The 56141-nt window shown below is 66.9% G+C and carries 53 protein-coding genes, 1 tRNA gene and 1 pseudogene (2 of these 55 cut by a window edge); 26 read left to right on the plus strand and 29 right to left on the minus strand.

The features are described 5' to 3' along the window. A protein-coding gene (locus tag BMW87_RS21060) for a GGDEF domain-containing protein (protein WP_093078439.1) crosses the window boundary here: on the plus strand, positions 1-781 show its 3' portion. 389 nt of this gene lie to the left of the window's left edge; 781 of the gene's 1170 nt are visible here — the last part of the coding sequence; its start codon lies off the left edge, out of view; its stop codon occupies positions 779-781. A 9-nt stretch (positions 782-790) separates the two neighbouring features. Here the strand turns inward: BMW87_RS21060 and BMW87_RS21065 are convergent, their stop codons facing one another. The 5 genes from BMW87_RS21065 to BMW87_RS21085 all read right to left on the minus strand — a co-directional run bounded on the left by BMW87_RS21065 (position 791) and on the right by BMW87_RS21085 (position 4317). Continuing rightward, positions 791-1669 carry a DMT family transporter gene (locus tag BMW87_RS21065; protein WP_256216856.1) on the minus strand — a complete coding sequence of 293 codons (879 nt, stop codon included), beginning with the start codon at positions 1667-1669 and terminating at the stop codon, positions 791-793. Positions 1670-1705: 36 nt separating this feature from the next. Next, positions 1706-2485, minus strand: a complete 780-nt coding sequence (locus BMW87_RS21070) for a helix-turn-helix domain-containing protein (protein WP_093078441.1) — start codon at positions 2483-2485, stop codon at positions 1706-1708. Between the two features lie 17 nt (positions 2486-2502). Next, positions 2503-2748: a hypothetical protein gene (locus BMW87_RS21075; RefSeq protein ID WP_093078442.1), complete on the minus strand. Its 246-nt coding sequence runs from the start codon at positions 2746-2748 to the stop codon at positions 2503-2505. Between the two features lie 64 nt (positions 2749-2812). Continuing rightward, entirely contained in the window at positions 2813-3607 is a 795-nt protein-coding gene (locus tag BMW87_RS21080; protein WP_093078444.1) for a phosphodiesterase, read from the minus strand. A 38-nt stretch (positions 3608-3645) separates the two neighbouring features. Continuing rightward, on the minus strand, positions 3646-4317 hold the full coding sequence (locus BMW87_RS21085) for a nitroreductase (RefSeq protein ID WP_093078445.1): 672 nt from the start codon (positions 4315-4317) through the stop codon (positions 3646-3648). A 122-nt stretch (positions 4318-4439) separates the two neighbouring features. Between BMW87_RS21085 and BMW87_RS21090 the strand changes: the two genes are divergently transcribed. Beyond that, complete coding sequence (locus BMW87_RS21090; protein ID WP_093078447.1) at positions 4440-6080, plus strand: 3-(methylthio)propionyl-CoA ligase; 1641 nt, start codon at positions 4440-4442, stop codon at positions 6078-6080. Between the two features lie 217 nt (positions 6081-6297). Here BMW87_RS21090 and BMW87_RS21095 read toward each other — a convergent pair whose 3' ends face one another. The 6 genes from BMW87_RS21095 to BMW87_RS21120 form a co-directional block, all read right to left on the minus strand. Next, positions 6298-6750 (minus strand): hypothetical protein, encoded by a 453-nt coding sequence (locus tag BMW87_RS21095; RefSeq protein WP_093078448.1) that lies wholly within the window; start codon positions 6748-6750, stop codon positions 6298-6300. A 334-nt stretch (positions 6751-7084) separates the two neighbouring features. Continuing rightward, positions 7085-7561, minus strand: coding sequence for a copper chaperone PCu(A)C (locus BMW87_RS21100; RefSeq protein WP_093078450.1), 477 nt, complete (start codon positions 7559-7561; stop codon positions 7085-7087). 33 nt (positions 7562-7594) lie between these two features. After that, entirely contained in the window at positions 7595-8212 is a 618-nt protein-coding gene (locus BMW87_RS21105) for an SCO family protein (RefSeq protein WP_177192819.1), read from the minus strand. Positions 8213-8327: 115 nt separating this feature from the next. Further along, positions 8328-8732 carry a DUF2946 family protein gene (locus tag BMW87_RS21110; protein WP_256216857.1) on the minus strand — a complete coding sequence of 135 codons (405 nt, stop codon included), beginning with the start codon at positions 8730-8732 and terminating at the stop codon, positions 8328-8330. An 80-nt stretch (positions 8733-8812) separates the two neighbouring features. Then, positions 8813-8889, minus strand: a tRNA-Met gene (locus tag BMW87_RS21115). 54 nt (positions 8890-8943) lie between these two features. Further along, positions 8944-10443 carry a vWA domain-containing protein gene (locus BMW87_RS21120; RefSeq protein ID WP_093078453.1) on the minus strand — a complete coding sequence of 500 codons (1500 nt, stop codon included), beginning with the start codon at positions 10441-10443 and terminating at the stop codon, positions 8944-8946. Between the two features lie 135 nt (positions 10444-10578). On the opposite strand from BMW87_RS21120, the gene BMW87_RS21125 reads away from it, so the two are divergent. Together BMW87_RS21125 and BMW87_RS21130 are read left to right on the plus strand one after the other, a co-directional pair. Continuing rightward, complete coding sequence (locus BMW87_RS21125; protein WP_093078454.1) at positions 10579-11244, plus strand: sigma-70 family RNA polymerase sigma factor; 666 nt, start codon at positions 10579-10581, stop codon at positions 11242-11244. Continuing rightward, complete coding sequence (locus BMW87_RS21130; protein WP_093078456.1) at positions 11241-12476, plus strand: hypothetical protein; 1236 nt, start codon at positions 11241-11243, stop codon at positions 12474-12476. Before BMW87_RS21125 ends, BMW87_RS21130 begins: the two co-directional genes overlap by 4 nt. 5 nt (positions 12477-12481) lie before the next feature. Here BMW87_RS21130 and BMW87_RS21135 read toward each other — a convergent pair whose 3' ends face one another. Beyond that, positions 12482-13261, minus strand: coding sequence for an enoyl-CoA hydratase (locus BMW87_RS21135; RefSeq protein WP_093078457.1), 780 nt, complete (start codon positions 13259-13261; stop codon positions 12482-12484). Positions 13262-13359: 98 nt separating this feature from the next. Here BMW87_RS21135 and BMW87_RS21140 point away from each other — a divergent pair, with 98 nt between their 5' ends. Together BMW87_RS21140 and BMW87_RS21145 are read left to right on the plus strand one after the other, a co-directional pair. Beyond that, a complete protein-coding gene (locus BMW87_RS21140; protein WP_093078459.1) occupies positions 13360-13695 on the plus strand; it encodes an SMR family transporter in 336 nt (111 codons plus the stop codon). A gap of 61 nt (positions 13696-13756) precedes the next feature. Continuing rightward, positions 13757-14344 (plus strand): DUF2325 domain-containing protein, encoded by a 588-nt coding sequence (locus tag BMW87_RS21145; RefSeq protein ID WP_093078503.1) that lies wholly within the window; start codon positions 13757-13759, stop codon positions 14342-14344. Here the strand turns inward: BMW87_RS21145 and BMW87_RS21150 are convergent. From BMW87_RS21150 to BMW87_RS21160, 3 genes are read right to left on the minus strand one after another with little or no spacing between them, the layout of a single operon-like run. Next, positions 14341-16188, minus strand: coding sequence for a M61 family metallopeptidase (locus BMW87_RS21150; protein WP_093078460.1), 1848 nt, complete (start codon positions 16186-16188; stop codon positions 14341-14343). The two genes, BMW87_RS21145 and BMW87_RS21150, sit on opposite strands and share 4 nt — an antisense overlap. Beyond that, entirely contained in the window at positions 16188-16910 is a 723-nt protein-coding gene (locus BMW87_RS21155; RefSeq protein WP_093078462.1) for a DsbC family protein, read from the minus strand. Before BMW87_RS21155 ends, BMW87_RS21150 begins: the two co-directional genes overlap by 1 nt. 43 nt (positions 16911-16953) lie before the next feature. Beyond that, a complete protein-coding gene (locus tag BMW87_RS21160; protein ID WP_093078464.1) occupies positions 16954-18081 on the minus strand; it encodes an FAD-dependent monooxygenase in 1128 nt (375 codons plus the stop codon). Positions 18082-18199: 118 nt separating this feature from the next. Between BMW87_RS21160 and BMW87_RS21165 the strand changes: the two genes are divergently transcribed. Continuing rightward, entirely contained in the window at positions 18200-19081 is an 882-nt protein-coding gene (locus tag BMW87_RS21165) for an MOSC domain-containing protein (RefSeq protein ID WP_093078465.1), read from the plus strand. A 19-nt stretch (positions 19082-19100) separates the two neighbouring features. Here the strand turns inward: BMW87_RS21165 and rbsD are convergent, their stop codons facing one another. From rbsD to BMW87_RS21195, 6 genes are read right to left on the minus strand one after another with little or no spacing between them, the layout of a single operon-like run. Then, complete coding sequence (gene rbsD, locus BMW87_RS21170; protein ID WP_093056648.1) at positions 19101-19493, minus strand: D-ribose pyranase; 393 nt, start codon at positions 19491-19493, stop codon at positions 19101-19103. Then, positions 19490-20458, minus strand: coding sequence for a ribokinase (rbsK, locus tag BMW87_RS21175; RefSeq protein WP_093078467.1), 969 nt, complete (start codon positions 20456-20458; stop codon positions 19490-19492). The genes rbsD and rbsK overlap by 4 nt, the downstream gene beginning before the upstream one ends. After that, entirely contained in the window at positions 20455-21546 is a 1092-nt protein-coding gene (locus BMW87_RS21180) for a LacI family DNA-binding transcriptional regulator (RefSeq protein ID WP_093056646.1), read from the minus strand. Before BMW87_RS21180 ends, rbsK begins: the two co-directional genes overlap by 4 nt. Positions 21547-21582: 36 nt before the next feature. Beyond that, positions 21583-22578, minus strand: a complete 996-nt coding sequence (locus tag BMW87_RS21185; protein WP_093078468.1) for an ABC transporter permease — start codon at positions 22576-22578, stop codon at positions 21583-21585. Beyond that, entirely contained in the window at positions 22575-24167 is a 1593-nt protein-coding gene (locus BMW87_RS21190) for a sugar ABC transporter ATP-binding protein (RefSeq protein WP_093056644.1), read from the minus strand. Before BMW87_RS21190 ends, BMW87_RS21185 begins: the two co-directional genes overlap by 4 nt. Positions 24168-24211: 44 nt before the next feature. Next, complete coding sequence (locus BMW87_RS21195; RefSeq protein ID WP_093078470.1) at positions 24212-25165, minus strand: sugar ABC transporter substrate-binding protein; 954 nt, start codon at positions 25163-25165, stop codon at positions 24212-24214. Positions 25166-25373: 208 nt separating this feature from the next. Here BMW87_RS21195 and ychF point away from each other — a divergent pair, with 208 nt between their 5' ends. The 4 genes from ychF (at position 25374) to BMW87_RS21215 (ending at position 27984) form a co-directional block, all read left to right on the plus strand. Continuing rightward, positions 25374-26465, plus strand: coding sequence for a redox-regulated ATPase YchF (gene ychF, locus BMW87_RS21200; protein ID WP_093078471.1), 1092 nt, complete (start codon positions 25374-25376; stop codon positions 26463-26465). Positions 26466-26495: 30 nt separating this feature from the next. After that, positions 26496-27017 carry an ATPase gene (locus tag BMW87_RS21205; RefSeq protein ID WP_093078473.1) on the plus strand — a complete coding sequence of 174 codons (522 nt, stop codon included), beginning with the start codon at positions 26496-26498 and terminating at the stop codon, positions 27015-27017. Next, a complete protein-coding gene (locus BMW87_RS21210; RefSeq protein WP_093056640.1) occupies positions 27014-27199 on the plus strand; it encodes a hypothetical protein in 186 nt (61 codons plus the stop codon). Before BMW87_RS21205 ends, BMW87_RS21210 begins: the two co-directional genes overlap by 4 nt. A 110-nt stretch (positions 27200-27309) precedes the next feature. Beyond that, on the plus strand, positions 27310-27984 hold the full coding sequence (locus tag BMW87_RS21215; RefSeq protein WP_093078474.1) for a glutathione S-transferase: 675 nt from the start codon (positions 27310-27312) through the stop codon (positions 27982-27984). On the opposite strand, the gene BMW87_RS21220 is transcribed toward BMW87_RS21215, so the two are convergent. Beyond that, positions 27985-28449: a YqaA family protein gene (locus BMW87_RS21220; RefSeq protein ID WP_093056638.1), complete on the minus strand. Its 465-nt coding sequence runs from the start codon at positions 28447-28449 to the stop codon at positions 27985-27987. 174 nt (positions 28450-28623) lie between these two features. On the opposite strand from BMW87_RS21220, the gene dusB reads away from it, so the two are divergent. The 3 genes from dusB to purH are packed head-to-tail and all read left to right on the plus strand — an operon-like array spanning position 28624 to position 31566. Further along, complete coding sequence (dusB, locus tag BMW87_RS21225) at positions 28624-29688, plus strand: tRNA dihydrouridine synthase DusB (protein ID WP_093056637.1); 1065 nt, start codon at positions 28624-28626, stop codon at positions 29686-29688. Between the two features lie 17 nt (positions 29689-29705). Continuing rightward, entirely contained in the window at positions 29706-29942 is a 237-nt protein-coding gene (locus BMW87_RS21230; RefSeq protein ID WP_007838304.1) for a Fis family transcriptional regulator, read from the plus strand. Between the two features lie 16 nt (positions 29943-29958). Further along, positions 29959-31566, plus strand: a complete 1608-nt coding sequence (gene purH, locus BMW87_RS21235) for a bifunctional phosphoribosylaminoimidazolecarboxamide formyltransferase/IMP cyclohydrolase (protein ID WP_093078476.1) — start codon at positions 29959-29961, stop codon at positions 31564-31566. A 107-nt stretch (positions 31567-31673) separates the two neighbouring features. Here purH and BMW87_RS21240 read toward each other — a convergent pair whose 3' ends face one another. Genes BMW87_RS21240 through BMW87_RS21250 form a run of 3 tightly spaced genes read right to left on the minus strand, consistent with a single transcriptional unit; the run spans position 31674 to position 34405 of the window. Then, positions 31674-32159 (minus strand): hypothetical protein, encoded by a 486-nt coding sequence (locus BMW87_RS21240; RefSeq protein ID WP_093078477.1) that lies wholly within the window; start codon positions 32157-32159, stop codon positions 31674-31676. Between the two features lie 3 nt (positions 32160-32162). Beyond that, positions 32163-33443 carry a glutamate-1-semialdehyde 2,1-aminomutase gene (gene hemL, locus BMW87_RS21245; protein ID WP_093078479.1) on the minus strand — a complete coding sequence of 427 codons (1281 nt, stop codon included), beginning with the start codon at positions 33441-33443 and terminating at the stop codon, positions 32163-32165. After that, positions 33443-34405 (minus strand): bifunctional hydroxymethylpyrimidine kinase/phosphomethylpyrimidine kinase, encoded by a 963-nt coding sequence (locus BMW87_RS21250; protein WP_093078480.1) that lies wholly within the window; start codon positions 34403-34405, stop codon positions 33443-33445. Before BMW87_RS21250 ends, hemL begins: the two co-directional genes overlap by 1 nt. 111 nt (positions 34406-34516) lie before the next feature. Here BMW87_RS21250 and BMW87_RS21255 point away from each other — a divergent pair, with 111 nt between their 5' ends. The 6 genes from BMW87_RS21255 to BMW87_RS21280 all read left to right on the plus strand — a co-directional run bounded on the left by BMW87_RS21255 (position 34517) and on the right by BMW87_RS21280 (position 44609). After that, positions 34517-34687: a rubredoxin gene (locus BMW87_RS21255; RefSeq protein ID WP_007838397.1), complete on the plus strand. Its 171-nt coding sequence runs from the start codon at positions 34517-34519 to the stop codon at positions 34685-34687. A gap of 84 nt (positions 34688-34771) precedes the next feature. After that, on the plus strand, positions 34772-35170 hold the full coding sequence (locus BMW87_RS21260) for a response regulator (RefSeq protein WP_021012487.1): 399 nt from the start codon (positions 34772-34774) through the stop codon (positions 35168-35170). Further along, positions 35170-35535, plus strand: a complete 366-nt coding sequence (locus tag BMW87_RS21265) for a response regulator (RefSeq protein ID WP_093056632.1) — start codon at positions 35170-35172, stop codon at positions 35533-35535. Before BMW87_RS21260 ends, BMW87_RS21265 begins: the two co-directional genes overlap by 1 nt. 19 nt (positions 35536-35554) lie before the next feature. Further along, entirely contained in the window at positions 35555-36088 is a 534-nt protein-coding gene (locus tag BMW87_RS21270) for a chemotaxis protein CheW (RefSeq protein ID WP_093056631.1), read from the plus strand. 42 nt (positions 36089-36130) lie between these two features. Further along, the gene (locus BMW87_RS21275) at positions 36131-38446 is read left to right on the plus strand and encodes a methyl-accepting chemotaxis protein (protein WP_093056630.1); all 2316 of its coding nucleotides are present in this window, start codon (positions 36131-36133) and stop codon (positions 38444-38446) included. A gap of 34 nt (positions 38447-38480) precedes the next feature. Beyond that, on the plus strand, positions 38481-44609 hold the full coding sequence (locus BMW87_RS21280; protein ID WP_093078482.1) for an Hpt domain-containing protein: 6129 nt from the start codon (positions 38481-38483) through the stop codon (positions 44607-44609). Between the two features lie 54 nt (positions 44610-44663). Here BMW87_RS21280 and BMW87_RS21285 read toward each other — a convergent pair whose 3' ends face one another. Further along, on the minus strand, positions 44664-46163 hold the full coding sequence (locus BMW87_RS21285; RefSeq protein ID WP_093078483.1) for a cryptochrome/photolyase family protein: 1500 nt from the start codon (positions 46161-46163) through the stop codon (positions 44664-44666). Here BMW87_RS21285 and BMW87_RS21290 point away from each other — a divergent pair, their 5' ends adjacent. The 6 genes from BMW87_RS21290 to BMW87_RS21315 are packed head-to-tail and all read left to right on the plus strand — an operon-like array spanning position 46164 to position 50730. After that, positions 46164-46763: a YqgE/AlgH family protein gene (locus BMW87_RS21290; protein WP_093056627.1), complete on the plus strand. Its 600-nt coding sequence runs from the start codon at positions 46164-46166 to the stop codon at positions 46761-46763. A gap of 11 nt (positions 46764-46774) precedes the next feature. Further along, positions 46775-47224 (plus strand): Holliday junction resolvase RuvX, encoded by a 450-nt coding sequence (gene ruvX / locus BMW87_RS21295; protein WP_093056775.1) that lies wholly within the window; start codon positions 46775-46777, stop codon positions 47222-47224. Further along, positions 47221-47718, plus strand: coding sequence for a bifunctional pyr operon transcriptional regulator/uracil phosphoribosyltransferase PyrR (pyrR, locus tag BMW87_RS21300; RefSeq protein ID WP_093056626.1), 498 nt, complete (start codon positions 47221-47223; stop codon positions 47716-47718). The genes ruvX and pyrR overlap by 4 nt, the downstream gene beginning before the upstream one ends. Beyond that, positions 47718-48680, plus strand: coding sequence for an aspartate carbamoyltransferase catalytic subunit (locus BMW87_RS21305; RefSeq protein ID WP_093056625.1), 963 nt, complete (start codon positions 47718-47720; stop codon positions 48678-48680). The genes pyrR and BMW87_RS21305 overlap by 1 nt, the downstream gene beginning before the upstream one ends. Further along, a complete protein-coding gene (locus BMW87_RS21310; protein ID WP_093078485.1) occupies positions 48677-49960 on the plus strand; it encodes a dihydroorotase in 1284 nt (427 codons plus the stop codon). The genes BMW87_RS21305 and BMW87_RS21310 overlap by 4 nt, the downstream gene beginning before the upstream one ends. Before the next feature lie 23 nt (positions 49961-49983). Beyond that, on the plus strand, positions 49984-50730 hold the full coding sequence (locus BMW87_RS21315) for a lysophospholipid acyltransferase family protein (protein ID WP_093078486.1): 747 nt from the start codon (positions 49984-49986) through the stop codon (positions 50728-50730). Between the two features lie 180 nt (positions 50731-50910). Here BMW87_RS21315 and BMW87_RS21320 read toward each other — a convergent pair whose 3' ends face one another. The 3 genes and pseudogenes from BMW87_RS21320 to BMW87_RS21330 all read right to left on the minus strand — a co-directional run. Next, the gene (locus BMW87_RS21320; protein ID WP_093078488.1) at positions 50911-53715 is read right to left on the minus strand and encodes a hypothetical protein; all 2805 of its coding nucleotides are present in this window, start codon (positions 53713-53715) and stop codon (positions 50911-50913) included. Between the two features lie 1168 nt (positions 53716-54883). Next, positions 54884-55242: pseudogene (locus BMW87_RS21325) on the minus strand (transposase); the annotation flags it as partial. Positions 55243-55394: 152 nt separating this feature from the next. After that, the coding region annotated (locus BMW87_RS21330) for a Z1 domain-containing protein (RefSeq protein ID WP_143062605.1) crosses the window boundary (this coding region is incomplete at its 5' end): on the minus strand, positions 55395-56141 show 747 of its 2410 nt. 1663 nt of the annotated region lie beyond the right edge of the window.

The raw sequence follows: 56141 nt of genomic DNA on the forward strand, positions 1-56141 counted from the left end.
TACCCTGGCGGTATCGGCGCTGTTCTTCTTCCACGCCCAGCTGTACATGCGCCACGAGGGCCGGGTGTTCGGCAAGCGGCTGATGATCGGGCTGCTGCTGGCGCAGGCGCTGGTGGCCGGCTTGCGCTTCTTGTCGGTGGTGGCGGGGCTGGCCGGCAGCAGCCTGATGGACGGCACCTGGATCCAGTCGCTCTACATCAGCATGTACTCGTTCACCGTGCTGCTGCTGTCCATCGCCGTCATCCTCATGGCCACCGACCGGGTGCACACCGAGTTCGAATACCTGGCCACGCGCGACCCGCTCACCGGCGCGCTCAACCGGCGCGCGGTGCTGGATGCATGCGGCGCCGTGTTCGCCTCGGGCCGCCGGCGCATGGCGCTGCTGATGGTGGACCTGGACCACTTCAAGGACATCAACGACCGCTTCGGCCACCAGATGGGCGACGCCGTGCTGCGCGAGGCCGTCGGCCGCATGCAGCGCGCCATCGGCGACAAGGGCCTGCTCGGGCGCTACGGCGGCGAAGAATTCGTGGTGCTGCTGCCCGACGTGGGCAAGGACGAGGCGATGGACATCGCCGCGCGCCTCAAGCAGAACATCGACGAACCGTTCCCGGCCGATTCGCCGATGGCCGCTGTCGGCTCAATGGCAGTGAGCATCGGCGTGGCGGCCAGCGAGAGTGGCACGGGCAGCATTGGCGTCGACGACGTGCTGGCGCTGGCTGATGCTGCGCTGTATCGCGCGAAGGCGATGGGGCGGGATCAGGTGATTGCGGCTGCCTGAGGGTTGTTGTCAGCGCCGCACTGCACCGCTCGCCAGCACGATCCCGGGCACCACCAGCGCCAGGGCCAGCAGCACCGCACCGGTGATCGATTCGTTCATCCAGGCCGCCGCGCCCAGCGTGGTCAGCACTGGCACCAGCGCCGCCGACAGCGACGCGCGCGGCGCGCCGAGCCGTGCGACGGCCACCATGTAGACCACCAGCCCAAGCACTCCCGCGGCCACGCCTTGCGTCGTGGCCTGCAGCGCGACATCGGGCCATGGCGCGCTGAGCAGTCGCGGTGCACCGACGATCGGCATCACAGGCAACAGCATCAGCGCCGACCACCCGTTCACGAACGCCGCGCCTTGCCACGGCGTGAGCCCGCAGTGCGCGAACGCGAGCGAGTGCACGGCCCACAGCATGGCCGCCGCAAGAAAGAGCAGATCACCGCGCCAGTCGAGCGAGCCGCTGCGAAAACTCCCCGCAGCGAACAGTGCCATGCCGATGGCAATGCAGGCCAGCCCGACAAGCCTGAGGCCCTCGACCTTCTGCCTCTTGTGAAGCCATGCGCCGATGGCGGTGAAGAGCGGCAGGCTGCCCGCCATGAAGATGCCCATGTGGCTCGCAGGCGCCCATTGCGCGCCGGCCAGCACCAGCAGTCCGAAGGGCAGTCCGCCGCCGATGACGAGGAGCGCGAGCACCAGCGGCGAGGCCTTCGGTGCGATGCGCTTGCTGCCGAACCACAGCGGCCAGAGCAGCAGTGCGGGAATGCCGTAGCGCATCAGCGCCAGCTCCATCGGCCCGAGCGTGGTGGTCACGCCGTGGCGCGAGACGAGTTGCCAGGCGCTGCCGATGAAGGCTGCGGCCAGCGCGGCGAGCAGGCCTGCAGAAAGGTTGCGATCCATCATCGCGGCGAGTCTCGCGACCGCGCCGCGCGACGGCTATCAAATTCGTGCGCTGCCGGCCAGCACGCGGCGGGCTTCGCCCAGCGTCACGCTCACCTCGCGGCGGAACACCGCGCCCAGGTGGCTCTGGCTGCAATAGCCGAGGTCGTGCGCGATGCCCGCAAGGTCGCTGTCGCCATCGACGAGCCGCTCCATGGCTGCTGCGAGCCGCAGGTGCTGGCGGTACTGATGCAGGCTCAGGCCAGTCTGCTGCCGGAAGCTGCGTGCCAGATGAAATGGCGAGCGCGAGACCGCATCGGGCACTTCGCGCATCGGGAGCTTCGCCTCTCGGTCAGCGGTTTCCGCGAGCAGCCGTTTCGCGCGCATGACCGCGCCCGTCAGCGGCAACTGCCGGCGCGACGTGCCGAGTTCATCGACCAGCGAGGCGATGGCATCGGCACTGGCATCGCCTGCGCGCAGTTGTCGCTGCGCCGCGTGAACCTGGTACAGCGATCGTGGTGACAGCAGGCAGAACACAGGTGCCGCATCTGCGCGAGACGGCCGGTGCCGGCTGACGACCATGCTGTGTCGGGCTGCATGCACCACCGGCCGCAACTGATAGACCATGGCGTCGCAGAACTGCATGGCGGTGAGCCCGTCGACCAGCCAGGTGCCGTTGCCTGTGCGCACATCGAGCACCGTGCGGCCCACCGGGAAGATGATGCGCCGCGATTCCAGCGTGTAGGGGATGCTCCAGTCGGACCCCTGATGCGCGCGGGAGCGCACGTGCTCGACCGTGAACTCGTGTCCGGTGTAGAGGAGGGTGCGTTCCTGTGGCATGACTGGATGGCCGTCGACTACTTTTCGCCCCAGCGCCAGCGCGGTGGCTCGCCCTTGATCCAGCAGACGGCGACAAGCGCGATGGTCAGGACCATGAGGGCCGCGAAGAACAGCAGGGGTTCCCGTTCGGGGCGGATGGACAACACAGCCGTCACCACCAGCAGGCCGTACACGGCCATCACCGCCCAGCCTTGCCAGCAGTTGGGCAGGCCCCAGCCCCAGCCGTAGCGCTTGGCGGGAAACCAGTAGGGCTGCTTTTGCATCACGTCTCCTTGTCGATTTGCCGGATTCTGTCCGCTCTGCCTGAAGGAATGCTGAGCCCCGGCCTCACGCAAATGGGTAAGGCCCTTGCATCTTCCCGATGTGGCTCACATGGCTCACCATGCCGTGCGCTTCGTTCCACAGGTGCAGCATGCAGCCGGGCCGGCCCATGAAGGAGGCCGGCGCCGCATCGGCGGCCAGCTGCAGCGCGATCTCGGTCGTGCTGCTCGGGCATGAACACACGACCGTGCCTGCCCAGCGCCGCAGCATGGTGCGGTGCACGTGGCCGCACAGCACCAGCTCGATGTTGGAGGCGCTGCGCACGATGGCTTCTAGCGGCGCCGTGTCCATGTAGCGGTACGTATCCATGTAGGGAATGCCGCTCATGAAGGGCGGGTGATGCAGCATCAGCAGCGTTGGCTTGATGCGATCGGTTTCGAGCGTGCGCTGCAGCCACGCCAATCCTTGCGCATCGATGCCGCCATGGTGAAGCCCGGGAATGCACGAGTCCAGCGCCACGATGCGCACCGCATGGTCGTCGATGCAGTAGTGCAGCGCGCCCTCGGCCGGCAGGTACGCGTGGTCCGCGAAGGCTGCACGAAAGTTCTCGCGGTGGTCGTGGTTGCCGGGAATCACGAGGTACGGAATCGTCAGCTTCGCGAGCAGGTGCCGCACCTGTGCGTATTCATCGGGCCGGCCGTCGTCGACAAGATCACCGGTCAGCAGCACCAGGTCGGGCTTGCGGTCGAGCGCGTGCAGGTGGTCGATGGCTTCCTCGAACATGCGGTTCGAGTCGGCCACGCCCTGGTAGAGCTGGCCTGCGGGGCGGATGTGGGGGTCGGAGATCTGTGCGATGAGCATCCCGCATCATCAAGCACGATCCGTTCCCTCCGGTGGACTCAGATGCCGACGAACTCGGCCACGTCGGCCAGCGGTGCGCGCTCGGTCACCAGCGCATCGAGCGGGCGGCTGCGGTCCGCATAGCCGATGGACATGCCCGTGAACAGCATGCGTTCGGGCGGCAGGGCGATGAACTGGCCGATGGTCTGCGGGTAGATCGCCCAGCACTCCTGCGGGCAGCTGTCGAGCCCTTCGCCGCGCAGCAGCAGCATCACGTTCTGCAGCATCATCCCCAGGTCGGACCACTGCGGCGGGCCCATGCGGCGGTCGACGCTGCAGAAAAGCGCGAGCGGCGCGCCGAAGAACTGGTAGTTGCGCGCAAACCATTCGCGGCGCGCGGCCTTGTCTTCGCGCGGAATGCCCAGCCGCGCATACATTGCCTCGCCCACGGCGAAGCGGCGGTCGCGATACGGCGCTGCAAGCTCGCGCGGGTAGATGTCGTACTCGCTGCCTTCGCCGGTGGGCGCTTCCTGCACGCGCGTGCGCATGATCGCCTTGAGCTCGGCGAGTTTTTCTCCGCCCACCACATGCAGATGCCATGGCTGCAGGTTGCCGCCCGAAGGCGCGCGCAGCGCCTGCTCGACGACGCGGCGGATGACGTCACCGGGCACCGGCGTGTCGAGAAAGTCGCGCACCGAGCGGCGGGTGGCGATGGCGTCCTGAACGTTCATGCAAAAGTCCTCTTGAAAGGCCATGCTAGGGGCAACCCTCGAATGACCTCAATCGTCCGTTCCGACGATGCGGCGCTGAGTGGCGGCTGCCTAGCATCGCCCCAGCGTACAGGAGACAAAACATGTTCGGATTGATGCAAGACCGCCCGCTGCTGATCTCGTCGCTCATCGATCACGCAGCCACCTTCCACCCACACGCCGAAGTCGTGGGTCGCACGGTGGAGGGGCCGGTGCATCGCACCAACTACGCGGAGATACAGCGCCGCGCCAAGCAGGTGGCCAACGCGCTGAAGGCGCTGGGCATCGAACCCGGCGACCGCGTGGGCACGCTCGCGTGGAACACTTATCGCCACCTGGCGCTGTACTTCGGCGTGTCGGGTTCTGGCGCGGTGCTGCACACGGTGAACCCGCGGCTCTTTCCGGAGCAGATCGACTACATCGTCAATCACGCCGAAGACAAGGTGCTGTTCTTCGATGCCAACTTCGCTCCGCTGGTCGAGAAGCTCGCGCCCGGCCTGAAGTCGGTGCGCGCCTTCATCGCGATGACCGACCGCGCCCACATGCCCGCCATCGACGTGCCCAACCTGCTGTGCTACGACGAACTCATCGGCGCGCAGAGCGAGACCTACGCCTGGCCCGAGTTCGACGAGCGCACTGCCTCGTCGCTTTGCTACACCTCGGGCACCACCGGCAACCCGAAGGGCGTGCTGTATTCGCACCGCTCGACCGTGCTGCACTCGCTGATGGAATGTGCCCCCGACACCTTCGGCGTCAATTCGCAGATGACGCTGCTGCTCGCGGTGCCCATGTTCCACGCCAACGCCTGGGGCATGCCGTATGCGGCGGCGATGGCCGGCGCGAAGCTGGTCATGCCCGGCCCGCACATGGACGGCCAGAGCCTGTACGAGCTGATGCGCGACGAGAAGGTCGGCTTCTCGCAGGCCGTGCCGACCATCTGGCTCATGCTGTTCCAGTACTTCGACGCGCACCCCGAAATCGACACGCGCGCCATTGGCCTGAAGCGCATCGGCGTGGGTGGTGCGGCCACGCCGCGCAGCATGATCGAACGCTTCGAGCGCGACTTCGGCGCCGACTTCGTGCAGGGCTGGGGCATGACCGAGACCAGCCCCATCGGCGTGATCGGCAACCTGCTGCCCAAGCACCTGTCGATGCCGAAAGAAGAACAGATGCGCGTGAAGATGCGCCAGGGCCGCGGCGTGTGGGGCGTGGAGCTGAAGATCGTCGGCGAGGACGGCCAGCGCCTGCCGCACGACGGCAAGGCCTTCGGCCATTTGCACGTGCGCGGCCCGTGGATTGCGAGCGGCTACTTCAAGAGCCAGGGCGGCCCGGTGCTCGACGCCGAAGGTTTCTTTCCGACCGGCGACGTCGCCAACATCGACGAAGACGGCTACGTGCAACTGGTCGATCGCGCGAAGGACGTCATCAAGTCGGGCGGCGAATGGATTTCTTCCATCGACCTGGAAAACGCCGCGAGCATGCACCCGGCCGTGGCCGAAGCGGCGGTGATCGGCATCGCGCATCCGAAGTGGCAGGAGCGTCCGCTGCTCATCGTGGTGAAGCGTGCGGGTGTCGAAATCACGCGCGAGGAATTGCTCACTTTCCTCGCGCAGCGCGTCGTGAAGTGGTGGCTACCGGAAGACGTGGTCTTCGTCGACACGCTGCCGCATACAGCCACCGGCAAGCTGCTGAAGACCAAGCTGCGCGAGCAGTTCAAAGGTTACGTTGCGACGACATCTGTTTGACGGTTTGATGACTTGTTAGATTTTTCTGTGGACAACTCTGTGAGTTGTGGGTGGAGGCGCAGAGGCGAAGCGAGGATTGGCGTGGCTTCCCATCACGTTGCCTGTTGAATAGGCAGCCCTTCGATGGGGGAGGCCGAAAGGCATAGGGTGGGCGCGTATGTATACAAACAGGAGGGCAGTCGGCATCGACTCCCTCCGCAAACTGGACACCGCGAAACTAGCTGGTGCCCCGCGCCAACTGAGCCCGCCCGAACGGCGTGATACGCCGGATCACCGCCAGCTCCTGCGGCTCGCGGCTGTCCTTCCACGCCAGCACCGGGCTGATCGCGGCATCGACGAACCCGGCCTGCTTCAGCGCCTCGATGCAGTTGATCTCCTGCGCGTCGTCCACGCGAAGCGGGAATGTCGAACGCTCGATCATGCGCAGGTAGTGCAGCGGTTCGATGCCCGTGCGTGCCGGCTTCGGTGGTGCGTCGGTGTTGCTGGCGTTGCGACCGCGCAGGTTGTCGATCTCGGCGTGCCCCTCGTCGGTGATGCAGACCACCAGCGCCGCCTGCGCCAGCCTGTAGCTGCCCCCGGTGTCGAAAGCCGGGTCGATGGCGGCCTCGATCAGGCCGGTTGCTTTCAGGACGGAAACGCGTCGCACGTCCTGCGCGTCCGTCACGTGCATTGGCAGGCGAGCATGCTCCAAATGAAGAAGGTAACTGAGCGGCACCGAAGATCCCCTGTCTACGTATCCCTCGGCCCTCATGCCGCGTCATGCCGTCCAGCCAAAGCAGGGACGGCAAGAACGCCCCCGACTTCCTGGACAACTCATGCGCCCCGGACCAATCCAGCCCGCGAGGGTGTTGGTCGAGAAGGGTGTGAATTGTGAATATTTGTCAACAATTCTTGTAGGACGGCCGGTCGAGCGCCATCACCGAAACAGGGTATTTCCTCTGGCCGGGTTCTGGGGTTTCAGGATCGGCTGCGTTGGCGCGGCCGACCCTCGACGCGTTCGCTCCTCAGTGCTTGTGGCTGCCGTGCCCCGCGGGTTGCGCAGCGGCATTGAGTGCCCGCACCGGCGCCTTCACCGCGACCGATTCGCGCTTGCCGTCCTTGCCTTCGAACACCAGCGTGAGCGGCACGGTGTCGCCTTCCTTCACCTGCTGCTTGAGGTCGAGCAGCATCACGTGATAGCCGCCGGGCTTGAGCTCGACGGTCTTGCCGGCGGGGAGGTCGAGCGCAGGGATCTGGCGCATGCGCATCACGTTGTCCTGCATGGCCATTTCGTGCACCTCAACGATGGGCGTGACGGGCGAACTGGCCGAGATCAGCTTCGTGTCTTTCGCGGCGCTGAGCTGCATGAACGCGCCGGTGGCCTTCTGCTGCGGCACGGTGGCGCGCACCCACGCGTCCTTGATGGTGACCTGGGCGTGCGCGTGTGCGGCGAGCAATGTGGCGATGGCGATGAGGAGGGTGGGTGCGATGGGGTTTTTCATGGATGAAATCTCCTGAGGTTGAAACGATGGAAGTCAGGCGGATGCGGTCTGAAGAATCTGGCGGAGGTCTTGCGCGCATTCTTCCGCGCTCTGTTCGTGGCGCAGCACGAGGCGGATCTTTCCCTTCGGGTCGAACACGTAGCTGAAGGCCGAGTGGTCCATGGTGTACGAGGAGCCCGTGGGCACTTTCTTGTAGAACACCTTGAAGTCTTTCGCGGTCTCGCTGGTTCGCTGCATGTCGCCATAGAGGCCTATGAAGCTGGGGTCGAAGGCCTGCGTGTAGGCCTTGAGCACGACAGGCAGATCGCGCTCGGGGTCGACGGTGACGAAGATCACCTGAAGGCGCTCGCCGTCGGCGCCGAGCAGCCGCTTAATCTCTGCCGCGCGCACGAGTGCTGTGGGGCACACGTCGGGGCACTGGGTAAAGCGGAAGAACATCATCACCGCCTTGCCCTTGTAGTCGGCCAGCGTGCGTTCATGGCCGTCCGCGTCGGTCAAACGGAAGTCCTGCGCGTATCTGGCGCCGGTGATGTCGACGCCGTTGAAGCTGGCGGGCAGCACCTTGTCGCAGGCTGCGAGGGTCGTGAGCGCGGCGAGGCTACCGGCGGACAGCAGCAGGAATCGCCTTGTTGGATGGGGGGTGTGAATCATGGAAAAGCTCTCTTCGGCACGGGTGCGTGTGCCGACGAATTCATTGCAGAAACGCATGCGACGAGCGAGCCTCGACCGAGGCGGCAGCATCACGCGCGCAAGAACTGAAGAAGCGTCAGGAGAGCGAAGGAGGCCCGCGCGCCGGCAAGGGCGCAGCGGTGACCGCGGCGATGTGCGCGGACGGAATCGGCCGGACTGCGCGGGCTAGCGGCATGAGCGCGGGCAGCTCGACAGTTGGCGTTGTTGCGGGTGGAGCGCCGTTGAGCACGCACAGCGGGCAGTCCATGTGGCCCGCGCCCAGCTCTTGCGCGCCGTCGTCGGTGTGCACGATGGCTTTCACCGAACCGGCGTTCGAGCAGACCAGCTCCACGGTCTGCGGATGCACGACTGGAGAAGCGATGGCCACGCCAAGCGACAGCGCGAACCACAGCAGTATCCAGCGGATCAGGCCCACGCCCGGACGCCGCAAGCCCGCGCGGGCGGCGGGCGGGTTCGGTGTGGCGAGGGAAGGCGCGAGCATCGGCGCGGATTATCGGTCAGCATGCTCGGCAAAGAAAAAAGCCTTGTAAGTCGTTGACTCACAAGGCTTTTTCGTTTTGTTGGTGGCTCTTCACGGACTCGAACCGCGGACCTGTGGATTATGATTCCATCGCTCTAACCGACTGAGCTAAAGAGCCGTCAGTGCTGATTTGCACCGAGCCCAAAATTATAGCCCAGGCTGAGGACCCAGTTCAACTACCCACGGGCAACTTGCCCAATTCTTCGGAAACCAGCCGCACGATCAGCTTGTCCAGCGTCTGCACCGAGTAGTTGCCGACGTCATGCACGGTCTGCGTTCCCGGGCCGCTTGCCGGGTTCGTCGCTTCCTTGTAGGTCAGGAACACGAAGCGCCCGCCGGTGTATTGCGCGATCTGGCGCTGGATGTATTCGCCTTGCTTGTCGAGCCCCGATGCGCCCACGCTCAACACCTTGATGCCCTTGCCCAGCGCGGCGACCATGTCGTCGTCGTATTGCGGGCCGCCGTAGTCGAGGTGCGGCGGCGCATCGGCCAGCAGCACCACGAGGCGCGTGGTGCCGTTGCCGCGCCAGCTCATCTTGTGGACGGTTTCGTTCAGGGCCTCGTTCATCGCCTCGGGGTAGTCGCCGCCGCCTGCAGCACGCAGCGCATCGAGCACGCCCTGGAAGGCGTTGAGGTCGTTGGTGAAGTCGTGGCGGCGCACGAGAAATTCGTCGGAGCGGTCGCGGTACGCCACCAGGCCGAAGCAGGTGTCGGGGCGGCTCGGCAGCCTGGCGACCTGGTCGGCGATGGTGCGCAGCGTGGTCTTGAGCTTCGCGATCTCGTCGTCCATCGAGCCGGTGGCGTCGATCAGGAAGACCAGGTCGAGCCTGGCGCGCGCGGGGGCAGTGCCGGGCTTGCCGTCGAGTACGACGTCGATGGCGTTCTTCTGGCCGCGCTGCAGGAAGGCGGTGCTCTGGCGGCCGTTCCTGCGCACGGTGACTTCGTACACCGGGCTCTGCGCCTTGTCGAAGGCGTTCGGATGCAGCCAGGCGCGCCCGCCCGCATCGGTGCGGGCCCACATGGCGGCGCCGTTCGCGGCCTGCACCGCCACTTCGGCATCGGGCACGACCGCGCCGCGGGCGTCGCGCACCTGGAGGAGGTAGCGCGCGCTGATGTCGCGCTCACGGTGGACGACCTGCGTGCGACCGCGGAAGGCCTGGTATTCGCTGAAGTCGGCGTTGTCGTCGACCATGCCGGCGGTGACGGGTTCGTTGGCGGGGCGCGGGGCTTGGGCCGGTGGCTGAAGGCCGCCGCTTATGCGCGGCGCTGCGGGCGCGGCTGGCGCAGCAGCTTCAGCGATGGCGCTGGCAAGGGGCTCGGCGGCGGGTGCCGGCATTGATTTCGCGGCCGAGACCGACGGCGAGCCGGGCCGGCGCAGGCTGTAGTCCTTCATCGCGTCGGTGTCCGCAAGCTCGCGCCGGTCGCGTGCGACGCGCGCCATGCCCGGTGTCTCGTAGGTCTGGACTGGCCTTGCGCAATGCGTGGCCGACGGCGCCTCGAAGTTCGGCACCGTCTGCGCCACCTGCAGGCGGCTGTCGGGTGCGGGCGTAGGCCAGCGCGTGACACTGGAAAGGGCCGGGGGCTCGGTGGCGCCGCAGGCGGCCAGGAGCAGTTGGGCGCACAGCAGCACGACGAGCGGGCGGCGAAACCTGGGAACGAAAGCTTGGGTCATGGAAGCACTCCGGGTGGTTGAGTGCAGGCTGATACGGCCGACCACCGCCAGCGGGGTTGAGCTCGCCGACTTTTTTTGCCGCCCCGAACCCCGGTGCGGTCCGCCGCCCGTACAAGCTGGGGTGAAAATCCTTCGATGTCCGCGCTTCCCCGCGCCCCTTCCGCCAAGAACGCCCCCGAGCGCCAGGCCATGCCCGACGACCAGTTGATGCTGGCCTACGCGCAGGGTGACGCCGCCGCGTTCGACGTGCTCTACGCGCGCCACGAAGGCGGATTATTCCGCTTCGTCAAGCGGCTGCTGGGCGCGCGGCTCGTGGCGCAGGCCGACGAGGTATTCCAGGACACCTGGGTGCGGATCATCTCGGCGCGCGACAGCTTCTCGCCGCAGGGCGCGACGTGGCGCACCTGGGCCTTCACCATCGCGCACAACCTGGCGATGGACCGGCTGCGCGTGAGCGGGCGCGAAGTGACGCTCGATGCGCACCCGGGCGATGACGGCGAACCCGTGCCCATGCTCGACCGCGGCGTGCGCGGGGCCGTCGATGCGGCGGCGCACCCGTCGGCCGAAGAGCTGGCGTTCTGGCGTGCCGCGGGCCGTCGCCTGCTGGCTTGCCTCGACGAACTGCCGGCCGATCAACGCGCCGCGTTCCTGCTGCACCATGAAGACGGCCTGACCGTCGAGGCGCTGGCCGCGAGCCTGGAGATCGGTTTCGAGACCGTGCGCAGCCGCCTGCGCTATGGCTTGCAAAAACTGCGCGGGTGCATGGAGCGCTATCTGTCGGTGCTGGAGCAACGGGCATGAGCGGCAACAACACCAAGTTCGACGACGACAACAACGGCGATCTGCGCGACCCCGCGCTGCGCCGCGCGCTGGACCATGCGCCCGACAGTGATGCCAGGCCCGATCCGCGCACGCGCGACGCGATCCTGAAGATGGCGCACAACCTTGCCGAGGCGCCGGTGACAGCGAGCCCTGCCGCCAACAGCGCGAGCGCCGCGCCGTGGTGGCGACGCCTGTTCGGCGGTGGCGGTGAGCCGCGTGCGCGCATGCCGTGGAACGCGGCTTTCGCTACGGTGCTCGTGGCTGGTTTCGTGGCGGTGCTGTGGCATCGCGAGCCTGTGCCCGATGCGCGACTCGATGGTGAAGCCCGCGTGGGCGGAGCAACTGCGCAGGCGCCGGCTCCAGTGGCGCCGCCTGCACCGGCTCCGGCGCAAGCGTCCGCGGAGGCCGCGCCTCCAGCCGAAGCGCCGGCAGCCGCCGCCGCGCCTCCACCAGTCGTTGCGCAAGCCCCCGCAGCGCCTGCCGCGGAGCAACGCGCCAAGGCCCCGGTCCCGCGCGATTCTTCTTCCCCGAAAAAGGCCACCGATGCGGCGAGCGCAGATGCTCTCCAGCGTGCCGCGCCGAAGCCATCTCTCAAGCAGGCGGCTCCTGCGCCCGTCGCGCCCGCCGAGCCGGTCACACCTTCGACACCGCCTGCCATCGTGGCCGAGCAATCCGCACCCGCACCCGTCTTGCGCGATGAACGCCGCGAAGCCCGCGTGGAAAACGAACGGCGAAGCGCTTATGCAGCAGGAGCGCCCGCGCCGGCAGCGCCACCGCCGCCAGCCGCCGCACCCGCGAACCAGGACAGCGCCAACGCCGAGGTTTCCGGCGGACTGCGTTCGACCGCGCCGGGCGCTGCCGCCAAGGCCATGACAAGGCCTCGGAGCGCAGCGGCGTCTTTCTCCGCGCTGGAGCGATGGACGTCCTTCAACTTCACGCGTTCAGGCGCCAGCGTGCGCCACGAGCGCGGCGACATCGAAGGCCTGCCGGCGCTCGTGAGCACCGTGGCGCGTTCGGCCACGTCGCCCGACGAACCGCTCGCCGCACCGGTTGAGGCGCGGCTCGAGCTGTACCGGGGCAATGCGCCGGTCGCCGTGCTGGAAATCGCCGGCGGCCAGGTGCGCTGGACATCGCAGCCCGGCGGCGCGGCTCTCGTCGGCACGCCGCCAGCGCAGGCGCTCGATGCGCTGCGCTCGCTGCTTACGCGCTGATCAGATCAGGCGTTCTTGAAATCCGGCGCGCGCTTGTTGAGGAAGGCGTCCATGCCTTCCTTCTGGTCGACGGTGGCGAACAGCGCATGGAACAGCCGGCGCTCGAACATCACGCCGTCGCTCAGGCCGCTTTCGAAGGCGCGATTGACCGATTCCTTCGCCGCCATCACCGAGATCTGCGAGTAGCCGCAGATGATCAGCGCCGCGCCCAGCGCCTCGTCGGCGAGCTTTTCGAAAGGCACCACGCGGCTCACGAGGCCGGCGCGCTCGGCTTCGGCGGCGTCCATCATGCGGGCCGTGAGCACCATGTCCATGGCCTTGCTCTTGCCCACGGCGCGTGGCAGGCGCTGCGTGCCCCCGGCGCCGGGGATCACGCCGATCTTGATTTCGGGCTGGCCGAACTTCGCGTTGTCGGCCGCGATGATGAAGTCGCACATCATCGCCAGCTCGCAGCCGCCGCCCAGCGCGAAGCCGGCCACCGCGCCGATCACGGGCTTGCGGATCGAGCGGATAGTTTCCCAGTTGCGCGTGATGTAGTCGCCTTTGTAGGTGTCGATGAAGCTGTACTTGGCCATCGCCGCGATGTCTGCGCCGGCCGCGAAGGCGCGCTCGCTGCCCGTGAGGATGATGCAGCCGATGGCGTCGTCCGCATCGAAGGCCTTCAGGGCCTGGCCCAGCTCGGTCATGAGCGCGTCGTTGAGCGCATTCAGGGCCTTCGGGCGGTTGAGGGTGATGATGCCGACCTTGCCTGCTTCGGTCCGCACTTCGATGTTTTCGTAGCTCATGGTGTCTCCGGGGGAAGGGGAAGAAAAACGCGCTTCACTATACCCAGCATGGCCGGCGCGGGTGGCGGGGCATTGCGAGTTCCCATAGAGTGCCCGCCATGAGTTCCAACTACGCCTACCTGTTCGTCGCCATCGTGGCCGAAGTGATCGCCACCAGTTTCCTCAAGGGGTCCGAGGGCTTCACCCGGCTGTGGCGCACGCTGGCCTCGGTGGTGGGCTATGTGATTGCGTTCTTCTTTCTCTCGCTCACGCTGCGCACCATTCCCACGGGCATCGCCTATGCGATCTGGTCCGGCGTGGGCATCGTGCTGATCTCGCTGGTGGGCTGGCTGTGGTTCGGGCAGAAGCTCGACGGGCCGGCCATTGCGGGGCTCGCGCTGATCATCGCGGGCGTGGTGGTCGTGAACGTGTTTTCCAAGTCGGTTTCCCACTGAGCGCCATGCGGGCTTTAGTTGAGAATTGTTCTCATCTAGAATGCCCGCCATGGAGTTCCCGATGCAAGAACATGCCGTGTTGCTGCGGGCCTATGCCCGCGTGCAGGAGCGCTGCTCGCGCCTGCTGGTCGAGCAGGCCGCGCTCGTCGAAAGGCTCGAAGCGCAGATCGTGCGTTTGCGTGGCGCCCTGGTGGCGCGCGACTCGGCCATTGCCATCGTGCGCGAAGAGCTTGCGGTGCGTGCCGCCGCAGGCGGAGCGCTGCCGAAGCGGCTGAGCGCGCTGCTGTCGCCGGGCAGCAAGCGCCATCTGATGATGCCGCCCGAGCCGCAGGCGCCCGCCGACCTGCGCGAGAAGGCCGTGCTGTGCGTCGGCCATGAAGACGAGGCGCCTTCGCTCGCGCGCCAACTGGTCGAGATTGCCGGCGGCCGCTACCTGCACCACGACGGCGGAGACGATGCGGACGATCCTGCGCTCGAAGCCAGCCTGCGCGCGGCCGATCTCGTGATCTGCCAGACCGGCTGCGTGAGCCATGGTGCCTACTGGCGCGTGCAAGACCACTGCCGACGCACCGGCAAGCCCTGCGTACTGGTGGGCGAGCCGCAGCCGATGATCTTCGTGCGGCAGCCGACTGCGGCGGAAAACGCCTAGCCGGCCAACCAGCCCGCCACCTTCGTGGCGTCGTGCGAGAACAGGCGCCAGGTGGTCACACCGACAGGCAGCACCAGAGGCAGCCTGATCAGCTTGCGGTCGCGCGCGACGATGGCCGTGCACTTCATGGCATCGCCCAGGTACAGCGCCAGGTCGTCGAGCTTGGCGATGCGCCAGGCCTGCGCAGGCTGCTGCTGGCCCTTCTTGCCGGCAGCAGGCAACTCGATGCCGATCCACTCGTCGTTTGCGGAGAAGCCGGCCTTCTCGGCCGCCCCGCCCCGCAACACCACCTTCACCTGAACGCTGCCGCTGGCCTCGGCCACGCGCAGGCCCAACGCCTGCGCTTGCTGCGACGGGTCCTCCAGCGTGGCAACGCCGTGCGCGCGCAGCAATTGCGCGAGCGGAAGCTCCTCGGTCGAATGCACCCAGCGCGCCAGCTCCAGCGCATACGAGCGGCCGCTCACGGCCTCGAGCGCCGCTGCAATGTCGGCCTCGCTGATCGGCCCACCACTGCTGTGCGTCCACAGGTGGCGCATCACGTCGTCGAGCGAGCCCTTGCCTTCATGGCGCAGCGTGAGGTCGAAGCAAAGCGCCACCAGCGCGCCCTTGGTGTAATAGCTCACCGTGCTGTTGGGCGTCTGCTCGTCCTGGCGGTAGTACTTGACCCAGGCGTCGAAGCTCGCGTCGGCCACCGGCTGCACCAGTCGGCCCGGCGTCTGCATGACCTGGTTGATGGTCTTGTTCAGCAGGCGCAGGTAGGCTGCGTCGTCGATGCGACCGGCGCGGCGCAGCAGCAGGTCGTCGTAGTAGCTGGTGAAGCCTTCGAAGAACCACAGCAGCTGCGTGTAGTTCTCCTGGCTGTAGTCGTAGCGCGCGAACTCGGCCGGCCGCATGCGCTTGACGTTCCAGGTGTGGAAGTACTCGTGGCTGATGAGGCCCATCAGCGTGGTGTAGCCGTCAGGCTGCTTCTTCTTTTCGCCGCGCTGCGGAAGGTCGCGGCGGTTGCAGATCAGCGCGGTCGAATGGCGGTGTTCGAGCCCGCCATAACCGTCGTCGACGGCGTTGAGCATGAACACGTAGCGGTCGATCGGCGGCTTCGGGCCACCGCGCTTGCCGACCTTGTCGCCGTGCCAGAAGCGCATCTCGGCTTCGCAGATCGCCTTTGTGTCGGCGATCAACCTCTCGCCATCGAAGGATGCAGCGGCACCGGCAATCACGAAGCGGTGCGGCACGCCGCAGGCTTCGAATTCGGCACTCCAGAAGGCACCCAGCTCGACCGGGCTGTCGGCCAGCTCGTCGTAGCCTGATGCGTGGTAGTTGCCGAAGCCATGCTTGTCGGCCTTCAGCGGCACGAGGGCGGTGGCGCACGACCAGCGCGCGGCGTCGTCGGCCAGCTTGGGTGCGACGATCTCCAGCGCATGCGGCGCCTCGGTCTGGCCTTCGACGCGCAGGCACACGCTGGTGCCGTTGAAAAAACCGCGCTCGGCATCGAGCCAGGCGGTGCGCACCGAGTTGTCGTACGCGCAGACCTGGTAGTGCAGCACCAGCGGCTGGCCGGGCGTGCATTCGACGAGCCAGCTGCATTTGTCGAGCTGCATCAGCGCCGGCTTGCGGCGGCCCTGCGTGGCGCGCAGGCCCTGCAGGTTCTTGGCGAATTCGCGGACCAGGTAGCTACCGGGAATCCACACCGGCAGCGACACGTGCTGCTGCGCGGCGGGCGCGTCGATGGTGAGCGTCACGCTGAATAGATGCGCGTGCAAGTCCGCGCATTCGACGCGATAGCGCACGCCCGCCACGGGTGCGGCGACAGCGGCGGCGCGCCGCGAAACGGTCTTCGTCGCCATCAGCTGGACGAAGCGGCGAGTTGCTTCTCGACCTGCTCTGCGGGAATGGCGCCGGGCGTGCGGGTACCGTCGCTGAAGATCAGCGTGGGCGTGCCTGTGATGTTGTACTTGCGGCCGAACTCGACGTTGCGCTGCAGCGCGGTCACGTCGCAGCCGTTAGGCGCGGTGGTGGGACGGGTGCTCGACTCCATCCAGTCGCCCCAGGCCTTGCCCTTGTCCTTGCTGCACCAGATGTCGCGCGACTTGATGTTCGAATCGGGGCCGAGCACCGGGTACAGGAACAGGTACACGGTGACGTTGTCGACCGTCTTCATGTCCTTCTCGAAGCGCTTGCAGTAGCCGCAGTTCGGGTCTTCGAACACCGCGAGCTTGCGCTTGCCGTTGCCGCGCACGATCTTGATCGAGTCCTTCAGCGGCAACTGGTCGAAGGCGACCGCGCTGAGTTTTTCCACGCGCTCTTCAGTCAGGTTCTTGCGCGACTTCACGTCGATCAGGTTGCCCTGGATGAGGTAGTTGCCCTGCTCGTCGGTGTAGAAGATCTGCGAGCCGTTCACGCGCACTTCGTAGACACCCGGAATCGGCGACTTCGACACTTCGTCGATGGCCGGGAACTGAGGAATGCGTGCGGGCAGGTTCTTGCGGATCTCGGCTTCGCCGGCTGTGGCGGCCACGACCGCGCCCAGCGTGCAGGCGGCGAGTAAGAGGTTGCGTACGAGTGTCATCGGGAGATCCGTTGGTTCGGTTCTAAAAGAGGGGCGGGGGGCGTCAGGCCTTCAGGCCCATGGCCTGCGCCGTGATCCAGCGCTTGACGAGGCGCGTGCGGTCGAAGCCGCGCATGCCCCAGTTGCGCAATGCAGGAAGCGGACCCAGGTTGTGCGCAAAGAGTTGCTGCAGCCCGTCGGTCGCCAGGCTCATCTGCAGCACGTCGGCGCGGCGGGCGCGTTCGTAGCGGCGCAGCAGGCGCGCATCGCCCACGCTGCGCCAGTAGTCGCGGTTCTTGATCACGTCGGCCAGCGCGGCCGCATCGGCCAGGCCCAGGTTCAGGCCCTGGCCCGCGAGCGGGTGCACCGTGTGGGCCGCATCGCCCGCCAGTGCCCAGGAGCGAGTCGGCTGTCCGGGCATGGCGCCGGTCCAGCGGTCGGCGATGGCGCGGGCCAGCGGCCAGGCGCCGCGCTCGCTCGTGAGCTTGAGCGCGCCGAGCGCGTTGTGGCTGGCTTCGGTGATGGCGGCGTTGAATTCGTCGTTGCCCTGCGCGAGCAGTTCGGGCGCGCGCAACTGGTCGACCGACCACACCAGCGCGACCGTCTTGCCGTGCGCGCCGCCGAGCGGCAGCAGCGCGAGCACTTCGCCCTTGTCGTTGAACCACTGGCGCGCGATGCCGTCGTGCGACTGCTCGGCCTCCAGGCGCGCCGCGATCGCATGCTGCGGATAGCGCGTGACCTCGTAGCTCACGCCGAGGGCTTCTCGCGTGGTACTGGCCTTGCCTTCGCACACCACGGTGAGCGGAGCGGCCACCGGCTCGGTCACCACTTCGATCAGGGGCTGGAAGCGCACCGCGTCGGCCAGTTGCTGTTCGAGCGCGGGCACGTCGACGATCCAGGCCAGCGCGTCGACCTTCTGGCGCGCGGCGCTGAACTGCACCCGGCCGCCTTCGTCGCCATGCACGAGCATCTCGCGCACGGCCGTGGCATGGGCCCCATCGGGCCAGGCGCGCAGCGATTCGAGCAGCGTGCGGGAGGCGGTGTTGAGCGCGTAGGCGCGGATGTCTTCCTTGCCCTGCGTGGCCGGCGGCACCACCAGCGCGACGCGCACACGCTCGCGCGCGAGCAGCAGGGCCAGCGTACGGCCGACGATGCCGGCGCCGCGAATGCAAACTTCTGGGGGGAGGGCCATGAATCGATTGTAGGAGTTGCCCGCCAGCCCGCGCCCGGCGCCTTTCCCCCGGGGTGCCAAGGTCTTCCGGCTGCCGCGATGCGGGACAATTGCGGCCGAATTCCAAGGAACCCCCATCGTGTCCCAGCCCGCTTTCGACCTCGAAGCCACCATCGCGCGCCTGTTCGTCTATCCGGTCAAGTCCTGCGCCGGCGTCGAGCTTCCCGAAATGCTGCTGACCGAGACCGGCCTTGAGTTCGACCGGGCCTGGATGGTGGTCGACGCCCAGGGCGAATTCGTCTCCCAGCGGCAGCTGCCGCGCATGGCGCTGATCAAGCCGCAGATGAAGCACATGGAAGTGGTGCTGCGCGCCCCCGGCATGCTGGCGCTGCACCTGGCTTTCGACCGGGTCGAGAAGCCGGTGAGGGTGCGCGTGTGGAAGGACGACGTGGCCGCCTACGACATGGGCGACATCGCCGCGCAGTGGTTCAGCGACTTCCTCTCCGAGCCCGGCAAGCCGCAGACCCTGCGCCTCGTGCGTTTCGACCCCGAGCACAAGCGCCTGTCGAGCATGAAGTGGACCGACGGCGTCGAAGCGCAGACCCAGTTCGCCGACGGCTACGCGCTGCTGGTGGCGAGCGAGGGCTCGCTGGCCGAACTCAACGAACGCCTCGCGGCGCAGGGCCACGGTGCCGTGGGTATCGAGCGCTTCCGCCCCAACATCGTGCTGGCGGGTATCGAGTCGCACGACGAGGACCGTGTCGACGCCCTGCACATCAGGACCGGCGAAGGCGAAGCCGAGCTGCGCCCCGTCAAGCCCTGCACGCGCTGCCCGATTCCCGACATCGATCCGGCCACGGCCCTCAGCAGCCCCGAGGTCGGCGACACGCTGCGCACCTACCGCGCCGACGCGCGGGTGGATGGCGGCATCACCTTCGGCATGAACTGCATCGTGATCCAGGGCGTGGAGCACATGCTCAAGGTCGGGCAGGCGGTGGGCGCGAACTACAAGTTCGAATGACCGGCGCCAGGCCGGCGCTTCAGAACTTCACTCCGGCGATCAGGATGATGTTCGCGTAGGGCGTGCATTCGCCCGTGCGCACGACGGCGCGCGCCTTTGCCGTGCGGCGCTTGAATTCTTCGTGCGACACCGTCTGCGGCGCGATGCCCAGCGACTGCGGATACCAGCTCGGCAGCTTCTTCGCATCGCCCAGCGCCTCGTCGGCCACCACGATGCCTTCCACCTGCATTTCCGACAGCACGGCCTGCAGCACGTCGGTGAGCTGCGGCACGCCGCGCGCCACGGCGAGGTCGATGCGGCGCGGGCCGTCAGGAATCGGCAGGCCGGCGTCGCCGAGCACGAGCATGTCGCCATGGCCCAGCGAGGCGATCACATGGGACAGTTCGGCATGCAGCAGGGGGGAGCGTTTCACAGCTTGATCCAGTCGGGAGGCAGGGGGCTGCGCAGCACGGCGTCGCGCTGCGGAATGGAAGGTTGGGCGCCGGGCTGCTGGATGCACAGCGCGGCAGCGCGGATGCCCAGGCGCACGGCTTCGTCGAAGGGCTGGCCTTCGCCCAGCGCGACCGCGAGCGCGCCCAGGAAGGTGTCGCCGGCGGCCGTGGTGTCGACCGCCTGCACCTTCGGCGCGGGATGGTGGCGCGCGCCGTCGGCATCGACTGCCACGGCGCCACGCGCGCCGAGCGTGACGACCACGCGCGCAATGCCCTTGGCGCGCAGGGCCTGGCCGGCCTGGGCGGCTTCCTGCGGACTGTCGGCGGACTGGCCGCACAGCGTCTGCGCCTCGATTTCGTTGACGACCAGCGTGTCGATCTGCGGCCACAGCGGTTCGGCGATCGCCTGCACCGGCGACGGGTTGAGCAGCACCTTGCAGCCCGCACCATGCGCCACCGCAATGGCGCGCGCGACCTGGTCCATCGGCGTCTCGAACTGCGTCACGAGGAAGGCCGCGCCCTGCACCTGCTGCTTCAGCGCGGCTTCGTCGATCTCGAACCGGGCATTGGCGCCGGGAATCATCACGATGCGGTTCTGGCCGCTGTCCTCCACGAGGATCAGCGCCGTGCCGGTCGGCTCGCCCGCCACGGTGCGCAGCGCGGCGGTGTCGATGCCGTCGCGCTCCAATGCCTGGCGCAGCGACTGGCCGTGCGCGTCGTCGCCGACGCAGCCGATCATTTGCACCTGGCCGCCTTCGCGCGCGCAGCTCACGGCCTGGTTGGCGCCCTTGCCGCCGGGAATGTTGGCGATCGAATGGCCCAGCAGGGTTTCGCCCGCGGCCGGCGCGTGCGGCACACGCAGCACCAGGTCCATGTTGAGGCTGCCGAGCACCACGATGCGCGGCGCCTGGATGGAACTGGTGGAAGAAGAAGGCTTCAGGCTCACGGGGTGCGGGACTTTCGGGTTTCCGTTGAAGGCGTTTCGGTCGCGACGGGTGCGGCGGGCTCGCGGAAGCTCGCGTGCCGCGCGGTCGAGGCGCGCACTCGCAGCTCGGGCTGCAGCACCACCTTGCGCGCGTCGCGCCGCTTGCCGCCGACGCGTTCGAGCAGCATGTCGACCGCCAACGCGCCGATGCGCTCCTTGGGCTGCGCCACGGTGGTGAGCGGGGGGCTTGTGTAAGCCGAGAGTTCGATGTCGTCGAAGCCAACGATCGAGAGTTCGTCGGGCACCCGCACGCCGCTTTCATGCGCGGCACGCAGTGCGCCGATGGCCATCAGGTCGTTGCAGACGAACACGGCCGAGGGCTTGCGCTCGGTGCGCAATATCGCGTGCATCGCCTCGTAGCCGCCCTGGCTCGTGAAGCCGCCGCGCCACAGCAGCGCTTCGGCATTCGCGATGTCGGGTGTTGCGCCGGTCTCGGCCAGCGCCATGCGCCAGCCCTCGATGCGCTGCTCGCTGGGCATCACGCCCACCGGCCCGCCGATGCAGGCAATGCGCTTGTGGCCCAGCGACAGCAGGTGCCGCACCGCGAGCAGGCCGCCCTGCATGTGCGCGGTTTCCACCAAGTCGCAGGCCGGGTCGGCGATTTCTCGGTCGACCAGCACCGTGGGCATGCGCAGGCCGCGCAATTGCTTCATGAGGGAGTCGTCGTCACCCGCGCCGGTCGACACCACGATCAGTCCGTCGATGCGGCGCTCGGCCAGCACCTGCAGGTAGACGCTCTGGCGGTGGGGCTCGTCGTCGGTGTTGCACAGCACCAGCGTGTAGCCGGCGCCGAAGCAGCGGTCTTCCACGATGCGCACGATCTCGGCGAAGTAGGGGTTCGAGCTGTTGGGAATCAGCATGCCCAGCGTCGAGGTGGTGTTGCTCTTCAGGCTGCGCGCCATCGCGTTGGGCACGTAGCCCAGCTCGCGGATGGCGAGCTCCACGCGTTCGCGCACCTTGGCGCTCACGTGGCGGGTGTCGTTGACCACGTGCGACACGGTGGTGACGGACACATCCGCCTTGAGTGCGACGTCCTTGATGGTGGCCATGGCTTTTCCTGTTCCTGGTGGGGCGGGATGCTGTCGTCAGGCCAGGCGGCGGTCGGCGCGGCGCTGGCGGAGGGTGTCGATGATGACCGCCACCACGATCACGGCGCCGGTGATGATGCGTTTGCTCGGCTCGCTCGCGCCAACCTGCGCAAGGCCGGCTTCGAGCGCCGCGATGATCAGCACGCCGAAGAAGGTGTTGATCACCGAGCCGCGCCCGCCCATGAGGCTGGTGCCGCCGATGACCACGGCAGCGATCACCTGCAGCTCGATGCCGACGCCGGCATTCGGGTCGGCCGCTTCGAGGCGCGCCGATTGCATCAGCCCCGCGAGGCCGGCCAGCAGCCCGGTCACGGCGAACACGATGATGCGGATGGGGCGCGGGTCGATGCCCGCCAGGCGCATGGCTTCTTCATTTGTGCCGATGCCCACCACGTGGCGGCCGAACACCGTGCGCGTGAGCACCATCTGCCCGATGACCACCAGCACCACCGCCAGCACGAAGGCGGCCGAGATGCCGCCGATCCACGGCGCGGCCAGGCCCGAGATGGCGTCGCCCACGTACTGCGTGCGCGAATCGGTCACGAGGTAGGCGCCGCCGCGCACTGCTTCGAGCATGCCCAGCGAGACGATGAAGCTCGGCAGCCGCCATGCGACCGACACCGCGCCCGTGACCGTGCCGCAGATGAGCCCGGTAACGAGGCCGAGCACCGCGGCCACAGGCACCGAGAGCTTCCATTCGAGGATGGCCGCCGCCGTGACGGCCGCGCTCAGCGCCAGCACCGAGCCGACTGAAAGATCGATGCCCGCGATGATCAGCACGAAGGTCATGCCGACCGCCATCACGGCCAGCGCGGGAATTTCATTCGCGATGGAGACGAAGGTCTCGCGCGTCAGGAAGTATTCGCTCAGCGAACCGAAGAGCGCGACCATGCCCACGAGCACGACCGTCAGGCCCAGGTAGGTGCCGAGCTGGCCCTTGAGTGCGGAGGGCGAGGCCGGCGGGTTTTGTTTGGTGGAGGCTTCGGCGTTCATTGTGTGTCGGCGGTGACCGGGGTCGAATCGGAAACGGGAGATACCGTCGGCGGGCTGGCGGCGCGTCCTGTCGCGTCGCTGAATGCTGCGGCCAGCAGCGATTGTTCGGTCCACTCGCCGCGCTCGAACACCGCGACCAGCCGGCCGGCGCTCATCACGCCGATGCGGTCGCACATGGCCATCAGTTCGCGCAGGTCGCTCGACACCATCAGCAGCGCCTTGCCGGCGTCGGTCATGCGGTCGAGTTCGGCGTACAGGTCGGCGCGCGCGCCCACGTCCACGCCGCGCGTGGGTTCGTCGAGCAGCAGCACCTTGCATTCGCGGTGCAACCAGCGCGCGAACACCACCTTCTGCTGGTTGCCGCCGCTGAGCGTGGCAACCGGTTGTTCGATGCTGCGTGAACGGATGCGCAGCAGTTCCACCAGCTTCTGCGCAATGCTGCGCTCTTTGGCGCGCTGCAGCCAGCCGGCGTGCGAGATAGCGCCCAGGTCGCTCAGCGTGGCGTTGACGCGGATCGATTGCGTCAGCAGCAGGCCCTGCGACTTGCGGTCTTCGGTGACGAGGCCGATGCCCGCGCGGATGGCCTGCATCGGCGAGCGCCAGCCCTTGCGCGCGTGCTTCGTGGGCTGGCCGTTTTCATAAAGGGTGATCTCGCCGCGGTCGGCGCGGTCGGCGCCGAACAGCAGCCGCACCAGTTCGGTCCGGCCCGAGCCGACCAGCCCGGCCAGGCCCATGACTTCGCCCGCGCGCAGGTCGATGTCGACGTCGCGCACGACCTGCGCCCGGCCAATGCCGCGCGCACTCAGCAACACGGGGCCGGCCACGCGGCGGTCGCGGCCCTCGTGCTCGTGCACCGCACGGCCGACCATGCGCTGCACCAGTTCGGATTCGCGCACGCCGGCCATGGCGCGTACGTCCACCAGCCGGCCGTCGCGCAGCACCGCCACGCGGTCGGCGATGCGCTGCAGTTCCTCGAGGCGGTGCGACACGTACACGATGGCCACGCCGCGCGCCTTCAGCAGCTCGATCTGCTCGAACAGGTGCGAGGTTTCGCGCGGCGTGAGCATGGCGGTGGGCTCGTCGAGCACCAGCACGCGCGTGTCGTCCTGCAGGTTGCGCGCGATCTCCACCATCTGCTGCTGGCCGATGCCCAGCCGCGCCACGGGCGTGGCCGGGTCGATGTTCTCCATGCCGATCTTGGCGAGCTGGCGCGCGGCCAGCTCGTGCAGCTTGCTGCGGCGGATCCAGCCGGTCTTGTTGGGCAGCCGGTCGAGCAGCAGGTTCTCGGCCACCGACAGCGTGGTGACGAGACCGAGCTCCTGCATGACCATGCGCACGCCCAGCCGCTCGGCGTCGCGGCGCGAGCCAGGCGCAAAGGGCTTGCCGTCGAGCAGCATCTGGCCGCGCGTGGGCTGCACCAGGCCGCAGACGATCTTCGACAGGGTGCTCTTGCCGGCGCCGTTCTCGCCCGTGAGGGCCAGCACTTCGCCGGCGTTGAGCACGAGCGAGACGTCGTCCAGCACCGGCGCCGCATAGTCCTTGCCCATGGCGCTCAGCGAGAGCACGGGCATGGCCGTTGTGAGATTCATGGCGGCGGATGCTGTCAACGTCTGTACTTTCTCTTGCTGTGTGCTTACTTCGAGTCTTTGGTGACCAGCACCACGTCGGTCTTCACTTCGGCGGGCATCTCCGACTGCTTCTTCTTGTCGGCGATGGCCTTCAGCGCGGTCTCGATGCCGAACACGGCCTGCTTGGCAGCGAACTGGTCGGCCGTGGCGAGCACGCGGCCGTCCTTCAGCATCGGCTTGATGGCGCCGATGTTGTCGTAGCCCACCACCAGCACCTTGCCGGTCTTGCCCGCGGCCTTGACCGCAGCCACGGCGCCCAGCGCCATGCTGTCGTTGCCGGCGAGCAGGGCCTTCAGGTCGGGGTGCTCGCGCATCATGCCGGCGGCCACGGTGTTGCCCTTGTCGATTTCCCACTGGCCGGACTGCACGCCCACCACCGTCACGCCGGCGGCCTTCATTGCGTCCTGGTAGCCCAGCGTGCGCTGCTGCGCATTGAAGGTGGTCGACACGCCTTCGATGATGCCGACCTTGTCGCCCGCCTTCAGCTCCTTGGCGAGCGCGTCGCCCACCAGCTTGGCGCCGGCGCGGTTGTCGGGGCCCACGAACGGCACCAGGATGCCCTTTTCCTTCAGTGCGGCACCGTCGAGCTGGTTGTCGATGTTGACCACCAGGATGCCCTTGTCGATGGCCGCATTGATCACCGGCACCAGCGCCTTCGAATCGGCCGGAGCGATGACCAGCGCGTTGATCTTCTGCGCCACCATCTGCTCGACCATCTTGATCTGGGCGGAGGTGTCGGTCTCGTCCTTGATGCCGTTGGCCACCAGCGTGTATTCGGCGGCATGGGCCTTCTGGTGCGCCTTGGCGCCGTCTTCCATGGTGCGGAAGAACTCGTTGGCCAGCGACTTCATGACCAGCGCGACCTTGGGCTTGTCCTGGGCGAGGGCGGGTGTTCCGGCCATGGCGCCCAGCAGCGTGAGTGCGGCGGCGCTTTGCAGGGTACGGCGGGTGAACTTCATGGTGAATGTCTCCTGAGGTGGTTGATCAGAACGGTGCGCCGGTCTTTGCCGGGGGCTCCGATGTTAGCTGAGGGAAACGTTTGCGCAAACGTTTGCCGGTCGGTGCTAACCCTGAGGTTTTGAGCAAGCAAATGCGAGCTCGAAGACCTGCCGGACGGGCCTGCAACCATGCTCGCCTAAAATCGCGGGTTACCCAAGAGGACCTCCCATGAGTTTGCAATGCGGCATCGTCGGCCTGCCCAACGTCGGTAAATCCACCCTTTTCAATGCGTTGACCAAGGCCGGCATCGCGGCGGAAAACTATCCGTTCTGCACCATCGAGCCCAACGTGGGCGTGGTGGAAGTGCCCGACCCCCGTCTCGCGCAACTGAGCGAGATCGTCAAGCCCGAGCGCGTGGTGCCCGCCATTGTCGAGTTCGTCGACATCGCTGGCCTGGTGGCCGGTGCCAGCACCGGCGAAGGCCTGGGCAACAAGTTTCTGGCGCACATCCGCGAGACCGACGCCACCGTCAACGTGGTGCGCTGCTTCGACGACGAGAACGTGATCCACGTGGCCGGCAAGGTCGACCCGATCTCCGACATCGAAGTGATCCAGACCGAACTCTGCCTGGCCGACCTGGCCACGGTCGAGAAGGCGCTGCACCGTCACACCAAGGTGGCCCGTTCCGGCGACAAGGACGCGCAGAAGCTCGTCGGCCTGCTCGAGCGCTGCCAGGCCGCGCTGAACGAGAACACGCCCGTGCGTGCGCTCGACTTCACCAAGGAAGAGCTGCCGCTGGTCAAGAGCTTCACGCTGATCACCGCCAAGCCCGCGATGTTCGTGGGCAACGTGGCGGAAGACGGTTTCGAGAACAACCCGTATCTCGACCGCCTGCGTGATTACGCTGCCAAGCAGGGCGCGCCCGTGGTCGCCATCTGCGCCAAGATCGAAGCCGACCTGGCCGAGATGGACGACGAAGACAAGAAGATGTTCCTCGCCGAGATCGGCCAGGAAGAGCCGGGCCTGAACCGCCTGATCCGCGCGGCCTTCAAGCTGCTGGGCCTGCAAACGTATTTCACCGCCGGCGTGAAGGAAGTGCGCGCCTGGACCATCCACATCGGCGACACCGGCCCGCAGGCGGCCGGCGTGATCCACGGCGACTTCGAGAAGGGCTACATCCGCGCCCAGACCATCGCGTTCGAGGACTACATCGCCTTCAAGGGCGAGCAGGGCGCCAAGGACGCGGGGAAGATGCGTTCTGAAGGCAAGGAATACGTCGTGAAAGATGGCGACGTGATGAACTTCCTGTTCAGCTCCTGACGCCACTCTCCCGAGCGAAATGCTCCGTTGATGAGCCTTCCCAAGATCGTCATCATTGCGGGCCCCAACGGGGCGGGAAAGACTACCTTCGCCCGCGCTTTCCTTCCGCAGGAAGCGCAAATCTCGCGTTTCATCAATGCGGATCTGATCGCCGCCGGGCTGTCACCCTTCGCGCCGGAGGCCGAAGCCATCAAGGCCGGGCGATTGATGCTGGAAGAGATTGCCGAGTGCGTTCGTCGTCGGGAGAGCTTTGCTTTCGAGACCACGTTGTCGGGACTGAGCTATCTGCGCCACATCGGCGCATGGAGGAAGTCTGGCTATCACGTGAGCCTTTTCTTTCTGGCGCTTCCGACGGCAGAATTTGCAGTCGCGCGCGTGGCGGAACGTGTCCGGCAAGGCGGGCATCACATTCCTGAAGATGTGATTCGCCGTCGTTTCGAGGCGGGGCGTCGGAATTTTGACGACCGTTATCGCGCTGCGGTGGATGCCTGGGCGCTGTACGACAACGCTGGCGAAGAGCCAGACCTCATCGAATGGGGAGAAGCACCATGACCCGTGAACAGCTGATGCAAGCAAAGGACAAGGACCTGGCCGCTTCGCTGATCGCGATTCGGCGCGCCGCACGGGAAGCGCGAGAAGCCGCAGTGCGCACCAACACTGCCATCGTGGTGCAACGTGGCCAGAAATCAGTCCGCATCACGGCTGACGAACTGCGCAAGGCCGGGGTGAAGTAGGCGTCGAGCACAGTGCTGGCAGCCGCCGGCCCGCACATCCGGCTGGGTCGCCAAGGCCGGTTTCTTGGGTAGACTGCGCGCGCCCTATTTTTCCTGCAAGGCCCGCCTTCATGCTCACCGTCCACCACCTCAACAACTCGCGCTCGCAGCGTGTGCTCTGGCTGCTCGAAGAACTCGAGCTGCCGTACGAGATCGTCCACTACCAGCGCGATCCGCAAACCAGTCTGGCGCCCGCTTCGCTGCGGGCCATTCATCCGCTGGGCAAGTCGCCGGTGGTAACGACGGATGACGGACTCACGCTTGCGGAATCGGGCGCGATCATCGAGACACTCGTCGAGCGCTACGGCCACGGCCGCCTCGCGCCCGCGGCCGGTTCGCCGGAGGCTCTGCGCTATCGCTACTGGCTGCACTTTGCCGAAGGCACGGCGATGTCGCCGCTGCTGCTCAAGCTGGTGTTCGATCGCATCGAGACGAGCAAGATGCCTTTCTTCGCGAAGCCGATCGCCAAGGCAATCTCGGCCAAGGCGAAGTCGGCGTTCATCAACCCGAACATCGCAAGCCATCTGAACTACATGGAAGCCGAACTCGGCAAGAGCGAATGGTTCGCCGGCGACGAGTTCACGGGCGCGGACATCCAGATGAGCTTCGTGGTCGAAGCTGCGCAGGCGCGCGGCGGGCTCGATGCAAAGCGGCCGAAGCTGATGGCGTACCTGGAGCGCATCCACGCGCGTCCTGCGTACAAGCGCGCGCTCGAACGCGGCGGCCCCTACGCCTTGTTGAGCTGATCAGAAGATCTGCAGCAGCGCCACCGTCATGGTGATGTAGCGCAGGAACTTGCCCACGGCCATGTAGGCAACGCATGGCCAGAACGGCAGCTTGAGCCAACCCGCGACCGCGCACAGCGGGTCGCCCACCAGCGGCAGCCAGCTCAGCAGGCAGGCCTTCGGGCCGAGCCGCTCCAGCCAGCCCAGAACGCGCACATGATGTTTCGAGTGCGAGTATTTGTCGGCCACCTTGTGCGCGCCGTAGCCCATCCACCAGTCGACCGCGCCCCCCAGCGTGTTGCCTATGGTCGCCACCGCGATGGCCGGCCAGAACATGTCGGGGTTGAGCTTGAGCAGCCCGAAGAGAAAGGGCTCGGAGCCCACCGGCAGTAGCGTCGCGGAGACGAACGCCGCCACGAACAAGGTCGAGAGACCGTACTGCGGCAGCGCCAGCAGCGCCATGAGGGAGTCGAGCCAGGCTTGCATAAGGTCGGCGCAGTATAGGCAGCGCGTGCTTCGCAACCCCGCAGGAGAAAGCCCCGGAATGCACCGGTGTTTGTACGGGTACCCAGGGCGCAAATCGTTTCAGTCGCTGAAATGCGGCGTGGCTACAATCGTGCCTCATTTTTCAGCAGCCGAACGCGCACGCTCCTCTTTCCAATGACCTTGCAGATCGGCACCCACACGCTGGAAAACCGCCTGTTCGTCGCGCCCATGGCCGGCGTGACGGACCGGCCCTTCCGCATGCTGTGCCGCGAACTCGGCGCCGGTTATGCGGTCAGCGAGATGGTCACGTCGCGCAAGGAACTCTGGGGCACGCTCAAGACATCGCGCCGCGCGAACCATGATGGCGAACCGGGCCCCATTGCGGTGCAGATTGCCGGCACCGATGCAGCCATGATGGCCGAGGCCACGGTCTACAACATCGAGCGTGGTGCGCAGATCATCGACATCAACATGGGCTGCCCGGCCAAGAAGGTCTGCAACAAGTGGGCGGGTTCTGCGCTGATGCGCGACGAGCCGCTGGCGCTTGAAATCGTGCAGGCCGTGGTCGATGCCGCGCAGCCTTTCGGCGTGCCGGTCACGCTCAAGATGCGCACCGGCTGGAGCCAGGAGCACCGCAATGCGGTGAAGCTCGCGCGCGATTTCGAGTCGGCCGGCGTGCAGATGCTCACGGTGCACGGCCGCACGCGCGAGCAGGGCTACAAGGGCTTTGCCGAGTACGACACCATCGCCGCCGTGAAGGCTGCGGTGCGCGTGCCGGTGGTGGCCAACGGCGACATCCGCTCGCCCGAGAAGGCACGCGACGTGCTTGCGGCCACCGGCGCCGACGCGGTGATGATCGGCCGCGCCGCGCAGGGCCGCCCGTGGATCTTCCGCGAGATCGCGCACTTCCTGGAAACGGGCACGCACCGCGCGCCGCCGCTGGTCGCTGAAGTGCGCCGCTTGCTGCTCGACCATCTCGTGGAGCACTATGCGCTTTACGGCGACTACAGCGGTGTGCGCACGGCGCGCAAGCACATCGGCTGGTATGTGCGCACGCTGCCCGACGGCGAAGCGTTTCGCGCACGCATGAACACCATCGAGGACTGTGCCGAGCAGCTGCGCGCGGTCGGCGACTATTTCGACGGGCTGGCGGACCGCATGGACCGCATGCCCGTGCAGCACTTGGCGGACGAAGAGGCGTCGCCAGGTGAAGAGGAGGCGGCTTGCGCCGTCGATTGAGAAAAAGAGAAGAAGCAATGAGCAAGAAACATATCGAGGACTGCGTGCGCACCAGTCTGGACAGCTACTTTCGCGATCTGCGTGGCACCGAACCCGACGGCATGTACGAGATGCTCGTGCGCGTGGTCGAGAAACCCCTGCTCGACGTCGTGATGACGCGCGCGGAAGGCAATCAATCCAAAGCCGCGCAATGGTTGGGCCTGAATCGCAACACGCTTCGCAAGAAGCTCGTTGAACACAAACTTTTGAAATAACTCCACGGCATATCCAATGGCCCAGACCGCACTCATCTCCGTTTCCGACAAGACCGGCATTCTCGAATTCGCCCAGGCGCTGCATGCGCTGGGCATCAAGCTGCTGTCCACCGGCGGCACCGCCAAGCTGCTGGCCGATGCTGGCCTGCCCGTCACCGAAGTTGCCGACCACACCGGCTTTCCGGAGATGCTCGATGGCCGCGTGAAGACGCTGCACCCGAAGATCCATGGCGGCCTGCTCGCGCGCCGCGACCTGCCCGCGCACGTGGCGGCCATCAAGGAACACGGCATCGACACCATCGACCTGCTGGTGGTCAACCTGTACCCGTTCGAAGCCACCGTGGCCAAGCCCGGCTGCACGCTCGAAGACGCGATCGAGAACATCGACATCGGCGGCCCGGCCATGGTGCGCAGCGCGGCCAAGAACTGGACGGACGTGGGCGTGCTCACCGACGCATCGCAGTACGCAGTGGCGCTTGCCGAGCTGAAGGCCGACGGCAAGCTCAGCGACAAGACCAAGTTCGCGTTCTCGGTCGCCGCGTTCAACCGCATCGCCGACTACGACGGCGCCATCAGCGACTACCTCTCGGCCATCGACTTCGACGCCAGCATCGGCCAGCCCGCGCCCAAGCGCTCGCTGTTCCCCGCGCAAAGCAACGGCCGCTTCGTGAAGGTGCAAGACCTGCGCTACGGCGAGAACCCGCACCAGCAGGCCGCGTTCTACCGCGACCTGTATCCGGCGCCCGGTTCGCTCGTGTCGGCGAAGCAGCTGCAGGGCAAGGAGCTCAGCTACAACAACATCGCCGACGCTGATGCTGCATGGGAATGCGTGAAGAGCTTCGATGTGCCGGCCTGCGTGATCGTGAAGCACGCCAACCCCTGCGGCGTTGCCATCGGCAAGGATGCTGCCGAGGCTTACGGCAAGGCCTTCAAGACCGACCCGACCTCGGCTTTCGGCGGCATCATTGCCTTCAATCGATCGGTCGACGGCGCGACGGCCCAGGAGATCTCCAAGCAGTTCGTCGAAGTGCTGATGGCGCCCGATTACACGCCCGAGGCACTGGAGCTGTTCCAGGCGACCAAGAACCGGCAGAACGTGCGCATTCTCAAGATATCGCTGCCGCCGGGCGGCGCGAGCGACTGGGACAACGGCCGCAATGCGATGGACGTGAAGCGCATCGGCTCAGGCTTGTTGATGCAGACCGCCGACAACCATGAGCTCGCGGCCAGCGACCTCAAGGTGGTCAGCAAGAAGCAGCCCACGCCGCAGCAACTGCAAGACCTGCTCTTCGCATGGAAGGTCGCGAAGTACGTGAAGAGCAACGCGATCGTTTTCTGCGCCAACGGCATGACCATGGGCGTGGGCGCGGGCCAGATGAGCCGCCTCGATTCGGCGCGCATCGCCAGCATCAAGGCCGAGCACGCCGGCCTGTCGCTGAAGGACACCGCCGTCGCCAGCGACGCCTTCTTCCCGTTCCGCGACGGCCTCGACGTGGTGGTCGATGCGGGCGCGAGCTGCGTCATCCAGCCGGGTGGCTCGATGCGCGACCAGGAAGTGATCGATGCCGCCGACGAGCGCGGCGTGGTGATGGTGCTGTCGGGCGTGCGCCACTTCAGGCACTGACGACGCTCCTTCAAGAACACCGCGGAACCGGCTTTGCCGGGCCGCAGGTGTTGCCCCCGGTGGGGGTTGGCTAAGCGACACGAAGTGCGCGAAGCCTGGGGGCGAGCCTATTCTCCGAAGCGGTACTTCAGTTGGAAGGTGATGGCGCCGTACAGCCGGTTCTTGATCGTCGGCACGTAGGCGATGTTGAGGCCCCAGTTCTTGCCTTCGATGGCAGCCACCGGAAGGATGGCCGGGAACCAGTTGCCGTTGCGGTAGTTGGGATAGCCGTCGAAGCCGCCGACCACGGCGCCGAACTTCACGCCGTAGAACTCGACGGGCAACACATACAGGCCCACGTAGTTCGACTGACGGCGATCGCTGTTGCGGAAAGTGCCCGCCGTGAGGCGGTAGGTGTCGTTCAGCGGGTACTCGAAACCCAGCCCCTGGTTGACGTTCTCCAGGCCCTTGCCACTGTCGAAGTGCGCCGAATAGAAACCCGGGTTGATCCAGATGTTCTTCGGATCGAAGGAGGACTGCGCAGTTGCCAGGCCGGGTAGAAGAAGAGCAAGAAGAGGAATGCTCAGCACCGGCAACGTGCGCAGGGGGTTCATGGGCTAGGGCGTCCTGAAGATTTGTCTTGCGGCTTCGATGGTGGCGGCGATGTCGTCGTCGCTGTGGGCTGCGCTCACGAAGCCTGCCTCGTAAAGCGCGGGGGCAATATACACGCCGCGATCGAGCAAACCGTGAAACAGCGCATTGAATTTCGCGTTGTCGGTTGTCATCACGGTGGCATAGTTTTGCGGCAGGTCCTTCATCAGGAAGAAGCCGAACATGCCGCCTTCGCTGTCGGCATTGAAGGGCTGGCCTTCGGCTGCTGCGGCGGCCTTCAGGCCATCGACCAGCGCGCGCGTTTTCTTGCCGAGCGCTTCGTAGAAGCCGGGCTTTGCAATTTCCTTCAGCGTGGCAAGACCACATGCCGTGGCCACCGGATTGCCCGACAGCGTGCCGGCCTGATAGACCGGGCCCAGCGGCGCAAGCTGTTCCATGATCGCTCGCGGCCCGCCGAAGGCCGCCAGCGGCATGCCGCCGCCGATGACCTTGCCGAGCACCGTGAGGTCGGGCTTGATGCCCAGCACGCCCTGTGCGCCGTGCAGGCCCACGCGAAAGCCGGTCATCACTTCATCGAAGATCAGCAGGGCGCCGTGCTGCGTGCAAAGCTCGCGGCAGCGCTTGGCGAACTCGGGCGTGGCGCGCACGAAGTTCATGTTGCCGGCAATGGCTTCGATCATCAGGCAGGCGATGTCGCTGCCATGCAGGGCGAAGGCTTCTTCGAGCTGCTGCAGGTTGTTGTACTCGAGCACGATGGTGTGCTGCACTACCTCGGGCGGCACGCCGGCTGAGGTCGGGTTGCCGAAGGTGGCGAGGCCGGAGCCGGCCTTCACCAGCAATGCGTCGGCGTGGCCGTGGTAGCAGCCCTCGAACTTGACGATGCTCTTGCGGCCGGTGGCGCCGCGCGCCAGGCGCAATGCGCTCATCGCGGCTTCGGTGCCGGAACTCACGAGTCGCACCATCTCCATCGACGGCACCAGCGCGAGGATGGCCTCGGCCAGTTCGATCTCGCGCTCGGTCGGCGCGCCGTACGAGAAGCCTTCGAGCACGGCCTTCTGCACCGCCTCGACCACGGCAGGGTGGCCATGGCCCAGGATCATCGGACCCCAGGAGCCGATGTAGTCGATGTAGCGCTTGTCGTTGGCGTCCCAGAAGTAGGCGCCCTGTGCGCGCTGGATGAAGCGGGGCGTGCCGCCCACGGCCTTGAAGGCGCGTACGGGCGAGTTGACGCCCCCGGGGATCACGGCGCGGGCGCGCTCGAAAAGAATGTCGTTGCGGTCGGTCATCAGTGTCGGGTGTCGTGTGGGGGGAGGGCGAAGTCCGGCGCGGCGTCCGGGTCTTCATCGTCTTCGTCGTCCTCGGGCTCGGCCCAGAACAGGCGGTCGGGCAGCACGTGGCCCATGCCGGGGCGAAAGCCCGCGTCGAGGCAGCGGTCCATGTAGGCCAGCGCCTCGGTGGTCGCGGCCACGAGGTCGGTGCCGCTTGCGAGCAGGGCGGCCAGGGCGGCCGACAGGGTGTCGCCGGCGCCGGCGAAGACTGCTTCGAGCCGTTCGTACTTCTCGTTGGCGAGCACCGACTGCGGCGAGGCCAGCACGTTGTCGATGAACTGATCGGGCAGCACCATGCCGGTTACGAGCGTGTAGGGCACGCCGAACTCGCCGGCGGCCTTGGCAATGTCGCGCGCACCGGGCGGACGCTCGCCGTTCCAGTCCGGAAGCAGCCAGCGCCACAGAGTACTGTGGTTTCCAACCAACACCGTCGTTTGAGGCAAAACCAGCTCCCGAAAAGCGTCCAGATAGGGCTCGATCAGGTTCTCGTCCCACCACGAAAGGTTGGGCATGTAGGCCACCACGGGCACCTCGGGATAGTCGGCGGCGGTCTCGGCGATGGTGCTCAGGGCCTCGGGGGTGCCGGCAAAGCCCACCTTGATCAACTGGACTTCCACGTCCTCCAGGATGGCGCGCGCCTGCTCGGCGATGGCCTCCTCGTCGAAGGGAAAGTGGTCGAAAATCTCGGCCGTGTCCCTGGCGTAGGCGCCTGTGACGACGGGCAGGACGTGTGCGCCCACCGACGCCATGGCGAGGGCATCGGCGCCCAGCCCGCCCGCACCGCTGGGGTCGCTGGCGTTGAACACCAGCACGCAGGGAGGATTCAGGTCGCGCTCGGCCAGCTCGCCTTCATCCTGCGAGGGGTCGTTAAGATCGCCCGGTTTGCGGGTTTTGTCTGCTGGAAGTAAGTAGATGGTCATACGCCGGGCGGAATCCCCTGGATGGTGGCATAGGCGCGACGTTTACCGTCTGCCAGTGAGATACGCATAGATACACTCGTTGCATTTAATGAACAAGGACTTTAAGCTCCGATGAATACGAAAACTTGGATGTGCCTGATTTGTGGGTGGATCTATGACGAAGCGGTTGGTGTACCGGAAGACGGCATCGCGGCAGGCACGGCCTGGGCCGATGTGCCGATGAACTGGACCTGTCCTGAGTGCGGTGCGCGCAAGGAAGACTTCGAAATGGTTGAAATCTGAAAGCATGGCATAGATAGAGCTACGCGGTCTGCGTCGATGTTCGGCGCGGCGGGCTTCCAAGTCTCATGAGCAGGAGCGTTTGCAATGGGCCCGAATGGATCAGGTTACAAGGTGCTTGTCATTGACGACAGCAATACCATCCGGCGCAGTGCCGAGATTTTTCTGAAGCAGGGTGGGCACGAGGTTCTTCTTGCGGAGGACGGCTTCGACGCGCTCTCCAAGGTTAACGACCACAAGCCGCATCTGATTTTCTGCGACATCCTGATGCCGCGACTCGACGGCTACCAGACGTGCGCCATCATCAAGCGCAACGCCCATTTTTCCAACGTTCCAGTCGTCATGCTGTCTTCGAAAGACGGTGTATTCGACAAGGCCCGCGGCCGTATGGTCGGATCGCAAGACTACCTGACCAAGCCTTTCACCAAAGACCAGCTGCTGCAGGCCGTGCAGCAGTTTGGCATCGTTCAACAGGAAGTGCAGTAATGCCTATTCGCAAAATCCTCGTCGTCGACGACTCCAAGACGGAACTGGTGTTCCTGACCGACCTCCTCCAGAAGAACGGCTTTGCCGTCAAGACGGCTGAAAACGCCGACGACGCCATGCGCCGCCTGGAAGAAGACCACCCCGACCTGATCCTCATGGACGTCGTGATGCCCGGCCAGAACGGCTTCCAGCTCACGCGCGCCATTGCCCGCGACCCGAAGTACGCGGCCATCCCGATCATCCTGTGCACCAGCAAGAACCAGGAAACCGACCGCGTCTGGGGCATGCGCCAGGGCGCACGCGACTACATCGTGAAGCCGGTCAACGCAGCCGACCTGATGTCCAAGATCAGCGCGCTGAACTGAGCGAAAGCCTGCCGAGTCCATGGCGAATCGCGATGCTCTGAGAGCCTTCCAGTCCCGGCTGGCGAGCCGCCTGCAGGCCGCTCGCACGACGGGCGTGGCTGCCACGTGGCTGGCGGTCGAGGCGGGCGAGGGCAAATACCTCTTTCCGCTGGGACACGCCGGCGAAATCTTTCCCTGGACGCCGCCACAGCCCGTGCCCTACACGGAGCCGTGGTTCCTCGGCGTTGCCAACCTGCGCGGCGGCCTCTATGGCGTCGTGCAGCTGTCGGCATTCGCCTCCGGCGTCCCGGTCGCGCTGGCCGCCACCGAGGCGGCGCGCATCCAGTCGCGGCTCGTTGCTTTCAACGAGCTGCTCGAAGTCAACTGCGCATTGCTGGTCGATCGACTGGCGGGGTTGCGGGGGGCGGAGGCCTTCACGGCGTCCGAGCCTCCTGGCGCAGAAGCACCTGCCTGGCATGGGCATCTGTTTACCGATGCAGCGGGGGAGCGCTGGCAGGAAGTCAACCTGCAAGCGCTTTCGCAGCAACCCCAGTTTTTGAGTATTGGTGCGTAGTGCTCCCGCACGCCGTACCGGAAACCACCTGAAGGACCGACCGTGAGCTCGATCGCCGACAAGTTCAAGAAATTACTGCCCGTGAACAACGGGAACGACAAGGCCCGCGTCGATGGCTCCGGTTCCACGATATCGCTTGACGATGTCGATACCGTCCAGGTTCCGGACGAGAAAACCGTGCGCCTCGCCAGGAAAGGTGCCGTGACCACGGACACCAGCTTCGGCGAGCTCGACCTGCCGGGCGGCGGCGGCGACGCCGCCAACGAGCCGGGCGCCACGGTTGCCGAAGCGGCGCCCGACACCACCGGCGGCCGCGCGGGCTCCAACCCGGCGAGGCAGCAGCGGATCCTGGCCATCCTGCTGGCCGTCGTGGTGCTGTTGCTGCTGCTGGTTGCCGGCTCCGCCATTCTTCGCGCGGAACGCCTGGCGCAGCAGGTGGCGGCCACCGGCCAGTCGCTGATGCAGTCGCAGCGTCTTGCCAAGTCGATCTCGCAGGCCCTCGTCGGCAGCGCCTCGGCGTTCGTCGAAGTGAAGGACAGCGCCGACGACCTCTCGCGCCGCGTGCAGGGCCTGACCAACGGCGACGACTCGTTGCGCCTGGAGCGCGTGGGCAACCAGTACGACGAGGAGATGAACAAGATCAATCCTCTCGTCACCCGCGCCGACGCCAGCGCCAAGGCCGTGCTGGCCCAGCGCCAGATCCTGACGCAGGTGGGTGCCGCTCTGCGCGACATCAACCAGCAGTCGTCCACGCTGCTCGAAATGACGGAAACCGTCGCGTCGCTGAAGATGCAGCAGAACGCCACGCTGCCTGAAATCTCGGCCGCCGGCCAGCTCGTGATGCTGACGCAGCGCATCGGCAAGTCGACCAACGAGTTCTTCACGGTCGAGGGCGTGAACCCCGACGCCGTGTTCCTGCTGGGCAAGGACCTGAACACCTTCCAGGAAACCACCCGCGGCCTGCTCGACGGCAACGCGCAGCAGCGCTTCCCCGGCTCGAAAGACCCGCAGACCCGCCAGCAGCTCGAAGCCATCCTGAAGACCTACGAGCAGATGCGCACACAGGCTTCGGCCATTCTGGGCAACCTGCAGGGCCTGGTGGCGGCGCGTGAAGCGCAGGCTTCCATCCTGACCGACAGTGAGCCGCTGCGTAAGTCGCTCGGCGACCTGCAGGAAAAGCTCTCCGCACGCACCGGTCTGGGCGCCGGCACCATCGTGCTGCTGTTCGTGCTGTCGCTGGCCGCTCTGGCACTCGCTGGCGCCATCGGTTTCGTGCAGGTGCGCGAAGGCCGTGAACGTGCCGCCGTCGCCGAACGCGAACGTCTGGCTGCCGAACAGGCTTCCGACGAAGCCGGCCGCGTGAACAACGCCAATCAGGCCGCCATTCTTCGGCTGATGAACGAACTGCAGACAGTGGCCGAAGGCGACCTGACCCAGGAAGCAACCGTGACCGAGGACATTACCGGCGCCATCGCCGACTCGGTGAACTACACGGTGGAAGAACTGCGACTGCTGGTGGGCAACGTGCAGAACACGGCTACCCGCGTGGCGCAGACGACGTCGCAGGTGGAAAGCACCTCGACCGAGCTGCTGGCCGCCTCGACCGAACAGCTGCGCGAAATTCGCGAAACCGGCCAGTCGGTGCTGACCATGGCCGAGCGAATCAACGGCGTGTCTACCCAGGCGCAAGAGTCCGCCACGGTGGCGCGCCAGTCGCTGCAGGCTGCATCCTCGGGTCTGCAGGCCGTGCAGAACGCCATCGGCGGTATGAACTCCATCCGCGACCAGATCCAGGAAACCTCCAAGCGGATCAAGCGCCTGGGCGAATCCTCGCAGGAGATTGGCGAAATCACCGAGCTGATCTCGGACATTACCGAACAGACGAACGTGCTGGCCCTGAACGCCGCCATCCAGGCCGCATCGGCCGGTGAAGCCGGACGAGGCTTCTCGGTGGTGGCGGAAGAAGTTCAGCGACTGGCCGAACGCTCCGCAGACGCCACGCGCCAGATCTCGGCGCTGGTGAAGGCGATTCAGACCGACACGCAGGATGCCGTGGGCGCCATGGAGCGCTCCACGCAGGGTGTGGTCGAAGGGGCCAAGCTGTCCGACAACGCGGGTACCGCGCTGTCCGAGATCGACCGCGTGTCGCGCCGACTCGCTGACCTGATTGAGCAGATTTCGCAATCCGCCTCCCGCGAAGCCGATTCGGCCAACGTGGTGGCCGCGAACATCCAGCACATTTTTGCCGTGACGGAACAGACCGGAGAAGGTACGCGCACCACCGCCCAGCAGGTGCGCGAACTGTCGCAGATGGCCGAAGAACTGCGTCGTTCGGTGGCTCGTTTCAAGATTGCCTGACCCACAAGATAGATAAGAACGGCGAGCACCCAACGTGTCGATTCAAACCCCTGCCACGGCCCCCCTCGCCGGCAATGTGCCGGCCACCGAAGACCTCGGGCCGCTGGCCTGGGTGCTGGGAGAAATCCAGAAATCCCTCGACGGTGTAGGCAAGTCGCTGCGGCGCTTCGTGCGCGACGTGGACGCTGCAGCCGAGCCCGAGGCCGGCCCGCTGCAGATGGCCCGCCAGCAACTGCACCAGGCCGTTGGCGCGCTCCAGATGGTGGGGCATTCCTCGCCCGCGCTGGTGCTCGGCGCCATCGAGTTCGCGGTGCAGGGCTTCATTGCCGAACCGCAGCGCTGCACCGATGCCGCGGTGGTCAAGATCGAGCGTGCCGGCTTCGCCGTCACCGATTTCCTCAACGCCCTGCTGGCCGGCAAGCCCGTGTCGTCGGTGGCGCTGTTTCCCCAGTACCGCGACGTGCTGGAGCTCGTCGGCAACGAGCGCGTTCACCCGGCCGACCTGTGGAGCACCGCCTGGCGCTGGGTCGAGGTCAAGCCCGCGCTGACGCAGGCCGCCATCGCCTATGACCCGGCCGTGCGCTCGAAGCTCGACCGCGAAGTGCTGCAACTGGTCAAGACCGGCGACGTGCAGGCCGCCCGGCGGTTGCATGCGCTGTGCCTGGGGCTCGGCCGCGGCGCTCTGCTGCCCCGCGTCGCCAGCTTCTGGACCCTGGCCGCCGGCTTCTTCGAAGCCCTGGCCACCGGGCTGATCACGCCCGATTCCTACGTCAAGCGCGCCGCCTCGCGCGTGCTGCTGCAGTACGCCACGCTCGCGCGCGGCGACAGCCTCGTGTCCGACCGTCTCGGGCAAGACCTGCTGTTCTTCTGCGCGCAGGCCGTGCCCACCGCCAGCGACGACGCCGCCACGCTGCGCACCGTGCGCAGCGCCTGGGGCATCGCCGGCGAACAGCGCATCGACTACACCGTCGAGCAGTTCGGCCGCTTCGATCCGCTGGTGCTGCAACAAGCGCGCAAGCGTATCGAGACCGCCAAGGAAATGTGGTCGGGCCTCTCGGGCGGCGACATCACCCGCACGCGCCAGGTGGCCGACACCTTCGCGCAGCTCGGCGAATCGCTGCAGAAGCTGCACCCGCCGAGCCTGCCGATGGTGCAGGCGCTGACCCATTCGGTCGAAGCCTCCGTGCGCTCCGGCCAGGCCCCGGGCACCGAACTCGCGATGGAAGTCGCCACCTCGGTGCTCTACCTGGAAGCCGCGCTCGAAGACCTCGACCCGAGCGATCCGCAGCTCACCTCGCGCACCCTGCAGCTGGCGGGCCGCATCGAACGCGTGCGCGCGGGCGGCCATTCCGAGCCGCTCGAGCCGTGGATGGAAGACCTCTACCGCCGCGTGAGCGACCGCCAGACCATGGGCACCGTGGTCGACGAGCTGCGCAGCCACCTGAGCGAACTCGAAAAATCGCTCGACCAGTATTTCCGCCGCCCGGCCGAAAAGGGCCTGTTGCGCACAGTGCCGACGCAGCTCCTGCAGATGCGTGGTGTGTTCTCCGTGCTCGGCCTCGACCAGGCCGCGCTCACCGTTCAGCGCATGCGCGATGACGTCGAGGCGATGCTCGTCAGCACCTCGCCGGCCGAAGAAATGGCCGGCTTCGACGCGCTGGGCAACAACCTCGGCGCGCTCGGTTTCCTGATCGACATGCTGGGCTACCAGCCCGCGCTGGCCAAGCGCCTGTTCGTGTTCGACGCCGACGCCGGCGAACTCAAGCCGCTGATGGGCCGCCAGGCCACCGACAGCACTGCTGCCGACGGCACCGCTCCGAGCCCGGCTCCGGTCGCCCAGGCCGTGCTCAGCATCGAGGAAGTCGACGCACAGATCGCCTCGAAGCTCGCCGCGCTCGCCACGCCCAACCGCAAGGCCAAGGTTTCGCCGATCGAGGAATTCAGCGGCAAGGCCGACAGCTGGACGAACAAGATCTCCGGTCCGTCCGCGCTGCCCGACACCGAAGTCACCGAGCTCGAAGAAGACGACCTGCAGAACATCTTCCTCGACGAAGCCCGCGAGGTGGTGCAGAACGGCCTGGCCGCCATCGCCGAACTCGCCAGCTACCCGGACGACACCGAAGAACTCACGATCCTGCGTCGTGCCTTCCACACGCTCAAGGGCAGTTCGCGCATGGTCGGCCTCACCGACTTCGGCGACGCCGCCTGGTCGCTCGAACAGGTGCTCAACACCTGGCTGGCCGACCAGCGCGCCGCCACGCCGGAACTGCTGTCGGCCACCGAACGCACGATGAAGGACTTCAGCCAGTGGGTCGAGGCCATTGCCTCGGGCTCCGCGCATGGCTGGCAGTCGGCACCGTTCAGCCGCGTGGCCAACGCGCTGCTGGCCGGCGAGCCCGTGCCCCCGCCGGTGCGCGTGGCCGATGCGGAGGCCCTGGCGGTCGCCGCGCGCCACATCGCCGCTGAAGCGCCTCATTCCGCGCCCGCACCGCTCGAGGTTGCGGCGCCAGTGGCGGCGCAGCTGCCGCCCCTGCAATTGCCCGATCTGCCGGACCTGTCGCTTACCTCGGAAGCTCCCGCACCAACACTGGCTGCGGCGCCCGAGGTGCCGTTCGAAACCGTGGCATGGCAGGAGCCCGAGAAGGTAGCCACGCCCGAGCCCGACGACGATTTCGCATCGACCGACTTCATCGATTTCGAAGCGAAGCAGACCACCGAGCCTGCAGCGCTGGAAGCCTTGCCGAGCGGCGAGGAGTTCGATTTCCTGGCGCCCCCCGCGAAGACGCCTGCCGCCGCCGAGCCGGAGCCGGCAGAGCCCGCTCCAGTCATCGAATCGATCGAAGCCACCGTGCCGACCACGGCCGGCCTGCCCGACCTGGACTGGGAGCCCGAGCCGCTGCCCGTGCAGGCTGCTGCCGTTGTTGCAGCCGAGCCCGAAGTCATCGAAGCCGCGGCGCTGCCGCTGCACGAAGAAGAACCGGAAGAACCGGTCGCCGCACCCGAGCCGCAACCAGTGGCCGAAGCAGAGCCGGAGCCCGAGCCCGAACTGCCCGCCCTGGCGGTTGCCGAAGAAGTGCTCGTGCCCATCTTCGAAGCACCCCCGGTGCCCGAAGAACCGCAGATCCTCGTTGCCGACAAGGAAACAGAAGCAGAAGCGCCCGAACCTGTCGTGGCCGCTGCGCCAGCTGCGCAGCAGGAAAGCGCCGAAGACCAGGTCAAGGTCATCGGCCCGCTGCGCATCGGCATCCAGCTCTACAACGTCTACCTCAACGAGGCCGACGAATGGTCGCGCCAGCTCGCCACCGACGTCGGCGAATGGGCGCTCGAATCGCACGAACGCCTGCCCGACTCGACCGTTGCGCTAGCCCACTCGCTGGCCGGCAGCTCGGCCACGGTCGGCTTCCACAGCCTGTCGGGCATGGCCCGCCTGTTCGAAGCCGCGCTGCAGCATCTGCAGATGCAGGGCAGCGGCACGCGTGAGCAGGGCATGGTGCTGGTGGCCGCGGCCGACGAGCTGCGCCGCCTGCTGCACCAGTTCGCCGTCGGCTTCCTGCGCGATCCGGCCGAAGGCACGCTGCAGGCGCTGCGCGACATCGCCAATTCGCCGATGCCGACCGAAGTTGCCATGCGCGCCGAAGTCCGGCCGCTGCAGCAGGTGGTGGTCAGCGATTCCGTCGCCGACGTGGCGCTGGACGATTCCGAAGACGCCATCGACCTGGCCGACGCGGTCGACGTCGACCTGTTCCCGATCTTCGAGGAAGAGGCTGCCGAACTGCTGCCCCAGCTCGGCGAGGCGTTGCGCCAGTGGGCGCATCACCCCGACGACAGCGCGCCGCGCGCCTCGGTGCTGCGCACGCTGCACACGCTCAAAGGCAGCGCACGACTGGCCGGCGCCATGCGCCTTGGCGAGCGCGCGCACCGCATGGAGTCCGAGATCGAAGTCCTGGGCTCCCAGGGCGCGGAACGGGCCGACATCGAAAAGCTGCTGACGCGCCTCGACGCCCTGCAGGCCACCTTCGACGCGCTGCGCGCGGCCGACGATGCCACGCAGGTCGAGCTGGCCCAGATCGTGGCCGCGGCCACCGCGACCGCATCCGCCGCCCAGCTGCTGCAGGTGGCGCCCGAGGCCGGCGTGCCGGCGAACGACGAAACCGCCGCCCCCGTGGCGAGCCTGGAAGACGAAGAATCCGTCGCTGCCGCACCGGCCGCACCCACGACGCTGCAACCGCGCCCTGCGCCCGCACTGCTCACGCCCCTGCGTGCCGCAACGGGCCAGGCCGTACGCATCCGCACCCAGCTGCTCGACCGCCTGGTCGCGCAGACCGGCGAGGTCATCATCACGCGTTCGCGCCTGGAGGCCGAACTGGGCCAGCTGCGCGGCTCGCTGTCCGACCTCACGGGCAATCTGGACCGCCTGCGCCAGCAACTGCGCGACATCGAAGTGCAGGCCGAAAGCCAGATGCAGTCCCGCCTGGCGCAAGCCAAGGACTCGCAACAGGGCTTCGACCCGCTGGAGTTCGACCGCTTCACCCGCGTGCAGGAACTCACGCGCATGATGGCCGAGTCGGTGAACGACGTGGCCACCGTGCAGCGCACGCTGCAAAAGACGGTGCAGGCGACGGAAGACGACCTCAGCGTGCAGGCACGCCAGACGCGCGAACTGCAGCGCGGCCTGCTGCGCACGCGCATGGTGGAGTTCGAAGGCATCTCCGACCGCCTCTACCGCGTGGTGCGCCAGGCCTCGAAGGACACCGGCAAGCAGGTGCGCCTGGACATCGTCGGCGGCTCCATCGAAATGGACCGCGGCGTGCTGGACCGCATGACGCCCGCCTTCGAGCACTTGCTGCGCAACTGCGTGGCCCACGGCATCGAGGATTCGGCCGTGCGCGAGAAGGCCGGCAAGGATGCCAGCGGCCTGATCGTCATCGACCTGCACCATGAGGGCAACGACGTCTCGGTGAGCTTCCGCGACGACGGCGCCGGCCTCGACAACAAGCGCATCGCCGAGCGCGCCCGCGCTCTCGGCCTGCTCGGCCACGACCAGGAACTGTCGGCCGAAGAAGCCACCGAGCTGATCTTCAAGCCCGGCTTCTCGACGGCGGGCCAGGTCTCCGAACTGGCCGGCCGCGGCATCGGCATGGACGTGGTGCGCGCGCAGATCGCGGCGCTCGGCGGCCGCATCGAAACGCACAGCAACCCGGGCCAGGGCACCACCTTCAAGCTGGTGCTGCCGCTGACCACCGCCGTGACGCACGTGGTGATGCTGCGCGCGGGCGAGGTGTCGATCGGCGTGCCGTCGAACCTGGTGGAACTGGTACAGCGCGTGGGCGGAACCGACCTCGAGGCCGCCTACCTGCACAACAGCCATCCCTTCGGCCACGAACAGGTGCCGTTCTACTGGGCCGGCGCGCTGCTGCAGGCCTCGACCCGCAGCGAGCATGCGGGCGCCAAGAACAACACGATCGTGGTCGTGCGAAGCGCCGCGCAGCGCGTGGCCCTGCACGTGGACGAAGTGCTGGGCAACCAGGAAGTCGTGGTCAAGAACCTCGGCCCGCAGCTCGCGCGGCTGCCCGGCCTGGCCGGCATCTCGGTGCTGGCATCGGGCGCGGTGGCGCTGATCTACAACCCGGTGGCGCTGGCCGCGGTGCACGGCGAACAGGCGCGCGAGCGCCAGGCCGCCGCGCTGGTGGCGCCGGCGCATGCCGCATCGGCTACGGCCGGGCAGGGCGCGCCGCAGGAGCCGTTGCCGGTGCTGGCCCCGGTGGCACCGCAGATTCCGCTGGTGCTGGTGGTGGACGACTCCATCACCGTGCGCCGCGTCACGCAGCGTCTGCTGCAGCGCGAAGGCTATCGCGTGTCGCTCGCGGCCGACGGCCTGCAGGCGCTCGAACGGCTACAGCAGGAACGCCCGGCGGTGGTGCTGTCGGACATCGAGATGCCGCGCATGGACGGCTTCGACCTGGCCCGCAACATCCGCGCCGACGCCGCGCTGGCCGGGCTGCCGATCATCATGATCACCTCGCGCATCGCCGAGAAGCACCGCGACTACGCGCGCACGCTGGGCGTGAACCACTACCTCGGCAAGCCGTACTCGGAAGAGGAACTGCTGCGCCTGGTGCGTGCGTACACGAGCGAGTCGACGACGCTGGCTGCCGCCGCCTGACGCGCGGTTTTCAGGCAGCGATAAAGAAAAGGGCCTTCGGGCCCTTTTCTTTTTCTATTTCTGCAGCGCCTTCGCCCGCGCCACTCCGTAGCGCTGCAGCGTCTTCTCGCGCGCCTCGGCATGGTCCACCACCGGCTTCGGGTACGTCTCGCCGAGCTTGATGCCCGCCGCCTCCAGCTCTACCGGCGACGCCATCCACGGCGCATGGATCGCCGCATTCGACAGCCCCGCCAGCTGCGGCAGGTAGCGGCGGATGAACTTGCCCTCGGGGTCGAAGCGCTCGCTCTGCGTCACCGGGTTGAAGATGCGGAAGTAGGGCTGAGCGTCGCAGCCGCTCGAACTGGCCCACTGCCAGCCGCCGTTGTTCGAGGCCAGCTCGAAGTCGTTCAGGTGCAGCGCGAAGTAGGCCTCGCCGCGCCGCCAGTCCAGCCCCAGGTCTTTGCACAGGAAGCTCGCCACCACCATGCGCAGGCGGTTGTGCATGTAGCCGCTCTGGTTGATCTGCAGCATGGCCGCGTCCACCAGCGGGTAGCCGGTGCGGCCCTGGCACCAGGCGTCGAACAGCTGGTCGGCGTGCTTGCCGTGGTGCCAGGTGATCTTGTCGTACTCGGGCCGGAAGCTCTTCGACTCGCCGCCCCGGTGCACGTGCGGAAAGTGAACCAGGATCTGGAAGTAGAACTCGCGCCAGATCAGCTCGCTCAGCCAGGTCGTCGCCCCGGCGTTGCCCTGCAGCGAGAGCTGGTGCGCCAGGCTGGCCATCTGCCGGATCGACACCGTGCCGAAACGCAGGTGCACGCCCATGTAGCTGGGCCCCCGCACCGCCGGAAAGTCGCGCGCCTCGTGGTAGCGGTCGATGCGCTCGAAGAAATCCTCGAACAGCAGGCCCGCGCCGCGCGTGCCCGTGGGAATTTCCAGCGCCGAGAGGTTGCTCTTCTCGAAGCCGATCTCCCGCAGCGTCGGCACCGGCTCCCCGTAGGCCTGTGGCGAGGGCGCCAGCGCGTCGGCGTGGCTGCGCACCGGGTACGACTTGAGGAAGAACGCATCGACCTTCGCCAGCCAGGCCCGCTTGTAGGGCGTGAACACCGTGTAAGGCTGGTCGGTCTTGGTCATGACCTCGTCGCGGTCGAAGACGGTGGAGTCTTTGTAGGTGTGGAAGGCCACGCCGGCATTGGCCAGCGCGCCGAACACCTTGGCGTCGCGCTCCAGCGCGTCGGGTTCGTCGTCGCGGTTGGCAAATACCGCCTGCACGCCGAGCTCGCGCGCCAGCGCCGGAATTTCCTGCACCGCCGCGGCATGCCGCACGATCAGCCCGCCGCCCAGCGCGCGCAGCTCGGCCTCGAGCTCCACCAGCGATTCGCGGATGAATTCGACCCGGCGGTCGACCGTGGGCAGGGTGTCGAGGATGGCCTTGTCGAACACGAAAACGCAGACCACCTGGCGGCAGGCCCGCAGCGCGCGATACAGGGCTGCGTTGTCGTCCACCCGGAGGTCCCGACGGAACCACATGAGCCCTTTGGGATAGGTCTTGTCAACGGCCAGTAAAATCGGAGGCATATGGCCGCCGATTCTGCCCCGATGAACCTTACGCATCACTTTTTGATAGCGATGCCCGGGATGGAAGACAAAACTTTCAACCGCAGCGTCGTGTACCTCTGCGAACACAGCGAGCGCGGTGCGCTCGGCCTGGTAATCAACAAACCCAGCGACATCAACCTGAGGGTGCTGTTCGAGAAGATCGAGCTCCACCTGGCGCGCCCCGAGCTGGGCGAAGCTCCCGTCTTCCAGGGCGGCCCGGTGCAGACCGAACGCGGCTTCGTGCTGCACGAGCCGGTCTTCACCCAGGCCGAGAAGCCCGAGGAATCGGTCTACGCCTCGACCATGACCATCCCCGGCGGGCTCGAAATGACCACCTCCAAGGACGTGCTGGAGGCCCTGGCCACCGGCGCGGGCCCGCGCAAGGTGCTGGTTTCGCTGGGCTATGCGGCCTGGGGCGAAGGCCAGCTCGAATCGGAACTGGCCGAGAACAGCTGGCTCACCGTGGGCGCTGATCCGGCCGTGATCTTCGACACCCCGATCGAGCAGCGCTACGACAGGGCGTTGCTGCTGCTGGGCCTCGAAGCGTGGAAATTGTCGCCAGACGCCGGACACGCATGAGCGCAGCCGCCATGCCAGACGCTCCCGCTCCTACTGCTTCTTCTTCCGTTCCCGCTGCTGCCGTTCCCGTCCCAGCCCATTTCCAGACCTTCCTGGCCTTCGATTTCGGCCTGAAGCGCACGGGCGTGGCCAGCGGCAACCGGCTGCTGCAGACGGCCACCCCGCAGCCCACCATCAAGGCCGAGGGCGACGCCCGCTTCGCGCAGGTCGAGGCGCGCATCAAGGAATGGCAGCCCGACGCGCTGGTGATCGGCGTGCCCTACCACCCCGACGGCGCCCCGCACGAGAACACCCGCCGCGCGCAGAAGTTCGCGCGCCAGCTGCGCGGCCGTTTCAACCTCCAGGTGTTCGAGGTCGACGAGCGCTACAGCACCACCGAGGCGCTGGCCTCCGGCGCGCGCGATGCCGATGCTGCCTCGGCCTGCATCATCCTGGAGCAATTCTTGAGGAGTCTCACGTGAGTTCAATTCCCGATGCCGAAGCGCTCTACACCAAGCTGCTTGCCGGCGTTAAGACGCTGATGCGCCCTGAAACCAGGCTGGTCGGCATCACCTCCGGCGGCGCCTGGCTGGTCGAGCGCCTGCAGAAAGACCTGGGCCTGAGCGGCGCCCCCGGCGTCATCTCGTCGGCCATGCACCGCGATGACTTCGCGCGCCGCGGCCTCTCGGCCAGCGCGCAGACCGTGCTGCCCTTCGACGTGAACGGCACCGACGTGCTGCTGCTCGACGACGTGCTCTACACCGGCCGCACAATCCGCGCGGTGCTCAACGAGCTGTTCGACTTCGGTCGCCCCGCGAGCGTGCGCCTCGCGGTGCTGGTGGACCGGGGCGGACGCGAACTGCCCGTGGCCGCCGACTTCGCCGCCACCACGCTCACGCTGCCGAACACCCAACTGCTTGCCCTGGCCCGCGCCGCAGACGGCGCCTTCAGCCTCAAGGTGGAGGAAAGCAAGTAATGCTCTACAAGCGAAATCCGCAGCTCAACAAGAACGGCGAGTTGATCCACCTGCTGTCGATCGAAGGCCTGCCCAAGGACATCGTCACGCACATCCTCGACACCGCCGCCAACTTCACGAGCGTGAGCGACCGCGAGGTGAAGAAGGTGCCTCTGCTGCGCGGCAAGAGCGTGTTCAACCTGTTCTTCGAGAACAGCACCCGCACCCGCACCACCTTCGAGATCGCGGCCAAGCGCCTCTCGGCCGACGTCATCAACCTCGACATCGCGCGCTCCTCGGCCACCAAGGGCGAATCGCTGCTCGACACCATCGCCAACCTGAGCGCGATGGCCGCCGACCTGTTCGTGGTGCGCCACAGCGAGTCGGGCGCGCCGTACCTGATCGCGCAGCACGTGGCGCCGCACGTGCACGTGGTGAACGCCGGCGACGGCCGCCACGCGCACCCGACGCAGGGGTTGCTCGACATGTACACGATCCGCCACTACAAGAAAGACTTCTCGAACCTCACGGTCGCCATCGTCGGCGACGTGCTGCACTCGCGCGTGGCGCGCTCCGACATCCATGCGCTCACCACGCTGGGCTGCGCCGAAGTGCGCGTGGTGGGCCCGAAGACGCTGGTGCCGAGCGACATGGCCGGCATGGGCGTGCGCGTGTGCCACACGCTCGAAGAGGGCATCAAGGACTGCGACGTCGTCATCATGCTGCGCCTGCAGAACGAGCGCATGAGCGGCGCGCTGCTGCCGTCGTCGCAGGAGTTCTTCAAGACCTTCGGCCTCACGCCCGAGAAGCTGCAGCTCGCCAAGCCGGACGCCATTGTGATGCACCCGGGCCCGATCAACCGCGGCGTGGAGATCGACTCCGCCGTGGTCGACGGCAAGCAGAGCGTGATCCTCCCGCAGGTCACTTTCGGCATTGCGGTTCGCATGGCCGTCATGAGCATCGTGGCAGGTAACGAAGCATGAACACACTGATCACCAACGGCCGCGTCGTCGACCCTGCATCGGGCATCGACAAGAAGGCCGACATCGCCATCGCCGACGGCAAGATCGCCGGCATCGGCAGCATCCCCGCCGGTTTCAAGGCCGAGCGCACCATCGATGCCGCGGGCTGCATCGTCGCCCCTGGCCTCGTCGACCTTGCCGCGCGCCTGCGCGAGCCCGGCTACGAACACGAAGGCATGCTCGAAAGCGAAATGGCCGCGGCCATTGCGGGCGGCGTCACCAGTCTCGTGTGCCCGCCCGACACCGACCCCGTGCTCGACGAACCCGGCCTGGTCGAGATGCTCAAGTTCCGCGCCGAGAAGCTGCAGTGCGCTCGCCTGTTTCCGCTCGGCGCGCTCACGCGCAACCTCGCCGGCGGCGTGCTGACCGAGATGGCCGAGCTCACCGAGGCCGGCTGCATCGGCTTCAGCCAGGCCGACGTGCCGCTGGCCGACACGCAAGTGCTGCAGCGCGCGCTGTCGTACGCCAGCACCTTCGGCTACACCGTGTGGCTGCGTCCGCAGGACCGCGACCTCGGCAAGGGCGTTGCGGCCAGCGGCCCGCTCGCCACGCGGCTCGGCCTCGCGGGCGTGCCCGTGTCGGCCGAGACGATCGCCATCTTCACCATCCTCGAGCTGATGAAGGCCACCGGCGCACGCGTGCACCTGTGCCGCATCTCCAGCGCCCGCGGCGTGGCGCTGGTGCGCGAAGCCAAGGCGCAGGGCCTGCCGCTCACCTGCGACGTCAGCATCAACTCGCTGCACCTGGTCGACACCGACATCGGCTACTTCGACAGCCGTGCACGCCTGAACCCGCCGCTGCGCCAGCAAGGCGACCGCGAGGCGCTTTCTGCCGCGCTGGCCGACGGCACCATCGACGCGCTGGTGTCCGACCACACGCCGGTCGAGGCCGACGCCAAGACGCTGCCCTTCGCCGAAAGCGAAGCTGGCGCGACCGGGCTCGAGCTGCTGCTGCCGCTCGCGCTGCAATGGGGCGAGCGCAGCGGCGCGGGTGTGGCACGCGCCATCGAGGTCATCACCTCTGCACCAGCGCGCCTGCTGGCCGCTGAAGACGCGGGCACCGGCATCGGCCGCCTGGTGGAAGGCGGCGTGGCCGACCTGTGCATTGCCGACCCCGGGCTCGAATGGCAGGTGCTGCCCGATGCGCTCAAGAGCCAGGGCAAGCACACGCCGTTCGCCGGCTATCCGATGCAGGGCCGCGCACGGCACACGCTGGTGGCGGGCCGGGTCGTGCACGGCTGACAGACAGAAAGAACGACGCCCCGATGGTTCATTCGTTGAAAGCCTGCTGGCGCCTGCTGCACGCGGTGGGGCATGCGCTGGTCGGCTGGTGGACGATTCGCTTCACCTTTCCCAGCCTCGAGCAGGCAGAGCGCAATGCGCGCGTGCAGGCATGGTCGAGGCGCATGCTCGAGATCATGGGCATCACGCTGAAGGTGCAGGGCACGCCGCCGCCCGAGGGGCCGGTGCTGCTCATTTGCAATCACCTCTCGTGGCTCGACATCACCTGCCTCCATGCGGCACGCCATGTGCGCTTCGTGTCGAAGTCGGACGTCAAGAACTGGCCGCTGATCGGCACGCTTTCCAACGGCTCCGGCACGCTCTACATCGAGCGCGAACGCCGCCGCGACGCACTGCGCGTGGTGCACCACATGACCGAGGCGCTGCGCAACGGCGACCTGATCGGCGTGTTCCCCGAAGGCACGACCAGCGACGGCCGCGGCCTGCTGCCGTTCCACGCCAACCTGCTGCAGGCGGCCATTTCTTCCGGCGCGCCGGTGCTGCCCGCCGCGCTGCGCTTTGCCGATGCCGCCACCGGCGAGACCAGCCAGGCCCCGCGCTACATCGACGACGACAGCCTCGCCGCCTCGCTGTGGAATACGCTGCGCGCGCCGCCGCTGCTGGCCATCGTGCGCTTCGGCGAGCCGCAGGACCCGCACGGCCGCGAGCGCCGCGCCTGGGCGCAGTCGCTGCATGAAGACGTGCAGCAGTTGCGCCGCGAAACACACTGAAGTCAAAAAAAAGCGCTCCTCGAGGGAGCGCTTAACGACGCAGGAATGCGCCGTGAGGAGGAACCGGGAGACCTTCGGCAAATGCTGCCTGCCGAAGACCTTCAAGCCTCCACTTTGACCGTGTGCGCGGCCTGTGCCTGCGGGATAAGGCAGGCCGGGCGCGTGGGTGCTTGCCTACAGTCAGCCCAGCAGGCCGTGCAGGATGTTGGTGACCGGGCTCACGACGTGGTTCACCGTCTGCTCGACCTGGCTGGTGATCGGCGCCACCACTTCGGCCAGGCCCGAGCCGACGGCGTGGCCCGCGCCTTCGACCACGCTGGCCACCGTGTCGACCACCGGCGCCACGACACCCATGGCCCCTGCCAGGATGTCCGTTGCCGGAGCCGCGGCGTGGGAGACCGTGCTGCCCACGGTCTCGACTGCCGGAGCGACTGCGTCGCCCGCCGGCTGCAGGACGTTGGCCACGGCGCCGTCGCCGCCCAGCGCGCCGAGCAGACTGCCGACGAGACCGTCCGCGCCCAGCAGACCGCCGACCAGGCCGTCGCTGCCCAGGAGGTTGCCCACGATGCCGTCCTCGCCGAGAACACCACCGAGCAGGCCGCCACCGCTGCCACTGCCGCTGCCGCCACCGAGCAGGCCGCCGTCGCCGCCGAGCACGCCGCCCAGCAGGCCGTCGTCACCCAGGACGCCACCGAGCAGGCCGCCGTCGCCGCCGAGTACGCCGCCCAGCAAGCCGTCGTCACCCAGGACGCCACCGAGCAGGCCGCCGTCGCCGCCGAGCACGCCACCCAGCAGACCGTCGTCGCCCAGGACACCACCGAGCAGGCCGCCGTCACCGCCGAGTACGCCGCCCAGCAGACCGCCTTCGCCCAGCACGCCACCGAGGAGACCACCATCACCGCCGAGCAGACCGCCCAACAGACCACCGTCACCCAGTACGCCACCGAGCAAGCCGCCGTCACCGCCCAGCAGGCTGCCGAGCGGGCCTTCGGCTCCGAGAAGGCCGTCGTCGGCCAGAACGCCACCCAGCAGCCCATCGTCACCGAGAAGGCCGCCCAGCAGGCCGTTATCGCCCAGCACGCCGCTGAGCAGGCCGCCATCTCCCCCGAGCAAACCGGCCAGGGGTGTCTCGCTCAGCAGGTCGCCGACCACGCCGTCGGGTCCGAGCAGGCTGTCGACCAGCCCGCCTTCGCCAAGCAGGCCGCCGGTGAGGCCTTCGCTGCCCAGCAAGCCGGCGAGCGAGCCGTCGCCGCCGAGCACGCCGCCCAACGGGCCATCGTCGCCGAGGAGGCCGTCAACACCGCCGAGCACGCCGCCAAGCAAGCCACCGTCACCGCCAAGCAGGCCACCCAGCAGACCGTCGTCACCCAGCACGCCACCAAGCAAGCCACCGTCACCGCCGAGCAGACCACCCAGCAGACCGTCGTCACCCAGCACGCCGCCAAGCAGGCCGCCGTCGCCGCCGAGCAAACCGCCCAACAGGCCGTCGTCGCCCAGCACGCCACCGAGCAAGCCACCGTCACCGCCAAGCAGACCGCCCAGCAGGCCGTTATCACCCAGGACGCCACCGAGCAGCCCGCCGTCACCGCCGAGCAGGCCGCCAAGGAGCCCGTCATCGCCAAGCAGTTGCCCGAGCAGACCGTCTTCGCCGAGCACGTTGCCCAGCAGGCTGCCGTCGCCCAGCAGGCCTTCGAGCACCTGCCCGACCACGCCGTCGGTGCCGACCAGTTCGTCCACGAGGCCGTCGATGCCAAGGCCGGTGGTCACGCCGCCGAGCAGGCCTTCGCTGCCGAGCACGTTTTCGAGGATGTTGCTCAACGCATCGGTCAGGTAGTCGACCTGGCCGATCAGCGACCCGACGAGCGCGTCAGTCAAGCCGTCGCCCAGCAGCCCGTCCACCACGGGGGTGAGCACGCCGCCGATGTTGACGGCCAGGTTGTCGACGGTGTTGTCCAGCGGATCGAACGCGTTCGGATCGTCGGGCCTGAACTCGTTGCCCGCGATCGGCGAGAGCACGTCGTCCAGCAGATCCGTGAGGCCGTCGGCCGCGGGCATCAGCGATGCCAATGTGCCGGATGAACTGGCGGCGACGCTTCTGGCCGCGGCGGCGCTGCCACCTCCGAGGCCGAGGACGTTGTCCAGGGAGCCGAGCAGATGGCCGGCGAGGCTGTCGCCTGGATCGAGCAAGTGGTCGGCGTCAGCGTCCGCATCGGCGTCTGCGTCTGCGTCTGCGTCTGCGTCTGCATCCGCGTCGGCATCTGCATCTGCATCGGCGTCGGCGTCGGCGTCGGCGTCTGCGTCTGCGTCTGCGTCTGCGTCGGCATCACCGTCCGCATCCGAGTCGGCATCTGCATCCGCATCTGCGTCGGCATCGCTGTCGCCAACGCCCGGAACGAAGAAAGGAACCGCGCCGCCGTCGCTGCCGCCGCCACCGCTCAGCGCGGCGCCGAGCGCGACAGCACCCAGTGCGCCGAGCGCGAATTCACCCAGCCCGATGCCGCTGCCGGCAGCGGTCTTCTTGCTCACCGCAAGCGCTGCGGCTTCCGCGTCGCTGTCGGGCGAAGTCACTTCCAGGTCGCCCGAGGCCACGTCCACATTCACTTGCTCGAGGCCGCTGGCCAGCTTGGTCGTGCTGATGGTGGCGTCGGTGCCGCCCGTGAAGACGCCGGACAGCGGCGCCTTGTTGGTGGCCGATCCGGGAAAGAGAACGTTGGCGTGGCCGTCCTGCGGAACGATCACGCGGTCGCCGGCCATCAGCGCCTGGCTGCCGTCGACGGGAATCGAGACGCCGTCGCGCATGAGGACCGTGCCGGGCGTGGCGTTCGACAGTGATCCGATGCCGGCCGGCGCCGCGGGCTGAACTGCGGCGGCGGTAGTGCCCATGGGGGCAATCGGCTTCACTGTCGCCTGGGCGATGACCACCGGCGCAGCACCGTTGTCGGCGCCTCCGGCGATCGAAGAAATCGATGCATTGGCATCCGTCATGGCAGTCTCCTCGGTGGTGGGACTTACTGACGGGGCAACTTGCGTGCCGCATTCTCGCGATGCCTCGAGCGCGCAGGCGCCGAATGTGCAAGCTATTGATTCATATGAATTTTTTGCCGAATCGGTGCCGCGATGGAGATCGGCGAAAGCCCTTGGCTGAGCGCTCTTCGGCGCTTGTTACGTAGCGTTGTTACGCGCTGGGGTCGTAACGAGTGCTCGCGCAACGGCAGTCGCCGAAGGCTTCGGCAACGGGTATCTGAACAGGGGGCTTGCTGGTGCTTCGACAGGAATCGCAGGTATGTCAAAAATCCGTATGGATATTGGATTCTTTGGGCTGGAAGAAAAAAGATACCGCCATAAGTACCGATAAATTTCAATGCATGGCTTGGATGCATCGTGCATGAGGACGCTTCGAGCCGATTTTGTCGACGCTGCGGTCGACGGGCCTTCCGAGATCAAGCTGAGCGGTACTGATCTTCGGCGTTCATTTCGAACCGCCGATCTGCGTCAGGAACGCGCGTGTCGCATCAAGCGTGGGCAGAAACTTGATCATGCCGCAGCCACGAGCAGATCGCGGCTGGGTTTTTCAAGAGGCGCAATACGCTGGTACCTGATTCTCCTTCCGACCCGGCCCGAAGCGGCTGGCTAGCGAGGGGGCGGTGGGATCCAGCCCCAGCCACCAGGCATAGTCCCTTGCAAATCGACAGGTTAGCAAGGGGCACATAGAAAGCGGCCTCCCCAAAGAGGCCGCTTTTTATGTTCTTCTGGCAACTTTTCTGGCAATCGCCAGCGGAAACATTGCCAGAGACTGCGCAGCACAGGGCGTCGAACAGGTCAGCGATGCGGTTGATTGCGAGCGAATGAGAAACTTCGCGAGCGACGGCCACAGGCCCGCGCGAGCCCCGTTCAAACGCGCATTTGCAGGGCTTTGTCGCGCAGGCGCATGATGGTCTGACTGCTCGTGTCGAACCTCCTTTGCCACCGCAGCCACGGAGAGGCCCTTTGAGAGCCTTTCGAGGGCGGTGTGGTGTTGATGGGTCAGAGATCGGCGGAATCCAACAGGGCGTGGTTTATTGAGCGCTTACCGACGTGCATGTGCGATCTCGACGATCTTGTTGCTGAGCTCTTGCGTCATGGCATCGGCCTCGGGTGGGTTGCGGTAGCTGTCGCGGGAGAGCCCCACAAGCCTGCAGGCGCGTCGTTCGCTCAGATCGCATTCCCCGATCATGATGGCGACGGCCGCGCGTTTGGCTTGCGGGGCTATCGCTTTACCCCGAAGGCCGTGTTCAGCGCGTGGATGTCCAGGTGCGCTTCGGCCAGCAGCTTCTTGAGTTTGTTGTTCTCGGCTTCGAGCTCACGCAGGCGCCTGGCATCGGGCACGTCCATCCCGCCGTATTTGGCGCACCATTTGTAGAAGGTCGCATCGCTGAAGCCGCCCTTGCGGCACAGATCTTTGATCGGCAAGCCGGACTCGGCTTGCTTGATGAAACCGATGATCTGCTCCTCGGTGTATCTGCTCTTTCTCATGTCCGTCATTCTCCAAGTTGACGGACTTCACTGCCATTACGCTGGTACGGCTAGAAGGGGGCAGGTCAGCCGAGGCCTGAATGATCCGCTGAGGGTGGTTGCGCGGAATGGATATCGGACATGCAAGTCGCAGCGCACCGTAACAATCAATATCAGCCGACGCTGAAGCTCAACCCGTTGTCGAGCCTATTCTCTGGGTACACCAGTTCGAAGCCAACGGACACATCGGCCTTCTCCGCCTCGCGCACTGGATAGAGCAGGATGACGCCGCGTTGCGTATCGAGCAGCGCCGTGGTCGCAGCATTCGGGCTGGTAAGTTCAACTTCCCGTGGACTCTGGCCGGCAAGATAGCCCGCTACTACCCGGTGTGCTGGTTCGCCGATCACCTGGAAGCCGCGTCCCTCGATACGTGCGCGCTCCTTGACGGCAAGCTTTGCAGCTCCCTGCACGGCAAGGGGGCGGCCGAAGGACTTTATGCGTTGCGGGGCGAAGACAAGCCAGCTGACGATGCCATGTGCCTGTTGCTGTAGAAACTCAATCTGCAGTGTGATATCGGCCGGGCGTTGGGGATACTCGTATTCGCTTTCCAGCCAACGGTAGGCTTCCAGAAAGTCGATCAGGGCGTTATTCGGAATCTCGGCAAGCCAAGCATCAGCACGAATTGTTTTGCCGTTGTTGCATGCTCCCCCTAGTTCCTGGCGATCCAGAATAGTTCCGGCGCCAAGCAGCGTGGAGAGCGAGTGTTGATTCGCCTTGACGCCTGCGGGCTTAGAGCAAAGCTGGGTTGGCATTGAGCGCTGCCCGCCGAAGTTCTTGGACACAAGTCGGGCGTGATGCATTTTGTTGGCCGCCGTGGGCGGCAAATTGCCCGTTACGGAGACCAGCGGGGGGATATCGCG

Origin of the sequence: Variovorax sp. OV084, from assembly GCF_900111625.1 — a bacterium.
In the GTDB taxonomy this organism is placed as follows: Bacteria; Pseudomonadota; Gammaproteobacteria; order Burkholderiales; family Burkholderiaceae_C; genus Variovorax.

Coding starts and splice junctions, on each gene's coding strand:
- BMW87_RS21065 (WP_256216856.1), bottom strand. CDS start 1,669: ATGATGGATCGCAACCTTTCTGCAGGCCTGCTCGCCGCGCTGGCCGCA.
- BMW87_RS21070 (WP_093078441.1), bottom strand. CDS start 2,485: ATGCCACAGGAACGCACCCTCCTCTACACCGGACACGAGTTCACGGTC.
- BMW87_RS21075 (WP_093078442.1), bottom strand. CDS start 2,748: ATGCAAAAGCAGCCCTACTGGTTTCCCGCCAAGCGCTACGGCTGGGGC.
- BMW87_RS21080 (WP_093078444.1), bottom strand. CDS start 3,607: ATGCTCATCGCACAGATCTCCGACCCCCACATCCGCCCCGCAGGCCAG.
- BMW87_RS21085 (WP_093078445.1), bottom strand. CDS start 4,317: ATGAACGTTCAGGACGCCATCGCCACCCGCCGCTCGGTGCGCGACTTT.
- BMW87_RS21090 (WP_093078447.1), top strand. CDS start 4,440: ATGTTCGGATTGATGCAAGACCGCCCGCTGCTGATCTCGTCGCTCATC.
- BMW87_RS21095 (WP_093078448.1), bottom strand. CDS start 6,750: ATGCACGTGACGGACGCGCAGGACGTGCGACGCGTTTCCGTCCTGAAA.
- BMW87_RS21100 (WP_093078450.1), bottom strand. CDS start 7,561: ATGAAAAACCCCATCGCACCCACCCTCCTCATCGCCATCGCCACATTG.
- BMW87_RS21105 (WP_177192819.1), bottom strand. CDS start 8,212: ATGATTCACACCCCCCATCCAACAAGGCGATTCCTGCTGCTGTCCGCC.
- BMW87_RS21110 (WP_256216857.1), bottom strand. CDS start 8,732: ATGCTCGCGCCTTCCCTCGCCACACCGAACCCGCCCGCCGCCCGCGCG.
- BMW87_RS21120 (WP_093078453.1), bottom strand. CDS start 10,443: ATGACCCAAGCTTTCGTTCCCAGGTTTCGCCGCCCGCTCGTCGTGCTG.
- BMW87_RS21125 (WP_093078454.1), top strand. CDS start 10,579: ATGTCCGCGCTTCCCCGCGCCCCTTCCGCCAAGAACGCCCCCGAGCGC.
- BMW87_RS21130 (WP_093078456.1), top strand. CDS start 11,241: ATGAGCGGCAACAACACCAAGTTCGACGACGACAACAACGGCGATCTG.
- BMW87_RS21135 (WP_093078457.1), bottom strand. CDS start 13,261: ATGAGCTACGAAAACATCGAAGTGCGGACCGAAGCAGGCAAGGTCGGC.
- BMW87_RS21140 (WP_093078459.1), top strand. CDS start 13,360: ATGAGTTCCAACTACGCCTACCTGTTCGTCGCCATCGTGGCCGAAGTG.
- BMW87_RS21145 (WP_093078503.1), top strand. CDS start 13,757: ATGCAAGAACATGCCGTGTTGCTGCGGGCCTATGCCCGCGTGCAGGAG.
- BMW87_RS21150 (WP_093078460.1), bottom strand. CDS start 16,188: ATGGCGACGAAGACCGTTTCGCGGCGCGCCGCCGCTGTCGCCGCACCC.
- BMW87_RS21155 (WP_093078462.1), bottom strand. CDS start 16,910: ATGACACTCGTACGCAACCTCTTACTCGCCGCCTGCACGCTGGGCGCG.
- BMW87_RS21160 (WP_093078464.1), bottom strand. CDS start 18,081: ATGGCCCTCCCCCCAGAAGTTTGCATTCGCGGCGCCGGCATCGTCGGC.
- BMW87_RS21180 (WP_093056646.1), bottom strand. CDS start 21,546: ATGGCCACCATCAAGGACGTCGCACTCAAGGCGGATGTGTCCGTCACC.
- BMW87_RS21185 (WP_093078468.1), bottom strand. CDS start 22,578: ATGAACGCCGAAGCCTCCACCAAACAAAACCCGCCGGCCTCGCCCTCC.
- BMW87_RS21190 (WP_093056644.1), bottom strand. CDS start 24,167: ATGAATCTCACAACGGCCATGCCCGTGCTCTCGCTGAGCGCCATGGGC.
- BMW87_RS21195 (WP_093078470.1), bottom strand. CDS start 25,165: ATGAAGTTCACCCGCCGTACCCTGCAAAGCGCCGCCGCACTCACGCTG.
- ychF (WP_093078471.1), top strand. CDS start 25,374: ATGAGTTTGCAATGCGGCATCGTCGGCCTGCCCAACGTCGGTAAATCC.
- BMW87_RS21205 (WP_093078473.1), top strand. CDS start 26,496: ATGAGCCTTCCCAAGATCGTCATCATTGCGGGCCCCAACGGGGCGGGA.
- BMW87_RS21210 (WP_093056640.1), top strand. CDS start 27,014: ATGACCCGTGAACAGCTGATGCAAGCAAAGGACAAGGACCTGGCCGCT.
- BMW87_RS21215 (WP_093078474.1), top strand. CDS start 27,310: ATGCTCACCGTCCACCACCTCAACAACTCGCGCTCGCAGCGTGTGCTC.
- BMW87_RS21220 (WP_093056638.1), bottom strand. CDS start 28,449: ATGCAAGCCTGGCTCGACTCCCTCATGGCGCTGCTGGCGCTGCCGCAG.
- dusB (WP_093056637.1), top strand. CDS start 28,624: ATGACCTTGCAGATCGGCACCCACACGCTGGAAAACCGCCTGTTCGTC.
- BMW87_RS21230 (WP_007838304.1), top strand. CDS start 29,706: ATGAGCAAGAAACATATCGAGGACTGCGTGCGCACCAGTCTGGACAGC.
- purH (WP_093078476.1), top strand. CDS start 29,959: ATGGCCCAGACCGCACTCATCTCCGTTTCCGACAAGACCGGCATTCTC.
- BMW87_RS21240 (WP_093078477.1), bottom strand. CDS start 32,159: ATGAACCCCCTGCGCACGTTGCCGGTGCTGAGCATTCCTCTTCTTGCT.
- hemL (WP_093078479.1), bottom strand. CDS start 33,443: ATGACCGACCGCAACGACATTCTTTTCGAGCGCGCCCGCGCCGTGATC.
- BMW87_RS21250 (WP_093078480.1), bottom strand. CDS start 34,405: ATGACCATCTACTTACTTCCAGCAGACAAAACCCGCAAACCGGGCGAT.
- BMW87_RS21255 (WP_007838397.1), top strand. CDS start 34,517: ATGAATACGAAAACTTGGATGTGCCTGATTTGTGGGTGGATCTATGAC.
- BMW87_RS21260 (WP_021012487.1), top strand. CDS start 34,772: ATGGGCCCGAATGGATCAGGTTACAAGGTGCTTGTCATTGACGACAGC.
- BMW87_RS21265 (WP_093056632.1), top strand. CDS start 35,170: ATGCCTATTCGCAAAATCCTCGTCGTCGACGACTCCAAGACGGAACTG.
- BMW87_RS21270 (WP_093056631.1), top strand. CDS start 35,555: ATGGCGAATCGCGATGCTCTGAGAGCCTTCCAGTCCCGGCTGGCGAGC.
- BMW87_RS21285 (WP_093078483.1), bottom strand. CDS start 46,163: ATGCCTCCGATTTTACTGGCCGTTGACAAGACCTATCCCAAAGGGCTC.
- BMW87_RS21290 (WP_093056627.1), top strand. CDS start 46,164: ATGGCCGCCGATTCTGCCCCGATGAACCTTACGCATCACTTTTTGATA.
- ruvX (WP_093056775.1), top strand. CDS start 46,775: ATGCCAGACGCTCCCGCTCCTACTGCTTCTTCTTCCGTTCCCGCTGCT.
- BMW87_RS21305 (WP_093056625.1), top strand. CDS start 47,718: ATGCTCTACAAGCGAAATCCGCAGCTCAACAAGAACGGCGAGTTGATC.
- BMW87_RS21310 (WP_093078485.1), top strand. CDS start 48,677: ATGAACACACTGATCACCAACGGCCGCGTCGTCGACCCTGCATCGGGC.
- BMW87_RS21315 (WP_093078486.1), top strand. CDS start 49,984: ATGGTTCATTCGTTGAAAGCCTGCTGGCGCCTGCTGCACGCGGTGGGG.
- BMW87_RS21320 (WP_093078488.1), bottom strand. CDS start 53,715: ATGACGGATGCCAATGCATCGATTTCTTCGATCGCCGGAGGCGCCGAC.